A 57671-nucleotide genomic window follows, 5' to 3' on the forward strand; every position below is an offset into this window, starting at 1 on the left:
GATCAAGGCGCTGATGTACGGCATCGGCATCGCGGCCATCTGCTCGGTCATCGCCTACCCGCTGGCCTTCTTCATCGCGAAAAGGGTCAAGGTCTACAAGGCTCCGCTGCTCACCCTGCTGCTCATCCCGCTGTACACCGGCGACCTGATCCGCATCTTCGCCTGGCGGGTGGTCCTCGGGGCCGAGGGCGTGCTCAACTCCCTGCTCATGTGGCTGGGGATCATCAAGGAGCCCATCTGGGTGCTCCTCTTCTCGCCCTTTTCCACGGTGGTGGTCCTGACCTACAACTACCTGCCGTTCATGGTCCTGCCCTTGTGGGCGGCCATCGAGGCCATGGACGATTCCTATCTCGAAGCCGCCATGGACCTGGGCTGCCGCCACGCGGCCACCTTCTTCAAGGTGGTCCTGCCCCTGACCGGGGCCGGCCTCATCGCCGGATTCATGATGGTCTTCGTCCTGGTGGTCGGCGACTACTTGACCCCGCAGCTCATCGGCGGCTCCTCGGGCGTGACCGTGACCAGCGCCATCCACGACATGTTCGGCGCGGCCTTCGACTGGCCCACGGGCTCGGCGCTGGCCTGGGTCCTCCTGACCGCCATGGCCGCGTTCATCACCGCCGCCGTGTATCTCTTCTACAAGTCCCCCTGGGGACGCGGCATCAGGGGGGCGAAATAATGCGCCTCTCCGGATGGGCCGCCCTGCGCGGCTACACCTTCGTGGTCTACGGCTTCGTCTACCTGCCGATCATGCTCATGGGCCTGTTCTCCCTGAACGCCTCGGACATGATCGCCTTCCCCCTGACCGGGTTCACCTTCGACTGGTACACCCAGATCCTGCACGACGGCCGCATCTTCAAGGGGCTGCTGACCACCATGGCCGTGGCCTTCCCGGTGACCATCATCACCACCGTGCTCGGCTCCATGGCCGCCCTGGTCCTGACGCGCCACAAGTTCAAGGGCAAGACCGCCTTCCTGGCCCTGCTCGTGCTGCCCTTCTTCGTGCCCAAGCTCATCTTCGCCATCGCCCAGGTGACCTTTCTCAACGACGTGGGCATTCCCAAGGGCCTCTACACCGTGTGGATCTCCCAATCCATGATCATCCTGCCGTTCGTCACCGTGATCATCGCCTCGGTCCTGTTCCGCGTGGACAAGCGGCTGGAGGAGGCCGCCGGAGACCTCGGGGCCACGCCCTGGCAGACCTTCCGACGGGTGACCCTGCCGCTGATGAAAAACGGCATCCTGGCCGGATCGTTCATCTCGTTCGTCCTGTCCAACGCCGAGTATACGGTCTCCTACTTCACCAGCGGCCGGGCCCAGCCCCTGTCCGTGCTGGTGGCCTCGGACTTCCGGTTCCACCTCTCCCCGAGCCTGAACGCCCTGGCCATGCTCATCGTCCTGTTCAACATCCTGGTCATCGTGATCAGCGAATGGTTCCGGCGGCGCTCCGTACAGGCCTGACCGAAACACGAGGCAACATAATGAAACTGCTCATCAAAAACGGTCTGGTCGTGAACGCGGACCGCTCGGAATACGCGGACGTGCTCATCGAGGACACCGTGATCAGGGAAGTGGCCCCCAACCTCGGCGCGGGGCCGGACTACCGCACTCTCGGCGCAAAGGGCCTCATGGTCATCCCCGGCGGCATCGACCCGCACACCCACCTGGAGATGCCCACCCCGGTCACCCGCACCGCCGACGGCTTCGACAACGGCGGCCGCGCCGCCCTGTCCGGCGGAACCACCATGGTCATCGACTTCATCAACCCCAAGTACGGCCAGTCCTACCTGGAGGCCTGCGACATCTGCATGGAGCGCGCGGCCAAGGCCACCTGCCACTACTCCTACCACGCCACCGTGACCTGGTTCGACGAGCAGGCCGCCAAAGAGCTGCGCGTCCTGGCCGAGGAACGCGGCGTCAACTCCTTCAAGCACTTCACCACCTACAAGGGCTCGCTCATGCTCGAGCCCGAGCAGATGCTCGCCAGCTTCGCCCTGGCCCGCGAACTGGGCGCGCTCTGCACCGTGCACGCCGAAAACGACGAGATCATCACCTACATGCAGCGCAAGCTCCTGGACAAGGGCATCACCCAGCCCCGGGGACACGTCCTGTCCCGCCCGCCTATCGCCGAGGGCGAGGCCACCTACCACGCCATCGCGCTCGCCAAGATCGCGGGCGCGCCCATCTACATCGTGCACATGAGCTGCGAGGACGCCCTGCACGCGGTCATCCGCGCCCAGGCCACGGGACAGGAGGTCTACGCCGAGTCCCTGTGCGGCCACCTGCTCCTGGACGAGTCCGTGTACTTCAACGATGACCCGGAAATCGCCGCCCGCTACGTCATGAGCCCGCCCTTCCGCTCCGCCGAGCACCGCGAGGCCCTGTGGCAGGGGCTCGCCGACGGCCACATCCGGGTCATCGGCAGCGACAACTGCACCTTCACCCAGGCCCAGCGCAACCTCGGCCTGGACGACTTCACCAAGATCCCGAACGGCGCGCCCGGCCTGGAAGACCGCATGCGCATCGTCTTCAGCGAAGGCGTGGCCAAGGGCCGCATCACCCCGGAACAGTTCGTGGCCGTGACCTCCACCAATGCCGCGAAAATCTACAACATCCACCCGCGCAAGGGCGTTATCGCGCCCGGCGCCGACGCCGACTTGGTCCTCTGGGACCCGAAAAAGCAACACACCGTGTCGGCCAAGACCCACCGCCACGCCATCGACTACAGCATATTCGAAGGCATGACCTTCACCGGCTCGCCCGTCATGACCATCCTGTCCGGCGACGTCGTCTTCGAAAACGATCGGGTCACCGCCCAACCCGGCCAAGGCCAATTCATCCCCCGCCCCCCGCGCCAACGCATCCCGCCCTGCCACAGCTAGGCGGCGACGAAAAAAGGCCGGGTGCGCTGACGCGCACCCGGCCTTTTTTTTGCCTCCGGCGGCCAGAGGGGGAACCTCTTGGAAGAGGTTCCCCCTCTGGACTCCCCCTCCAGAACTTTTTATCGCCGCCTTCGGCGGAATCCGTGCGGGCGCGGGGGACGTCGTTTTGAAATGAAAACCAATCGGCGTAACTCTCCCCGCGAAGCGGAAACAAAAAGTTTCGGAAGGAAAGGGGAAAGGGGGAAAGGGAAGCCCTTTTCAAAGGGTTCCCTTTCCCCCTTCCCCCGGCCGCCGGAGGCTATTCCAAACCGTACTTCTTGATCTTGCGGTACAGCGTGGCGATGCCGATACCCAGTTTTTGGGCCACGCGTTCCTTGGCGGCCTTGGTACCGGTTTCGTCGCCGAAGGCTTTGAGGGCCTGCTGGATGAGGGTTCGTTCCATGGTTTCGAGGTTGTAGTCGGCGTATTCGGACTCGTGCATGCCGGAGCGGACCTTGAGGGGCAGGGTCTCGCGGGTGATGACGGCCGGGGAGTCGACCACATTGGCCACGTATTCAATGGAGTTCTGGAGTTCGCGGACATTGCCGGGCCAGTGGTATTCGCTGACCGCGGACCAGAAGGACTCCTTGATGGTCAGGATTTCCTTGTCCAGCCGGTCCATGCTCTGTTCGAGAAAAACCTTGGACAGCAGGTGGATGTCGCGCGGGCGCTCACGCAGGGGCGGGATGTGGATGGGGATGACGTTGAGACGGTAGAAGAGGTCTTCGCGGAAGGTGCCGTTGTGGACCATCTCTTCGAGGTTGCGGTTGGTGGCCGAGACCACGCGCACGTCGATGGCCGTGGGCTGGGTGGAGCCGAGCCGGGTGACCTCGCGCTGTTCCAGGGCGCGCAACAGCTTGGCCTGGAGATGCAGGGGCATGTCGCCGATCTCGTCCAGGAAGAGTGTGCCGCCGTTGGCCTGTTCGAACCGGCCCATCTTGCCCTTGGGGTTGGCCCCGGTGAACGCCCCGCCCACGTAGCCGAAGAGCTCGCTTTCGAGCAGGGTCTCGGGGATGGCCCCGCAGTTGATGGCCACGAACGGCCCCTCCTTGCGGCCGCCCTCCTCGTTCAGGGCGCGGGCCACGAGCTCTTTGCCGGTGCCGGACTCGCCGGTGACCAGGACCGAGGAGTTGGAGTCCGCGAACCGGGCCACCTGTTCCTTGAGGGTGACGATGACGTCCGAGGTGCCGAGGATGGCGTCCAGGCCAAGGCGTTCGTGGGAGGATGCCAGGCGCAGGGCGTCGTCGTGCATGAGCTGGGCGTCGCGGAACATGAACATGCTGGAGCTCTCGCCGTGCTGGAGGCGGTACTCGTTCCCGGCCACGTCGTGGGACCGCCCCTGGAGGCTGACCGTGTATTCGGTGTATTGGAGCAGGCGGGTTTCGCCGCGCAGGAGTTCGACCTTGATGGCGTCCTGGCCTTCGAGGGGGAAGTCGAGGATCTGCTGGGCGGCGCGGTTGGAGCGGACGATGCGCCCGTCCGGGGCGAGCAGGAGTACGCCCTCGTCCACCTTGTCCACCACGGTTTCGAGCAGTTGGCCCAGCGCCAGGCTGCGGGCGTACTCCATGGACTCGACCACCTTGGAGGCCAGGATGTCGGCCATCTGGGCCAGAAAGTCGAAGAAGACCTCGAAGTTGTCCTGGATGTGGGCCTTCTGCTCCTCGGTGAAGCAGACGAATCCGATGACCCCGACCACGGTGCCCCTGTACAGGATGGGCGTGCTCATCTCGAAGGTCTCGTCGCAGGACTGCCAGTTGGGGCAGTCGGCGCAGAACTCGGAGAAGCCGGGCTCGCGGATGACCAGGGGCCGCCCGGTCTTGAGCACCTGCCGGTACACGCCGCTGGCCGAGGACATCTGCTTGCCCACCAGCCCGGAGAACCGCCCGGTCCCGGCCACGCGGTAGAGGTTGCCGTCCACGATCTCCACGTCCACCCGCAACACTCTTGATATGACCGCCGCGTACTTGGCCGCGGCCCCGCTGATCTCCCACAGGTCCTGGGGCACGTTCTCCACGTTCACTTCCATTGCGCGTTCTCCGATGGGGCACCATCCCCGGTATCAGAACGATACTGTCGTTGCGCCACAACCATTGTGGCAGGGCCGCAACAACCCGGCATCGTGTCGTTTTCGCTCGGCGGCTCGGCAAGACGGCCGCCGGTATCAAAATGAAAACACTTGTGACATAATCGTAATCACTCTGGGGTTCAAGCAATATCGCGCATTGCCGCCCGGTGAAACCGGTGCAATAATTTACAAATAACATACTGATATTAAAGGTTATATCAAAAAAATACCAAAACGGTAAAAAATCTCGCAGCGCCCTCCAGGCTGGCACGGTATCTGCTTTAACGGGGCATCACCTCAAACCACACACACTATGCAAACACAACAAACAACACCCTTCGTCATCCTGGCAGGCGCCGTGGAACGGTTTTCCTACCGGCTGAACTACGTCCTGGAGCGGCTCTGCGCCCTGCTGGTGGCCGGGATGATCGGCGTGGTCTGGTTCGGGATTCTCGAACGCTACGCCCTGGCCCTGGGGGTCACCTGGACCGAGGAACTGGCCCGCTACATCATGATCTGGGCCGCGCTCCTGGCCGTGCCCTGCTGCGCCTACCGGCGCGAGCACATCGGGCTGGACCTGGTCTTCTCCCGGCTCCCGCTGAACTTACAGATGCCCGCGCGCATGGTCCTCGACCTGCTCGGCCTGGGTTTCTTCCTGTTCCTGACATACTACGGCGTGACCATGGCCAAGGGCGGGGCGAACCAGTACGCGACCATCTTCGGCATGACCATGTTCCTGCCCTTCACCGCCGTACCGGTCACCGCCGGACTCACGGCCGTCCAGATCGCTGCGGTCATGATCCGCGACGCGGCCGGGATCACCCCCTTGTTCACCAGGAAGGAGGCCGCCTGATGCTGACCGTCGCCATCATCTTCTTCGGCCTGCTGCTCGTCGGCGTGCCCATCGGCTTCGTGCTCGGCATCGCGGGCGTGGCCGGCCTGGTCCAGGTGGGCGGAGACAACTTCCTGGTCATGGCCCCCAAACGATTCTTCGAGGGGCTGAACCTGTTCACCTTCATGGCCATGCCCTTCTTCATCCTGGCGGGCGAGATCATGAACCGCGTGGGCATGACCCAGCGCATCGCCAACCTGGCCGACGCCCTGGTGGGTTACCTGCGCGGCGGCCTGGCCCACTCGAACATGCTCGCCTCGGTGCTCTTCGCGGGCATGACCGGCGCGGCCGTTTCCGACGCGGCGGCCTTCGGCAACACCCTGGTCCCGGCCATGGTCAAGCAGGGCTATTCCCGGCCGTTCGCCTGCGCGGTCACCGCCGCGGGTTCGATCATCGGACCGACCATCCCGCCGTCCAACCTGATGGTCATCTACGGGTCGCTGGCGGGCGTGTCCATCGCCGGGCTGTTCGCGGCGGGCATCCTGCCCGGCCTGCTTATCTGCCTGGTGTGCATGGCCCTGATCGTGGCGCTCGGGCGCAAGCTCGGCCTGCCCAAGAAGGAAGGCAGCCCGTCGCTTCGTGAGATTCTCTTCGCCTTCAAGGGGTCGCTGCTCGCCCTGATCATGCCCGCCATCATCCTGGGCGGCATCCTGGGCGGCATCGTCACCCCCACCGAGGCGGCGGCCATCGCGGTCTTCTACGCCCTGTTCGTGGGCGTGGTCATCCACCGCAACCTGACCTTCAACGACATCGTGGAGATGCTCATCCGCACGGCCCGGATCACCGGCGTGGTCTTCCTGATCATCGCCTCGGCCTCGATCCTGAGCTGGTGGATGACCTTCATGCAGATCCCGCAGCAGATCGCGGACGCCTTCCTGTCCCTGTCCACCACCCCGTGGATGGTCAAGGCCATGATCCTGCTCCTGCTCCTGGGCATCGGTATGTTCATGGACATCAACGCGGCGCTGATCATCCTGACGCCCATGCTCGGCACCCTGACCCAGGCCATCGGCATGAACCCGGTGCACGCGGGCGTGATGATCGTCCTGACCCTGAACATATCGCTCATGACCCCGCCCGTGGGGGCCTGCATCTTCGTGCTCTCCTCGGTCACGGGCGAGCGCATAGAGCGCATCAGCGCTTCCCTGTGGCCGTTCATACTCGTGGAGGTGGGCGTGCTCTTCCTGACCACCTTCTGGACGGACCTGGCCATGTTTTTCCCCAAACTTCTGCTCGACATGTAGCGGAACAAACCATGAGAGGATCCTATGAGAATCGGTAAGAAACTGACTGTCCTGATCGCCGTGGCGGCCTTGATGCTGTGCTCGGCCCAGGGTGCGCTGGCCGCCAAGGTCATCAAGATGCACCACCTGAACAAGAACGGCGCCTTCGACAACCCGTCCGGCGCGGCCGCCGTGGTCTTCAAGAACCTGGTCGAGTCCGGCACAAACGGCGAGGTCCAGGTCCAGATATTCCCCAGCGGCCAGCTCGGCAAGGACGCCGAAGTGGTCCAGCAGGTCAAGGACGGCATCATCCAGCTCGGCGTGCACTCCGTGGGCGCGGTGGGCAGCGTCTACCCCATGATCTCCGTGCTCGACGTGCCGTTCGCCTTCCCCAACCACGCCGTGGCCTACGAAGTCTTCGACGGTCCCTTCGGCAAGAAACTGGCCGGCGACATCTCCGCCAAGACCGGCATGAAGTGCCTCGGTTTCTCCGACTCCGGCGGTTTCTTCCAGTTCACCAACTCCAAACACCCGATCAAGACCCTGGAAGACATGAAGGGCCTGAAGATCCGCACCATGGGCCTGGACACCCACAAGATGCTCGTCTCCTCCCTGGGCGGCCAGCCCGTGTCCATCGCCTGGTCCGAGGTCTACACCTCCCTGCAGACCGGCGTGGCCGACGGCCAGATGAACCCGGTGCCCATCGTCGAGTTCGCCAAGCTGTATGAGGTCCAGAAGTACCTGACCATCTCCAACCACCTGTTCGCGCCCCACGTCTGGCTGATGAACATGGACTTCTACAACTCCCTGACCCCGTCCGAGCGCCAGGTCGTCGAGAGCGCCGCCAAGACCGCCATCGTGGTCTCGCGCGGCATCGCCAACGCCATCGAGGCGTCCGACCGCGGCCTGCCCTTCCTGTCCAAGAAGATGGAAATCTACACCCTGCCCGAGTCCGAGAAGGAGCGCTTCCGCGCCGCTTCCCAGCCGGTCGTCATGAAGTACCTCGAAGAGCACTTCGGCGCCGAGGGCAAGGACATGCTGAACTCGTTCCTGGAAGCCATCAAAGAGGCCTCCAAGTAACCGGCCCAAGGCTTGAACGCCGGGCGGCGGGACCACCCCGCCGCCCGGCCATCACAACCGCAAGCAAAGACATGAACAAGACACCCCGGCCCGATCACATCACAGGAATGCGCTGCACCATCTGCGGCAAGACCTACCTCCCCGGCGAGGTGGACTACGTCTGTCCGGACCACGGCAACGAAGGCATCCTGGACATCGAATACGACTACGACGCCATCGGGCGACGAATTTCCCCCCAGAGCCTGGCCCAGGACAGGACATGCAGCCAGTGGCGCTACCGCCCGCTTTTGCCGGTCCTGCCCGACACCCCGGCTCCGGCCGCGAGCGTGGGCTGGACCCCGCTCTACGAGACCGGCCGCCTGGCCAAATCGGTCGGTCTCGGCACCCTGTACGTCAAGGACGACTCCCGCCAGCCCACCGGCTCCCTCAAGGACCGGGCCAGCGCCCTGGCCGTGATGAAGGCGCGCGAGGCCGGCGCGGATATGATCACCACCGCCTCCACCGGCAACGCGGCCGCCGCCCTGGCGGGCATGTGCGCGGCGAGCGACATGGCCTGCACCATCTTCGTGCCCCGCTCGGCCCCGAGGGCCAAAGTAGCCCAGCTTTTGGCCTACGGGGCCAGGGTCTTCCTGGTGGACGGCAGCTACGACGACGCCTTCGAACTGTGCCTGAAGGCCGCGAGGGAATACGGCTGGTACAACCGCAACACCGGCTTCAACCCGTACATGGCCGAAGGCAAGAAGACCGCCGCCTTCGAGATCTGCGAACAGCTCGGCTGGCAGTGCCCGGACGCCGTGTTCGTGGGCGTGGGCGACGGCTGCATCATCTCCGGCCTGCACAAGGGGTTCATGGACATGTTCCGGCTGGGCTGGATCGACCGCCTGCCCCGGCTCATGGGCGTCCAGGCCGAGGGCAGCGACTTCCTGTACCGCTGCTGGAAGGAAGGGGCCGACCCGGTGACCTTTCCGGCCATCCGGGCCCACACCGTGGCCGACAGTATTTCCGCGGGGCTGCCCCGCGACCGCCGCAAGGCCCTGGCCGCGGTCAACGGCACGGGCGGGGCCTTCCTGCGCGTGTCCGACGAGGCCATCCTCGCGGCCATCCCGGAACTGGCCCGCGCCAGCGGCGTGTTCGCCGAACCCGCCGGAGCCTCGCCCCTGGCCGGGCTGCACGCGGCCCTGGACCGGGACCTGGTGGCCGGGGACGAGACCTGCGTGCTGCTCGTGACCGGCTCCGGGCTCAAGGACGTGGACGCGACCATCAAGGCCTGCGACGCCGAGCCCCCGGTCATCGCCCCGACCCTCGGCGCCCTGGAAGACGCCCTGGACAACACTACGCGAAACCAAGAATCATAACTGATAAAGGACGGACAACCATGCTTGACCTGACCATCAACCCGCAGGGCCTGGAAAGCGCCGTGGCCTGCGCGCGCGAGAAGAATATCGTCATCCCCACCCTGGAACAGATGTGCCACCCGGAGAAGATTCCGGCCGCCGTCAAGGAGAAGTTGGGCTCCGTGGGGCTGTGGGACCTCAACCCCCTGAACCTCTTCCGCATCACCTGGAAGAACGAGCCCGCCGTGAGCGGCGGCACGTATGCGGGCGTGAACCACATCGAGTTGCCCTCCTCCCTGACCGGCGTGCCCGCGCGCATCGTCATGCTGGTCGGCAAGTGGTTCCCCACCGGGGCCCACAAGGTCGGCGCGGCCTTCGGCTGCCTGGCCCCGCGCCTGGTCACCGGCCAGTTCGACCCGCGCAGGCAGAAGGCGGTCTGGCCGTCCACCGGCAACTACTGCCGTGGCGGGGCCTACGACTCCAACCTGCTCGGCTGCGAATCCATCGCCATCCTGCCCGAGGGCATGAGCCGGGAGCGCTTCGACTGGCTGTCCCAGGTGGCGGGCGAGACCATCAAGACCCCGGGTTCCGAGTCCAACGTCAAGGAGATCTTCGACAAGTGCTGGGAGCTGCGGAAGAGCGGCGACGACATCATGATCTTCAACCAGTTCGACGACATGGGCAACTACCTGTGGCACTACACCGTGACCGGCCGGGCCATGGTCGAGCTGGTCGAGTCCCTGACCGACGACGCGGACAAGCGGTTCAAGGGCGTGGTCCTGTCCACGGGCTCGGGCGGCACCCTGGCCAGCGGCGACTACCTCAAGCAGCAGTACGCCCACGTCAAGGTGGCCGCCTGCGAGGCCTTGCAATGCCCCACCCTGCTGAACAACGGGTTCGGCGCGCACCGCATCGAGGGCATCGGCGACAAGCACGTGCCCTGGGTGCACAACGTGCGCAACACGGACATGGTCATCGCCGTGGACGACGAGGTGCCCATGAACCTCATCCGGCTGTTCAACGAGCCCGCGGGCGTCAAGGCCCTCAAGGAGCACGGCGTGCCGGACGAGATCGCCGACAACCTGCACCTGCTGGGCATCTCCTCGGTGGCCAACATGATCTCGGCCGTCAAGTTCGCCAAGTACTACGAGTTGGGCGAGGACGACGTGGTCCTGAGCGTGGCCACGGACTCCATGGAGATGTACCAGAGCCGCCTGGCCGAGCTGACCGAGGATAAGGGCGCATACGGCGAAAAGGACGCCGCCTATTCGCGCGGCATGTTGGCCGCCACGGCCATCGACAACATGGAGGAGCTCGGCTACTACGACCGCAAGCGCATCCACAACCTCAAGTACTACACCTGGATCGAACAGCAGGGCATGGCCTTCGAGGACATCCAGGCCCAGTGGTACGACGAGAACTACTGGAAGTCCGTCCAAAAGCTGGCCCCCGAGGTGGACAGGCTGATCAACGAATTCAACGCTCGCACCGGTCTGCTCGAAGGCTAGGAGGGCGACATGCCGAACAAGGAAAAATACTGCAACCTGAGCGTGGCCCTGTGCCAGGAGCTGGTCTCCCTGCCCAGCGTGTCCGGCGAGGAGAACGACGTGGCCAGGGCCCTGGCCGCCGCCATGGAGGCCAACGGCTTCCACAAGGTCACCGTTGACCGCTACGGCAACGTCCTGGGCCGCATCAAGGGCAACAAGCCCGGCCCGTGCATCCTGTTCGACGGGCACATGGACGTGGTCCCCGTGCCCGACCCGTCGGCCTGGACCCAGGCCCCGTTCGGCGGGGACATCGTGGACGGCAAGGTCTACGGCCGGGGCACTTCGGACATGAAGGGCGCCCTGTCCGCCATGGTCGGGGCCGCCGCCTGGTTCGCCAAGGAGACCAGAAGCAAATTCGCTGGCGAGGTCTGCGTGGCCGGCGTGGTCCACGAGGAGCTTTTCGAGGGCATCGCCGCGCGCGAGATATCCCAGGCGGTCAAGCCGGACTTCGTCATCATCGGCGAGGCGTCCGAGCTGAACCTCAAGATCGGCCAGCGCGGCCGCGCCGAGATCGTGGTCGAGACCATGGGCGTACCCGCCCACTCGGCCAACCCGGACGCGGGCGTCAACGCCGTGCACCTGATGACCGACCTGATCCGCGAGATCGCCGACATCGAGGAGCCCGTCCAGGACGTCCTGGGCAAGGGCATCTGCGTGCTCACGGACATCAAGTCCACGCCCTACCCCGGCTCGTCCGTGGTGCCCAGCGGCTGCCGGGCCACCTACGACCGACGCCTGCTGGTGGGCGAGACTCCGGAATCGGTCCTGGCCCCCATCAACGAGGCCATCGCCCGGCTGTCCGCGGCCAACCCGGACTTCAAGGCCAAGGCGTACTTCGCCAAGGGCCGTGAGAAGTGCTATACCGGCGTGCACATCCAGGGCGAACGGTTCTTCCCCGGCTGGCTGTTCGACCAGGACGCCCCCTTTGTGGCCGCCGCCCTGGCCGGGCTGCGCGGCGCCGGACTCGAACCCGGCCTGTCCCATTACTCCTTCTGCACCAACGGCTCCCACTACGCGGGCGAGGCGGGCATCCGCACACTCGGCTACGGCCCGTCCCGCGAGAACCTGGCCCACACCATCGACGAACACATCGAGGTGGACCAACTGCACAAGGTCACCACAGGCTACAAGGCCCTCATCGAGGCCCTGCTCGCCTGCGAGTAACCCCCGAGGAATCGGCATGAGCATCCGTATCGAAAACGCCCGCATCATCGACGGCACCGGCAGCCCGGCCACGCCCGGCGCCGTGCGCGTCGAGGACGGCGTCATCACCCACGTGGGGCCGACGGCGCCCGAAGCGGCCCGGACCATCGACGCAAAGGGCCGCGTGGTCTGCCCCGGCTTCATCGACACCCACTCACACTCGGACCTGGTGGTCATGGAGGACCCGTTCATCCAGCCCAAGATCCGCCAGGGCGTGACCACGGAAATCCTGGGCCAGGACGGCATCTCCATGGCCCCCCTGCCCAAGCGGCACATCCCGGCCTGGCGCAAGAACCTGAGCGGCCTGGAGGGCGAGTCCGAGACCCTGGACTGGACCTGGGAGACCACCGACGGCTACCTGTCGCGCCTGGAACAATCCGGCGCGGGCACCAACCTCTGCTACCTGGCCCCGCACGGCAACGTGCGCATGGAGGCCATGGGGTTGGACGACCGTCAGGCCAATCCCGGCGACCTCAAACTGCTCCAGGCGGTGCTTCGGCGCGAACTGGAGGCAGGGGCCTTCGGCCTGTCCACCGGGCTGATCTACCCGCCCTGCACCTACGCGGACAAGGCCGAGATGGAGGCGCTCTGCTCGGTGGCCGCCGAGTTCGGCCGCCCGCTGGTCATCCACCAGCGCAGCGAGGCCGACACCATCCTCGAATCCATGGCCGAGGTCCTCGACATCGCCCGCAACACCGGCGTACACGTGCACTTCTCCCACTTCAAGATCTGCGGCAAGTACAACGCCGACAAGTTCGAGCGCGTCCTCGGGCTGCTCGACCGGGCCGCCGAAGAGGGCCTGAAGGTGACCATCGACCAGTACCCCTACGTGGCGGGATCGACCATGCTCGGGGCCATCCTGCCCCCGTGGGCCCACGCGGGCGGCACGGACAAGCTCCTGGAGCGTCTCGCCGACGAGAAATCCCGTGCGCGCATGCTCCGCGACATCCGCGAGGGCATCCTCGGCTGGGACAACTTCGTGGCCTTCGCGGGCGTGGACGGCATCTTCGTCACCAGCACGCGCACCGAGGCCAACGGGGACGCCGTCGGCAAGACCCTGGTCCAGCTCGGCGAAATGCGCGGCAAGCCGCCGCTGGAAGCCGCCCTCGATCTCCTGTTCCAGGAGGAAAACGCGGTCGGCATGGTCGACTTCTACGGCCTGGAGGAGCACATCAAGGCGTTCATGGCCCGCCCGGAAATGAACGTCTGCACCGACGGCCTGCTCGGCGGCACGCCCCACCCGCGCACCTACGGGGCCTTCCCCCGCGTGCTCGGCAAATACGTGCGCGAGGAAAAGGTCATGCCGCTCGAAACCGCCATCCGCAAGATGACCGGCAAACCGGCCGAGACCTTCCAAATCGACAAACGCGGCCTGCTCAAGCCCGGGTACCACGCCGACATCGTCCTGCTCGACCCGGACACCGTGCGCGACAACGGCACCTACACCGAACCGCGCCAACACCCCACCGGCATCGACCTGGTCATGGTCAACGGCACCGTCCTCCACGGCCCCACCGCAGAGGACACCCCCACCCCGCCCGGGCGGGTGCTCAGGCTGAGCAGGTAAGAATGCCTCCGGCGGCTGAGGAAGGGAAGGAAACCCTTTGAAAAGGGCTTTCCTTCCCTTCCCTCAGGCCCCCATCCCCTTCCTTTCCTGAACTTCTTGTGCCGCTTCGCGGATGTGCGAGCGCGTAAAATCGCCTGTTTTTTTTACTGACGATTCATCTAGCCCGAAGAAAGCAAAGCGACGAGGCACGACTTCGCGCCAACCTCCGCACGCGCACATGCGCCTACAAAAGGTTTAGAAAGGGAGAGGGGAAACCTTTTCCCAAAGGTTTCCCCTCTCCCCTTCCCCCGATTCTTCCCTACGCCACGCAGTCCGCGGTAGCGCCGGATTCGGTGCGGGAGAAGATGCAGAACCGGGAGCGGTCCCGGTCGTTGCCGATGAAGGCCACGAGGTCGCCGGGTTCGAGGACGTAGGCGGCGTCGGGGTTGGTCTTGAGTTGGCCGTCGCGGACCACGCCGACGATGGACGCGCCGGTGGCCTTGCGGACGTTGCTCTCGCCGATGGTTTTCCCGGCCAGGGGGCTCTCGGCGGGGACCTTGATCCATTGCAGGTCGAACTGCTGCTCCGCGCCCCGGAACTGGATGAGTTCGCGGTAATCGTCCGACGAGTCGGACAACACGGAATAAAACTCCTGGCGGATGCGGTCCGTGTGCCGCTGAATCTCCACGGGCGACTCGCCCAGGCGCAGGAGGGACTGGCGGGACATTTCCAGGCTGGCTTCGAGTTCCGGGAGCACGGCCTCGTCCGCGCCCAGCTCCTTCATGTCGTGGAGGTGGTCGCGGGTGGTGGACCGGGCGATGATGTCCAGGCCGGGGTGGTCGTGCCGGGCGTTCCGGATGATGGCCCGGATGGTCACCAGGTCGGGCACGGTGACGATGAGCTGGGCCGCCTGCCGCAGTCCGGCGGCTTCGAGGACGATTTCCTGGCTGGCGTCACCGTAGACCGCCGGGATGCCCGCTTTCTTGGCCTGCTCGAACCGCCGGTGGTCCAGTTCCACGACCACATGGGTCAGGCCGAACCGCTTGAGGACCTGGGCGATCTCCAGCCCCACCCGGCCCGCGCCGAGGATAATCACGTGGCCGCTCACTCCCTGGCTGGGCATGTTGGACGACTCGAGCGCCTCGTGGGAGAACCGGCGCTTGCGCAGGGCGTAAAGCCGCGCGGTCTGGCCGGAGATGATCGGGGTCAGGACCATGGAGATGATGGTCACGGTCATGATCATGGAATAGAGCTCGCGCGGGATGGACCCGGTGGACAGCCCGAGCCGGGCCAGGACAAAGGCGAATTCACCGACCTGGAACAGGCCGAGCCCCACGGCCAGGGGCACGACGTTGCGGTAGCGGAAGACCTTGGCGACCACGGTGAAGATGAGCCCCTTGCCCACGCAGAGCACGACCAGCAGCCAGAATATCCGGCTGAAGTGCTCCACCAGGTACATGGGGTTGAAGAGCATGCCCACCGAGGAAAAGAAGAGCAGCCCGAAGATGTCGCGCAGAGGGATGATGTCGGACAGGGCCTGGTGGCCGAAGTCCGACTCGGACAGGACCATGCCGGCCACGAACGCGCCGAAGGCGAAGGACAGCCCGGCCAAGTAGGTGACGTAGCCCACGCCCAGGCCGATGGCCGCGATGGCCAGGAGAAAGAGCTCACGCGAGCCGAGCTGGGCGATGCGGGCCATGAGCCAGGGCAGCAGGCGCGTACCGAGCAGGATCATGGAGGCCAGGAACACGGCGGCCTTGATCAGGGCGAAGCCGAGCTTGGGCAGGCCGACCACCGGGTCGTTCAGCTCGGGCAGGACGATCATCATGGGCACCACGGCCAGGTCCTGGACGATGAGCATGCCGATCATCACCTTGGAGGACAGGGTGCCGAGCCAGCCCTGGTTCATCAGGGTCTTGAGGATGACCATGGTGCTGGAAAAGGAGGCCAGGGCGCCCAGCCACAGGGAGGACTTCCAGTCAAACCCCATGTAATGGCCTATGGCGAAGCCGAGCGCCATGGTCAGGAGCATCTGTATGGGCGTGCCGATGAGGGCCACCCACTTCACCGGCTTCAGGTCCTTGAAGGAGAATTCGAGGCCCAGGGCGAACAGGAGGAGCGCGATGCCGATCTCGGCCAGCAGCTCGATCTCGTGCGCCCCGGACACGGTCAGCCCGCCGGTGTAGGGCCCCAGCAACACCCCGGACAGGATGTAGCCGAGGATGATCGGCTGGCCCACCCGCTGGGCCGCCAGGCCGCAGAAGAAGGCGAAGACGATGATCAGGATGATGTCCGTGGCAAGGCCCATGGTCAGGTCCACCTCGTGTTAGTGTGTTGCGCGCGGGCCGCCAAGCCCCCTGTCGACGGGGCGACGGCAGGCCGCCCCGTTGGCGCGGACTTTTACCATAAAGCGTATCCCCGCCGGAATCCAGATGAAAAGGATTCCGGAAGCTTTCTCCGCAACATCCTTTTTTCATTGCCTTTAGTTTTCACAATCCCCTCACCGAGCCACCGCACGGGGCATCCCCAGGCACACCGCCCGGGCCGCCTGACAAGCCGGTCCGGACCGCCTCTACAGGCCAATTGCTACATTTTTGTATACACTTTATTTCAAATATGTACGGAAACGCACAATTGTAGGCATGGACAACAATCTATTCTATTGAAATATTTGGATTCTACCATATGGCACGGTGTATGCTTTCTTGGACATAAATACCTAAACAAGGCGTACCCGATGCAGATCACCTACCGACCCATAGGCTATTTCCACACCCCGCACAAAAACACCACGGGCATGCCCATCCAGCCCTCCGGAGCCAAGGGGATCAAGGGGACCATCAAGGTCCTGCCCGAGTTCCGCGAGGGCATCCGGGACATCGAGGGCTTCTCGCACCTGATCATCCTCTACCATCTGCACGAGATATGCGGCCAGGAACTGACCGTGATCCCCTTCCTGGACAAGAACCCCCACGGCATCTTCGCCACCCGGTCGCCCAAGCGGCCCAACCCGGTGGGGCTGTCGGTCATGTCCCTGTGCGGGGTCTCGGACGAGGGCATCATCCTGAACAACGTGGATGTGCTCGACGGCACGCCGGTCATCGACATCAAGCCCTACGTCCCGGACTTCGACGTCTGGCCCGCCGACCGCGTAGGCTGGTTCGAGGGCAAATCGGGCAACGCGACCACCCGGCGCAGCGACGACCGGTTCGCGGCCTGCTCCCTGGAGGAGACCGGAAGCTAGACGTATTTCCCGGCAACGGCATCCCGAAGCGCTCGCGGCCCCAAGGCCCGTGCCCGGTCGACCGATGCACAACCCCATGTGAGGTGAAACATGGCACTCTTCGTTCTCCTGCACGACGCATTCCAGGGCGGCTGGGTCTGGCGCCAGGCGGCCCTTGAACTCCGCGACCTCGGCCACGAGGTCCACACCCCGAGCTACGCCGGACGGACCCTGCCCTTCGGATCGGAGAACGCGGACAGCCCCGCGCAGACCGCCCTGGACAACCTGGTCCGCTATTTCGAGGCCGAGGACCTGTCCGGCGCGACCGTCGTCTGCTCGGGCTGGTCCGGCCTGCTCGGCCCGGCCCTGGCCGACGCTCTGCCCTCGGCCGTGCACAGCCTGGTCTTTTGGGACGCCGTGGTGCCCGAACCCGGCAAGAGTTTCATGGAGGTCTGCCCCGCTTCCCTGGCCGAGGCCATCGACGGCAACAACGAATCCACAGAAGTCGCGCCCTTCGTGTCCGGCCCGCTTTCCTGGCTGGAACACGGCGAGGAGTCCACCTCACTCCTGGCACCCTTCCCCCGGCGGGCGTTCACCGAGCCCTACGCCGGGCCGACGCGCAGCCGCTGGCCCAGGCCCCTGTTCGTCCACTCCCCGGAAGAGGACGCGCCCGGCTCGCCCTTCGGCCGCGAAACGGTCGAACAGTGGGGCATGCCGTGGTTCGAACTGAACATGTACGAGTATCCGCTCCTGGCCCGGGCGCAGGAACTGGCCCGCCTCCTGGTGGACCAGGCCGCGCCCGGCGCCTCGCGCAACGTCAACGGCTGCGCCCGCAACACCATGCCGCACGAGATGCGCATGCAATATTGTACGCATTACCGCAGACGCCACGAAATGGCCGTGGCCTTTGACGGAATAGACGCCTGACGGGGGGCTACCTCCTCCTACCCGTCGGCACGGCGGCCCACGCCACCCGGGCCGCCATCCTCGTCACCGTCCGCGCCGGAAGCCGCACCCTTGTCCGGCGCGGACGGGTCGTCGGGGGTACTCCCGCCTACTGTTCCTTCTTGAAGATGATCAACGGGCAGTTCTTGCACACGTCCGCGCCGGGGAACCCGTCGCCGGGCCGAGTGATGGAGCTGCTGCCCGCCTCGATCCGATCCATGAGCCGGTCGAAGACCGCGCCGAACTTCTTGCCGGGGATGATCACGTTGATCTCGCCGCGCTCGGTCTTACCCGCGTTGTAGCTGCCGGAACAGGCCGGGAGCATGTTGAACTCCTGGGACGTGAAGGTGCTGACGTTGCCGCCGCAGGCCGAGGAATTCATGGTGATGGTCGGGCGCAGGGGATGGGTATCCGTGGCCGCCATGTAATCCACGGCCAGGTGGTAGGCCTGCATGTTGTCACAGTAAAAGTGCACGGTGTCCGGCTCGTAGAGCCCGTCCACCGCGCCCAGCGGGGCCACGGCGATGCCGAGCAGCCCCTCGGGCAGCCTCGCCTTGGAGCGCACGAACCGCTCGGCCTGGTCCAGGTCCTTGGTGTACTTGGCGTGGCCCTTGATCTCGGCGTCGTCGATGTCCTTCCAGCCGAAGCTGTACTTGGCGTTGCCGCAGCCCAGCCCGGCCTCGCCGGAGTACACGATCTGGCCCTTCATGCGCGCGCCCAGCTCCCACTGGCAGAAGGTCATGGGTTTGACCGGGGCGTAGATCTCCGGGGCCGCCTCGTGGAAGGCGTCCAGTTCGGCCTGGTCGTAGAAAAACTTGACCGCCACGGGATAGTGATAGAGGCGCAGCTCGCGCATCAGTACTTCCTGCATTTCCTTGTACGACATGGTGTCCTCCTCGCGGACTGAATGTTGTGGACGACGCCGGCCCCGGCACGGGCCGGGGTCGGCAACTCACCGCTATGGGCCGGATGGACCGGGGTCAAGCGGAAGGCGTGTTGTGAAATACCGCACACCGCATTATGCTCAAATAAGCATAATAGAGGGTGTCCGACAAAAATTATTGCGCCGTTTTTTCACAAGCCGCAAGAGCGTCACGAAAACAGGGGAGTTGCGGGCCCCCGGGGCGGCCGGGATCGCGGAGATGTCGGGGAAAAGGAAGGTTGGCGACGAAGCCTCCCGCTGGGGGGCGGGAGGCTTCGTCTCCGGTTCGGTACGCGGGTCAGCGCAGGATAAGCATGGATGAGGAGGCGTGATTAACCAACGCATTGACCCTTTTGGAGTGAAATAGACGCTGCAGGGGGGACTTGTGCTTGAGCCACAGGGCCATGAGGTCGTCCTTGCGGCCGGATTCGATGAAGGTTTCCAGCGAGTCCTCGTCCACCACCCGGATCAGGGCGTGGACGTCGCGCTTCAGGTAGTAGTCCAGGACCTCGCCCATCTTGGCCTCGACCTCCTCGCGCAGCTCGCCCTTCTTGAGCACGCCGACCACTTCGAGCCCGGCGGCGTAGATGGTCACCCACTGGTTGATCAGCTCGAGCGACTCCTGGGAGATGTCGGCATGGTCCAGGCAGCAGACCACGCGCGAGGTGGCCGGTTCCTCGCGGATGACGAAGACCGAACAGTCGGCGGCGTCGGCCACGCGGCCGGGCACGTCCGAGCCCCGGCCCCAGCCGCCCTCGTGCTGGCCGCAACCGAGGATGACCAGGTCGCAGCCTTCGGCCTGTGCCTCGCTGGTAATGGCCTTGACCGGGTCGCCGTCGCGCAGGTGGAGCTTGAAGGTCTTGCGGCCCGAGAGGTCCTGTTCCAGGACCTTGTCCTCCCGGCGGACAAAGGGCGCGTCCGCCCGATCGCTGTACAGGTCCACGTCCGGCCCCAGGGCGTCGAGGAAGTCGGCGCGGTAGCGGCTCAGCAACCGCAGGCGGGGGTGGGCGTGGGCCGGGTCCAGTTCCTCTTCGGCGATGTAGGCGCGGTTCTTTTCGATGGCCAGCATAACCACGTCGGCCCAGGTGTTGGCCGCCAGACGGGCGGCCTGGCGCACGGCATACCGGCTGTAGGCGTTTTCATCCACGGCGACGAGTATCTTCATGTCAACTCTCCCTTGGTACGGTTACCAGCAAATGAGGATGGGGCTGGAGACCAGTCCCAGGACCTCGGTCAGGGGCGACTTGCGGTTGGACTTGCGGTCCATGTGGGCCACGATCATGCCATAGTCGCCCAGGCTGCGCGCGGCGGTCTCGGGCGCGCCGAGCAGGGTGAAGGCCCGGGCCGGCGTATAGCCGAGCTTGCCGAGCAGTTCCGCCCCCTCGCTCAAGAGTTCGTCAGGGTGCGGGTCCTGGTGCAGGTCGTCCATGGCGTAGGCGCACAGATCGAAATCCACGGCCCGCCCGCCGAACAGGTGGTGGAACCGGGCGACCAGGGAGTCCACGTCCGTCTTCTCGTCCAGGACCAGGGCCAGCCGGTCGGACTGGATCATGTTGCGGACCAGCAGGACCGGGCACGGCATCTGGCGATAGAGCTTGGAGCGCAGCCGCTTGCGGAACGCACCGGTGTTGAAGTTGGCCACCTCGCCTTCCACGAAGAAATCATATCCGCCGAGGCGAAGCTCCTCGAGCAGGGTGTCCTCCCTGTCGCCCACGCGGACGATCGGGTTGGGCAGGATGAAGCAGTCGAGCTTCTCGCTGTTCAGGATGCGCTGCACCTCCTCGAGCCCGGCCTGGCGCAGTCCCGATTCCCAGGAGCGGCGAATCCAACCGGTTTCCGAGGAGTGCGGCTTGTGGTCCGGTTCCTCCACATGCACGGGCTGCACGGCGATGCCGAGCAGTTCCGCCTTCCGGCACAGGTATCGCAGGGCCACATTGGACGCCAACGTCATTTCCACGGGGACAAGAGCTTTCAGCATGTCCATGGGCGCACCTCGCTTTTTGTATGGTTCATGAAAAAATCCTATTCCTTCCCTTCTTTGCCGAGGCGGATGTGTTCCTCGGCCTTTCTGATGACTTCCTGGATTTCGCCGAGCTTGAACGGCTTGGCCAGGAAATCGAACACGCCCTTGCGCATGGATTCCTTGGCCGTGTCCATGGTGGCGAACCCGGTGATGACGATGACTTCGGTGCGCGGGGAGAGCTTTTTCACCTCGGCCAGGAACTGCATGCCGTCGATGCCTTCCATCTTCAGGTCGGTGACGACGATGTCGAAGCTCCGCTCCCGGATGCGGACCATGGCCTGGGCACTTTCGTAGAAACTCTCCACCTCGTACCCCTTTTTTTCCAGGGCGGGCTGGAGCCGCTTGCTGACGATGGGTTCGTCGTCGAGAATGAGAATACTGGTCTTCGATGTGGCGGTCATACTGCCAACCTCCAATAGCTAATTGCCCATCGCCTCTTCAGCGATGTGTTCAAATTCCTGACAATGCTCGAAAATCCTTGAGTCACTGACCATGGAGACGTCCAACTGGCGGGTGTAGGCCACCAGCAGGCCGAGGATGCGCATGAGCCGCCCGAGGTCACGGGCCATCCACCCCTTGGCGCGGGCCACCACCAGGTCGTCCTTGACGGTCACCGAAAAATCGAACCCCTTGAGCACCTCGGACAGGAAGCGCGCCCTGCGGGAGCGGCGCACCGCCCCGGTCACCCCGCCCGCAAAACGGAACTGTACGCTGTTGCGCGAGTCGTCCTCGCTCCGGTAGCAGTCGATCAGGGTGAAGTGGTAGCCGAGCTTGAGGCTCAGGTGCAGGTAGCGGTCCGAGACCACGGCCAGGTTCTGGCCCATGCGCTTGACCCCGGCCGAGTCGGCCGAAAACGTCCGGGTCATGCTCGACATGAAGCTGGAAAAGTCCACGGGCACGGGATTGGACTGCCAGACGCCCTCCAGGGTCACGCCGTCGATGAAGGCGCGCAGGGTCTCGGAGCGGACCTGCTCCGGACGGATGGTCCGCCGGCGGCTCGGCTTGTCCCCCTCCCCGGCGCAGTCGTCGGTCAGGCCGCCGCCGATGTCCAGGACCACCAGGTCCATGGGCACCGGAAGCTCCAGCCGCCCGCCGGGGCAGGCCTCGCTCGCCCCGGAGGTGGTCGGGATCTCGGTCAGGATCTCCACGGCCTTCTCGTGGATGAACCGGGCGATGTCGTGCAAGGTCCGGCACCCCTGGGGGGTGAAATTGTTCTCTTCCGGGTCCACCAGATAGAGCGGCTCGATGAGCTTGAGCATGCGCCGCAGGAGGCGGTACTCGTAGGTCTCCTCCATGCGGTCGCTCATGAAGTCGTGCATGCGCAGCTCGCGGACCAGCCCCTGGTAGACGGTCTTCTGCTCGGCGTCCAGGGTGACCACGTCGCCCTCCTTGAGGACCAGCGTGGCCCGGCTGGCGTTGAGCAGCGCGGGCACCCGGTACTCGCGGGCGATGGTCGCCATGTGCCCGAGGGGCGAACCGATGTCCGTGACCACGCCCGAGGCCTTAGGCAGGACTGCGGCGTACTGGGGCGAGGACAGGTGGGCCACCAGGACCGCGCCCACGGGAAACTCCTCCAGATCGCGCCCCTCCCAGGCCACGAAGACCGGGCCCGAGGCCACGCCCTGCTGGGCCACGTCGCCCTCGCCGCTGAGGAGCACGGGATATCCCTTGAGCACGTCGCTCAGGGCCGGGGACTGCGGGTCGTCGCTTGCCTCGATGCGCAGGGGCCGGGACTGGAGCACGATCAGCGCCCCGGTCTGGTCGAAGGCGAACTCGATGTCCTGGGGCTTCTTGAAATACTGTTCCAGGCGGATGGCCGTGTCGGCCAGCAGCCTGACTTCCTCGGGCGACAGACTGGGCGCGTCGCGCAGCGGTTCGTCCACGTCCTCGGTGGTCACCGACCCCTCGGGGCCGGGGCGCATGGCCGTGGGCTTGTGGGCCACGCTCTGCAGGAGCAAGGCGTGTTCCGGCTCGCGGGAGACCACGAAGCGGTCCACCTCCACCTCGCCGGAGACCACCGGGGAGCCGAGCCCCCAGGTGGCGGCAATCTCGATGCCGCTCTCGCCGCGCCTGACCGGGGACAGGGAGTAGACCACGCCGCTGGTCCGGGCCTCGACCATGGCCTGCACGGACACGGCCATGAAGACCTCGTTGGGCTTGAAGTCGTACTCGCGCCGGTACTCCATGGCCGCCGGGGAATAGGTGGACGCCAGGACCTTGCGGTAGGCATCGTGCAGGTCCTCGGGCCGGACGTTCAGAAAGCTGTCGTACTGCCCGGCGAACGAGAGGTCGCCGTCCTCGCCCCAGGCCGAACTGCGCACGGACAGGCGCAGGCTGCCCTCTCCCGCGCCCCGGCGCAGGGTCTCGAGTTCGCGGCCCATGGCCCGGCGCACGCGCGGCGGGATGGACCCGGCCAGGATGCGCGAGCGGATCTTGCCCGAGGCCTCCTGCACGGTCATCTCCCCGTTGCGCCAGGCCCCTTCCAGGCGGAGAATCTCGTCCTCGATGTCGTTGAGTTCCATGAACAGCCGGTAGGCCGAGGTCGTCACCGCGAAACCGGACGGCACGGTCCCGGCCGAGGCCTTGGCGATCATGACCAACCGGGTGGACTTGGCCCCGGCCGCGTCCATGTCCTTGAGGCGGATGTCCGAAAACGGCATGGCCATGACGTCGGGCAGCACCGGACGGCGCTCCAGCTCGCTCTCCAGCTTGTGCCGGATGTCGCGGAATGAGGAGTAGAGATCGGGATACCGGCCGGGAGCCATGGCGTCGAAGGCGTCGATGAGCTCCCGGACGGTGTCCACGATGAATTGCTTGGACGAGCGCAGGTACTGCACGTCGAAGATGTAGTCCCCGCCCAGCTTGTCGTGCATGGAGGCGATGGCCGTGAGGATGCGGTTGTTCAGCTCGAGCACCTGCTGGAACTGCCGAAACAGGGCGGCCAGGGAAATGCGTTCCCTGCGCCGCCTGCGCAGCAGCCTGGTGCGGATATGGTCGAGCAACCCGAACATGGCCTGTACCTCCGCCCTAGTGGGCGCCTCCCCGTTCCTTGAAGATCAGGCTCATGAGCAACCCGGCCAGGATGGCGATGATCACGGCGGCCACTCCGTAGAGCAGCGAGTGGTCGAAGGCCAGCTTGGACAGGAAGGCGGGCAGGCCGGTCAGCTTGGTGTGCAGCTCCTCGGCGGCCATGTCCACGATCTTGCCGTCCTTCACGGCCAGGACCTCGACCCGGTACACGCCCTGGTGCATGGCCGAGGGGATGGCCAGCTCGGCCCGGAAGGTGCGCATGTCGCCCTCTTCGCCGGTGTACTGGATAACGCCGTTCTCCACCCGGTAGAAGTCGTCCTCTTCCATGAGCTTGATGAACTCGTCATAGATCCAGTCTTCCGTATCGCCCTTGACCGAACGGAAGGCAAGGTCCGAGTGCTCCCAGTCCACGCGGGAGGAGCCGTCGGTGCCCACCAGGAAGACGTCGGGTACGCCCCGGATCTCCACGGCGCCGAGGTTCATCCACAGCAGGCCCAAGGCCTTGCCCTTCTTCTTGAAGGTCTTGTTGCGCGGCTCGCCGAGCAGGCGGATGACCGCGGACGTGCCCTGGGGCACCTCGCCGGTGACGGTCACCTGGGTCCCGTTGAATCCGGTGCCGATGGTCACCAGGTTGGGCCGGATGGTCATGCTCACCGGGGCGGCGGCAAAAGCCGGGCAGGACAGGAACAGGGCGGCCAGCAGGGCCGCGCAGATGTATGCGATCTTCTTCATGACTAGTGACCTCCGGCGATGGCCAGCAGCACGTCGGGTGTGACCAGCAGGTTGAGCAGCATCTTGACCATGACGGCCAGGACCAGGGTGGCCAGCAGGATCTTGAGCTGTTCGCCCTTGAGCTTGCGGCTGATGCGGGTGCCGAACTGCGCGCCCAGGGTGGAGCCGAGCAGGAGCAGGACCGCCAGGACGAAGTCCACGGTGTGGTTGGTGTAGGACTGCAGGATGGTCACGTTGATGCAGGTGAACAGGATCTGGAACAGGCTGGTGCCGACGACCACGTGCATGGGCATGCGCAGCAGGTAGACCATGATCGGAACCATGATGAAGCCGCCACCCACGCCCATGATGGCCGCGAGCACGCCCACCAGGACGCCGAGCACCAGGGGCATGAGCATGGACAGGCGCACCCCGGACTTGACGAAGTCGGTCTGAAAGGGAAGCGCTTCCATCATGGCCGCATAGCGCGATTTCTTGACCGGCTTGGCCGGGGCGTCGGCCTCGGGGGCCTTCTTGCGCAGGCTCTGGACCGACTCGATGAACATGTAGGAGCCCACGCCGCCGAGCATGAGCACGTAGGTGATGTTGATCAGGAAGTCCGCGTTGCCCATGGCCCGCAGGACCTTGATCACCTGGACGCCGCCGAAGCCGCCGAGCACGCCGCCGATGAGCAGCAGGAAACCCATCTTGAAGTCCACGTTGCCCAGCCGGTAGTGGGCCAGGCAGCCCGAGGTGGACGCGCCCACGATCTGGTTGGAATCGGAGGCCGCGGCCACGGTCGGTGGAATGCCGAACATGATCAGAAGCGGCGTCATCAGGAACCCGCCGCCGACACCGAAGATGCCGGAAAGCAGGCCGACGAACCCTCCCAGGGCGAATACCAGGAACACGTTGACGCTGTTCCCGGCGATGGGAAGATACATATGAAACATCGATACTCCTCCACTAGGTTGAATTCCATCTTCAGGCCCAAGCCCGCGGCCGGGCAGGACCCGAGCCGGCTTGCGCCGTCCGCCTCGCCCCCTACGGGAGGCGGACTCACTTGCGCTTGCCGTGCGCGGACACCTTCTGCACCACCTCCACCTCGCAGCGGGTGGTGGTGTTCACCGCATCGATCACCTTCATCAGTTTCGAGTAGAGCGACTGGCGGCCCGACGGAGGGGCGCCGATGAAGAGCTTGGTCACGGCGTTTTCGCGGATGAACCTCGGGATTTCCTCTTCCATCCGGCCGCGGACCACGTAGTAATCGAGGCGGGTGCCCTCGGATCTCCCCTCGGCAAGGATCGATTCCAGGCGTTTCTCGGGTGAGCCTATCCACTCCTCGTCGTCCCCGGCCCCGCCTTCGAATTCCTCGTCCACCACCAGGAGGATGGAGACGTTGACGGCCATGCGCCGGGTCAGCCCCATGGCGTAGTACGCCAGCCACAGGCTCGATTCCGATTTGTCCACTACGATCAATACATTCTTCATTTTTTCCTTCCGTCGCCCCCCTATGAGCAAGGCCGGTGCCAAGACCTATTCGGCAAGGAATATGTTAACCGATCAATATATCAGGAATTTTATTATCAGGAATCGCTGCCGCGTTCATTTTTGCCCGTTTTTTTGTTTCAAAATGAAAAACAACATGTCGGACCGAACGAATTCCGGACCGGTCAATTGTGAAGGATCTAACAATATCTTAACATGCTAAAATATAAGTGATTTATTGTGCAGCGGACCGGAAGAAAAGCGGCTTGACGGCTCCCGAAGGGATGTTTCATTTTGAAAAACCAAGGTCAATCACAGGTGCTCCGGGCCACTTTTGCGGCCAAACGTGTTTCAAAATGAACAGTAGAGAAAAAACAGGGGAAATGCGGTGGCAAAAAAAACCGCATTTTTCTTGAAGGCGGGCGAAAAAAGGGGGTCGGCCGGACGGGCCGGACGCTGTCGAATGGCCTTTACAGGCGGTGGGCCGGTGCGTCGGGCGGGGGTTTCATCGGGATCGGGGGGGGCCGGAGTGCGGCTACTCCTCGTCCGTGTCCAGGCCGAACTTCTTGAGCCGCCGCCAGAGGGTGGTCCGGGGGATGCCCAGGATGGAGCTGGCCAGTCCCTTGTTGTTTCCCGTGGCCTCGAGCACGTGCCGGATGTGGCGCTTTTCGACCTCTTCCAGGGGAAGCAGGCCCGGTGTGCCGAGGTTGCTGAAGGTCAGGTTGAGCAGGTCCGGCGGCAGCTCGCGCAGGCCGATGACCGCGCCGTCGGCCAGGGCCACGGCGCGCTGGATGATGTTCTCCAGCTCGCGGACGTTGCCCGGATAGTTGTACTGGGTCAGGACCTCCATGGCCTGGGGCGAGATGGAGGCCACCTCCTTGCCGAACCGGGCGTTGAAGGTCTCCAGGAAATGCTCGGCCAGCAGCGGGATGTCCTCGCGCCGTTCGGCCAGGGTGGGCAGGTAGATGCGGACCACGTTGAGGCGGTAGAAGAGGTCCTCGCGGAACTGCCCGGCGGCCATGGCCTCCTGGAGGTCCCGATTGGTGGCCGCGATGATCCGGATGTCCAGATCGATGGGCTGGGTGCCGCCCACCCGCAGGATGCGCCGGTCCTGGATGACGTGAAGCAGCTTGACCTGCATGTTCAGAGGCATCTCGCCGATCTCGTCCAGGAAGACCGTGCCGCCGTTGGCCGATTCGAGCAGCCCGATCTTGGTGGCCGTGGCCCCGGTGAAGGCGCCCTTCTCGTGGCCGAACAGCTCGCTCGAAATGAGCTCCTCGGTGAACCCGCCGCAGTTGAAGGAGACGAAAGTCCGGTTCTTGCGCGGCGAGAGATCGTGGATGGCCTTGGCCGCCCGCTCCTTGCCCGTGCCGGTGTCGGCCTGGAGCAGGACCGTGCAGTTGACCGGCGCGACCTTGCGGATCATGGCGAAGACGTCGAGCATGACCTGGCTGGCCCCGAGGAAGTCCTTGAGCGGCGGGACGTCGTCCAGGGCCTCCTTGAGCCGCCGGTTCTCCTCGCGCAGTTCGAGCTTCTCCAGGGCCTCGCGGGCCACGGTGCGGATCTCCTGGAGCCGAAACGGCTTGACGATGTAGTTGGCCGCGCCCTTGGCCGTGGCCTCCACGGCCGAGGCGATGGACCCGTGCCCGGTGATGATCACGGCCTCCACGTTCTCGAACCCGGTCTTGACCGCCTCAAGGATCTCGATGCCGTCCATGTCCGGCAGCTTGAGGTCGATGAAGGCGAGCTGGAAGGGCTGCTCGGCCATGCGCGCCAGGAAATTGTGCCCCAGCCCGAAGGTCTCCACCTCGAAACCGAGCTTGGCCAGCGCCCTGCCGACCATCTTGGCCGCCTGGGCCTCGTCGTCGATGACCGCCGCGCGGAACCGCGTCACGCCTCCTCCCCATCGGCCAGCACGGGCAGGCAGACCGTGAAGGTCGTGCCCTCGCCCTCTTCGCTGTGCACGTCGATGGCCCCGCCGTGCTTCTTGAGGATGCCGTAGATGATGGACAGGCCCAGCCCCGTGCCCTTGCCCACCGGCTTGGTGGTGAAGAAGGGATCGAAGATGCGGCTCAGGGTGTCCTTGTCCATGCCGCAGCCGGTGTCGGCCACGTCCACGCACAGGCGGTCGCCGTCGGTCCGGGCCGTGACCCGGAGGGTGCCGCCCTTGTCCATGGCCTGGTCCGCGTTGAGGAAGAGGTTGACGAAGACCTGTTGCAGATAGTGCATGTCGCCCCGGACGTCGGGCAGGCCGTCGGGCAGATCCGCCTCCACCTTGGTGCCGTTCAGGGAGAGCTGGTTGCCCACCAGCTTGAGGGTCTGACGGACCACGTTGGTCATGGACAGCCGGGTCAGGGGACGCTCCTCCTCGCGCGAGAAATCGAGCAGGTTGCGGACCACCTCGGAGGCCCGGCCGGTCTCGTTGATGATGTCGCCGAGCAGCTCCCGGACCTCCTCCTCGGGCAGGTCGTCGAGCTCTTCGAGCAGGGTGTCGGCGGTCAGGGAGACGTTGTTCAGCGGGTTGTTCAGCTCGTGGGCGATGCCCGAGGTCAGGGTGCCGATGGAGACCAGCTTGCGGGCCTCGATGAGCTGCTCCTGGCGCTCGTCGAGCTGGGCGGCCATGGACTGGAAGGCCGAGCGCATCATCACCGAGATGGGGTCCTCGCTGGTCAGGTGCTGGATGGCCTCGTAGTCGCCCTTGGCCACGCCGTCGGCGGCCCGCTGCACGTAGTTGAGCCGCCCGAGCATCTTGCGCGCCTGCCAGATGTAGACCGCGGCGATCAGGATGAGGATCAGGGAACTGGCCGCCAGGGGCATGTACAGGATGCGGTTCAGGGCATCGTGGATGGTCTGCCGCTTCTTCTGGAGCAGGGCCTGGGCCGCCTCCACCAGCCGGGTGCCGTGTTGCCGGGTGCTGTCGGCCACGGTCGTGTCGCCGTTGGCCAGGGCGTGCAGCAGCCTGCGGTACACGGTGATGTCGTCGAGCACGCCGTCATAGGTCCCCCGGCCCAGAATCTCGACGATCTGGGGCTTGAGCAGGGCCACGGTGTGCTCGGCGCGGTCCAGGTAGACCAGGGCCTCGCCCAGGCTGCCCGGCTCGGGGTAGAACATGAAGTTCTTCTCGTAGCGCCGGGTCTCCAGGATGTCGGAGACCACGTCGTGGAACTCGTCCATGATGATCAGCCGCTCGCGGAAGGCCACGATGTTCCACCAGTACATGGCCATGGTCAGGAGCATGAACAGGACGAAGGCGACGACCACCAGAAGGACCTTGATCTTCAATGACTGCATACCGGCTCCGAAGTTTGCTGGGGCGGGCCCGGCAACGCGTCCGCCCCGGATGGACGGGGAGGCGCCGGGCGCAGACCGTACCTTCGCCCCAAACCGGGGTAAAAATCAACTTCCGTCCGGAGGCCCCCGAAAATCCGGGTCATTCCGACCCGGATTTTTTTTGGGTTCGGGTCATTAGGCCTCGGAACGGCGGGCCCTGCCGCGCCCCCGAAACAGCGTTTTACCCAACACGTAAAATTTCATGCATTTTTTACAACCGATCGGTTTTGCACAGCTAGTATTATGCCCAAATCATGCACTAAATGGCCCCGCAGCCCCCTGTTTCGAGGCGCTGGTCCCGGATTTGCTCATACCGGGGCATGCGGTTCAATGCGTAAATCAACAGGAGGTTTCTGTGAGTACCATCAAGGCAACGGACCATACGCCGGTTGAAGAGACGGCCACCGATCGCGTGGCGGTCGGGGAAGAAACGTCACCGTCCAAGGGCAAAGGGATATCGCGGCGCAAGATGCTCGGGTTCCTGGGCATCCAGGTCGTGGCCGGGACACTGGCCACTGCTGCCATCGCCGCCCCGAAAAATTTCAAGCCCGAGCACTACAACCGGGGGATCACGCCGGACCAGTTGCCCGCCACCCGGGCCTGGCTGGTCACCGACCCGACCACCTGCGTGGGCTGCCGGACCTGCGAGATCGTCTGCTCGCTCGGCCACGACGACGTCTGCCGGCCCGCCCTGGCCCGGATACACACCGTCTACGATCCCCAGCACCGGCTGGTCAAGCTGGCGGTCATGCCCGAGGTCTGCCGCCAGTGCAACATGGCCGACTGCTACCTGGCCTGCGAATACGACGCCCTGACCCTCGACCCCAAGACCGGGGCGAGAATCATCGACCCGGCCAAGTGCGAGGGGTGCGGCGAATGCTTCGCGGCCTGCCCCTACGACATGATCGTGGAGAACGAGGAGAAGGGCATCTTCTCCAAGTGCGACCTCTGCGGCGGCGACCCCCTGTGCGTCAAGTTCTGCCCGGCGGACGCGCTCAAGTTCATCGAACTCGGATAACCACACAACGCAGGAGACAGCACTATGTACGGATGGGCTGGAAAGATATTGCGAGTCAACCTGGACGACGGTTCCATCACCACGGAAGACACGTCCAAATACCTGGAATACACCGGCGGCATCGGCTTCGGCTACAAGGTCATCTTCGACGAGGCGCCCAAGGCCGGTCCTTTTGACCCGGACAACCGGATCATCTTCGCCGTGGGGCCCCTGACGGGCTCCCTGGCCCCCTCCACCGGGCGGTCCGAGGTCATCTCCATCTCGCCCCACGTCTACGCCACGGGCGCCAAGCGCCCGTTGGTCAGCCGCAGCGGTTTCGGCGGCTACTGGGGCGCGGAGTTGAAGTTCGCGGGGTACGACGCGGTGATCGTCCAGGGCAAGGCCAAGAAGCCCGTGTTCATCAACGTGGTCAACGACGAGGTCTCCATAGAGGACGCCTCGGACCTGTGGGGCAAGGACACCTTCGAGACCCAGGACCTGATCAAGGCCCGGACCGGCGACGAAAAGACCCAGATCGCGGTCATCGGCCCCTCGGGCGAGCGCCTGGTGCGCATCTCCCCGATCATGCACCGCATCGGCAACGCGGCGGGCCAGGGCGGCTTCGGCGCGGTGATGGGGTCCAAAAACCTCAAGGCCATCGCCATCCGGGGCACCAAGGGCGTGCAGGTGGCCGACAAGAAGAACCTGATCAAGTACGTCAAGAGCGTGCGCGAGTTCCAGCCCGGCCCGCTGGGCTCGACCCCGCTGTCCTCCGGCCCCCTGAGCTGGACCGAGAAGCACATCGACCCCAAGGACATCAACAAGCAGGCCCTGCGCTTCGACCAGACCGAGAGCTGCGCGCCGTGGCTGAACAAGTACCACATCAAGTCCCAGTCCTGTTACTCCTGTCCCCAGGGCTGCTACTCCTACATGAACGTGGACGGCATGGGCGGCGGCGCGGTCAGTTGCACCCAGTGGTTCTATTCCTGGATGGGCAACCGCGACAAAGCCACCTTCCTGGCCAACCAGTTGGCCAACAAGCTGGGCGTGGACACCTTCGAGATGTTCCCCATGATCCAGTTCGTCTGGCACCTCCAGGACGAGAAGGTGGACGGCAAGAGCCTGTTGCGCCTCCTCAACGAGAAGAAGCTGGTCAGCGACAAGATCACCACGGGGCTGGAAGAGGGCCACTACCCGCCCGAGGGCGACCTGAGCACCGTGGGCCTGGAGACCCTGATGAACATGATCGCCTACCGCCAGGGCTGGCTGGGCGACGCCCTGGCCGAGGGGTTCCGCAGGGCCGTGGACATCGTGGCCGACAAGTTCACCGCTCTGGGCATGAAGCAGGCCGCCGACAAGACCCTGCACTTCGTGAACATGGAAGGCGTCATGGGCGGCGTGGTGGGCGGCAACGGCGGCTGGGGCATGTCGGCCCACTACGACCCGCGCACCTTCGGCTACTACTGGGCGGTCAACTTCGCGGTGGAAAACCGCGACCCCAACCGCCACTCCATGACCAACCTGGTGGAGTGGACCGGCCTGACCTTCGAGCAGGCCATGCCCGTGGCCGTGCGCCACTGGGGCGAGGAGATCGCGGAGAACGGGCTCAACGACCTGCACCGCAAGCGCGACGTGCCCCTGACCTGGAACGGCGAGAAGTCGGCCTATGCCAACGCCTACCTGGGCCAGTTCATCCACTACCGCGGCTGCATCAAGGACAGCATCACGGTCTGCGACTGGGTCTTCCCGATCATGACCAGCGGCCGCAAGGACCGCGACTACACCGGCGACATCTCCGTGGAGTACAAGCTCTTCGAACTGGTCACCGGGCACAGGATGACCCAGAAGACCCTGGACGACCGTGCGGCCCGCATCTGGGTCCTGCACCGGCTGCTGACCGCCATGGAATGGGGCGACGGCCGCAAGGTCAACCTGCGCGAGGAGCACGACCAGTTGCCCGACCACTTCTTCGCGCCCGTGGAATCGCGCCTGCTGCCGAGCTATCCCCCGGCCGACCCGCCGCATCCCCCGCTGGTCCGGGAGAACTTCGAGGCCGTCAAGGACGAGTACTACAAGCTCATGGAGTGGGATGGAAAGACCGGCATGCCCACCCGGCGCCTGATGAAGCGGCTGGGCATGGACAAGGAGCTGGCCCGGTTCGAGGAGGAGGCCTTCGCCCTGCCGGCATAACGCCGTAATCGTTCCTGGCTCACCTCCGTGACAGGGGCGTCCAACAAACCCCGGCTCCCCCACCGTCCTTCCCGGGGGAGCCGGGCATATGCCTTTGGGGAAAGGCCGCTTGCACGCGACGAGACAAGGAGGAAGGATGAAGGTACTGCTCCTGACCCGGGGCATCGCCCCGGAGCTCTTCGAGCAGATGCGCGCCGTGGGCTTCGACGAGAAATACTTTCTCATGCGCCGCATGGCCAAGGGGCTGGTGGATCGCGTCTGAGCGCGGCCGGAACATTGCGGCAACATGCCAGGGGAAAAGAAATTATTGCGGCGGGGACCTTGATAGGAGATGACCTAGACGATATAATAGGACCAAAGGACAACACCGTGGACATATTCAAGTTCGCCATACCGGAAGTGATTTTCGGCAGGGGTAGCCTCCAGTACGCCAGCATCTGCGCCAAACGGCTGGGCGCCTCCAAGATATTCGTGGTCTCGGACCCCGGCGTGGAGGAGGCCGGATGGGTGGACGCCCTGTTCGACATCCTGCGCCAGGAAAACCTCGATTTCGTCTATTTCAACGACGTGGTCGCCAACCCGCGCGATTTCCAGGTCCACAACGGAGCGGAGCTCTACCGTCGGGAAGAGGCCGACGTGGTCATGGCCCTGGGCGGCGGCAGTCCCATGGATGCGGCCAAGGGCATCGCCCTGATCGTCAGCAACGGCGGCGCCATCGCCGACTACGAGGGGGCGAACCTGGTGCGCAGCCCCCTGCCGCCCATGGTCTTCATCCCCACCACCATGGGCAGCGAGTCGAACATCTCCCAGTTCACGGTGATCACGGACATGGAACGGCGGGTCAAGATGACCGTCATCAGCCGGACCCTGGTGCCGAACATCTCCATCACCGACCCGGTCCTGCTCGAGACCCTGACCCGCGAGCAGATCATTCCGCCGCTGTTCGACTCCCTGGCCCACGCCGTGGAGTCCTACGTCTCGCCCATCGCCAACACCTTCACCGAGTCGTTGAGCCTCAAGGGGCTGGACCTGCTCATGAAGCACATCCGCCCGGCCCTGGAGCAGCGAGGGCTGGACGACCTCGAACAGTTGGCCATTGCCGGGACCTCGTCCGGCATGGCCTTCACCAACGCCAGCGTGGGGCTCGGCCATGCCCTGGCCCACGCCCTGGGCGGCATGCACGACGTGATCCACGGCGTGGCCCACTCCCTGCTCCTGCCCAGCGTCATGCGCTACAACCTCCCGGTCTGCGAGGCCAAGATGGCCAAGATGGGCGAGATCATCACCGGCAAGCGGCTGAAGACGGACGAGGCCACGGCCCTGGCGGGCATCGAGGCCCTGGAGAAGCTGCGCGAGGAGATCGGCATCCCCTGCCGCCTGCGGGAGATCCTGCCGGAGCGGTCCATGCTGCCCCAGGCGAGCCACAACGCGGTCAAGGACATCTGCCTGCTGACCAACCCCCGGCCGGCGGACTGGAAGGATATCCTGAACATCTACTACGAGATGTGGTGACATGACCAGAGAGAACGGCAACGGCGACCCCGTCGGCAGCGCGAGCCTCAACGACATCATCGGCATCGAGTCCATCAAGCTCGGGTTCTTCAAAGAGGTCCAGGAGACCATCAACGAGCTCAAGGCCTCGAACATCGAGCTCGAACGCAAGCGGCGCGATGTCCAGGACATCCTCAACGGGATTCCCGACGTGGTGGCCGTGGTCTCGCCGGACTACCGCGTGCTCTCGGTCAACAGCGCCTTTTCCGAGACCTACGGCGACCGCGACCCCATCGGCCTGCCCTGCTACAGGGTCTTCAAGGGCGGCAAGAGGCCGTGCTCGCCCTGCCCCCTGGTCATGACCCGCGAGGAAGGCCGCAAGGTCTGCCGCCAGTTGCAGATCATGAACGTGGACGGCGAGAACCGGCAGATCGAGTGCTCGGCCGCGCTCATGCCGGGCACCGGCGAGACGCCGGGCAAGGTCCTGCTCCTGCACCGCGACGTGACCGTGGAAAAGCAGTACCAGGCCAAGTATTTCCAGGCCGAGCGCATGGCCACGGTGGGCGTGCTGGCCGAGGGCGTGGCCCACGAGATCAACAACCCGCTGACCTCCATCTCCGGGTTCGCCGAGGCCCTGTCCGGGCACCTGGGCCGCCTGGGGACCTGCCTCAAGGACGACGAGTCCTGCGGGGACCTGCTCGAAACCTTCGAGGAGTACCTCGACATCGTGCTCCAGGAGTGCAACCGCTGCTCGGAGATCGTCCAGAACCTGCTCAGCTTCGGCCACCGCGACGTGCGCGCCATGGCCATCGTCAACATCAACAACATCATCCTCAACTGTCTGAAGCTGCTCCACCCCCGGCTGTCAGCCCTGCCGTCCGGGATCATCCAGCTCTCCCTGTCCGAAGAGGAGCCCTGCGTCATGGGCCACCCCGGCGAGTTGATGCAGGTGGCCCTGAACCTGATCCTCAACGCCCTGTACGAGGTCAAGGACATCGGGACCATCGACATTTCCACCCGCGTGGCCGGGAGCATGGTCCTGCTGCGCGTCTCGGACACGGGCGGGGGCATCGCCCCGGAGAACATCGACAAGCTCTTCGAACCGTTTTTCACTACCAAACCCGCGGGCCAGGGCATCGGCATCGGCCTGTCCACCTGCTACAACATCATCATGAAGCACGGCGGCGAGATCACCGCGTCGAGCGAGCCCGGCGAGGGCGCGGTCTTCGAGGTGATTCTGCCTCTGCTCGAGGAGTAGTGACGCCATGGCGAAGCCCGAAACAAACCGCGTCCTGGTGGTGGACGACGAGCCCTTCATCCGCAAGCTGGCCGAACGCGAGCTGGCCCGGCCCGGCCGGGAGGTGACCACCGCGGCCACGGCGGCCCAGGCCACGCGCCTGGTCAAGCGCGGCGGCTTCGACGTCATCCTGCTGGACGTCCGGCTGCCCGACGGCAACGGCAACCGGCTCCTGGAACACTTCCGGGAGACCCTGCCCGACGTCGAGGTCATCATGATCACCGGCTACTCCGAGGTGGCCAGCGCAGTGGAGGCCATGAAGGCCGGGGCCTACGACTACGTGACCAAGCCCTTCTCCCTTGACCGCATCAACCTGCTCATCGACCGGGCCTTCCAGCGCCGCCTGATGCAGCGGGAGCTGCGCAGGCTGCGCATGAACAAGGGCGGGAAGCCCCGGCAGCAGATCATCGGGACCTCGGCCGCCATGCGCCAGATCGGCTTTTTGATCGACAAGGTCGCGCCCACGGACGCGCCGGTGCTGATCACCGGCGAAAGCGGCGTGGGCAAGAACGTGGTGGTCAACGTCCTGCACGACCGCAGCTCCAGGGCGGACATGCCGCTCATCGTCAAGAACTGCGGCGCGTTCAACAAGGAACTGTTGCGCAGCGAGCTGTTCGGCTACTGCAAGGGCGCGTTCACCGGGGCCGACACCTCCCAGGAGGGCGTCCTGGCCCAGGCCGACAAGGGCACCCTGTTCTTCGACGAGGTGGGCGAGCTGCCGCTCGAAGTCCAGGCCAGCCTGCTGCGCGTCTTCGAGTCCCAGCGCTACCGGAGGGTGGGCGACCGCGAGGAGCGCGGCGTGGACGTGCGCTTCCTGTTCGCCACCAACCGCGATCTGGCCAGGGAGGTGGAGGCGGGCCGCTTCCACGAAGCGCTGTTCCACCGCCTGAACGTCTTCAGCATCGATATCCCCCCCCTGCGCGAGCGCAAGGAGGACATCCCCCTGCTCGTGGCGCACTTCCTGGAGAACCTCTACCCGGACCGGCCGCCCTACCGTCTGTCCAAGCGGGCCGGGCAGAGCATGATCTCCTACGACTGGCCGGGCAACGTCCGTGAACTGCGCAACGTCATCGAGCGCGGCATCATCCTGGCCGAGAACGACCTGATCACCACCAAATGCCTGCCCTCGGACATCGCCCGCTCCCTGGAGGAGTGCGAGAACTACGCCCCGCTGCCCACCCTGGAGCAGCAGGAGAAGCGCTACATCCTGCGGGTCATGGAGCACGTGAACCAGAACCGCACCCAGGCCGCGCGCATCCTCGGCATCGGGCGCAAAACCCTGTACCGCAAGCTGCTCGTCTTCGAAGAGAACTAGGCTGCGGCCGGGGTCAGTATTCCCCGGCCGACAGGTCCACGCCGAAGGCCTTCCACTGGGCGTCGGCCAGGGCGGCGGCCTTGTCGACCAACTCCGCCTCCCACGGTTCCAGGACCAGAGTCTCGGCCACCAACTGCCAGATGTACTTCACCTCGTATTTGTAGTCCGTGTAGTACTTGGGCAGCCGCTTCATGATCTGGTCGCGGCAGTTGGAGCAGCCGACCACCACCACGTCGGCCCCGGTGCGTTTGATCTGATCGAACTTGCGCCGCCCGTGCCAGGCGGACTGGTCGTCGAACGGGGCGGGCCACATGCCGCCGCCCGCGCCGCAGCAGTAGTTCAACCCCCGGTTCGGGGTCATGTCCGCGAAGTCGTCCACGCACTGCCGGATGATCCAGCGCGGCTCGTCGTAGTACCCCTTGCCGAAATGGCGCTCAAGCTCGCGGCCGTGCTTACAGGAGTCGTGCCAGGTGAAACGCCTGCCCGCGTTGACCGACTTGTCGAGACGGATGCGCCCGTCACGGATGATCCCGACCAGGTACTCGTAGAGGTAGGTAAAGCCGACCTCGTTGTTCGGGTCCTCGAGCACGCAGGTGTCCATGCCCTTGCGGCAGCCGTAGGACCCGCCGCCGCAATCGGGCATGATCATGCGCTCGATATTGAACTTGTGCATGTAGTCGATCTTGCGCTTGGCCAGGAACTTGTTGGCCGCGTAGTTGCCGGTGAACAGGGCCCAGTCCACGGCTTCCCAGCCCTCGGACGGCACGGTCCAGTCCTCGCGGGCCGCGTAGAAGACCTTCCACCACCAGAACTGGTCCTCGAAGTCGCCGTAGACCTCCTTGGAGTTGGGGAAGAAGAGGATCTTCGCGTCCTGTTTGTCCACCGGGACGTAGAAGCCGGGGCACTCCTCGGCCAAGTCGTTGCCCAGGTCGAGCATGCCCTCCAGGTACTCCTCGCGGGCGATGGCCAGGTTGTTGCCCGTGTCCACGTTGTTCTGCATGCCCTTGTGCAGGGAGCCGGGGACCTTGTCCCGGTCGCGCAGGGACTTCATGTGGGCCATGACCGCCGGGATGTCGACGTCCATGGGGCAGGAATAGGCGCACCGCCCGCAGCCGGTACACAGCCACGGAAAGTCGGAATCGACCACCTCGTCGACCATGCCGTAGGCGAGCATGCGCATGACCTTGCGGATGTCCCACTCCTCCATGCCCGGCGTGGCGGTCACCGGGCACCCGTTGGAGCAGGTCCCGCAGGCCACGCAGGCGCTGAAATCGAATTTATTCAAGAATTCCGCGACTTCCACATTCAAGGGCTTGGGCATGACGGTCATGACTCGCTCCCCGGCGCCTGGCGGCGCCCGTCGGTCCTCCGGGAGCGCCATCCGCTCCCGGAGAAGGGTTCCCTACGCGCGGGGCGACGCCGGGCTCCACAGGAGCCCGGGCCGGACCGCCGCCTCGGAACGGTCACAGCCCCACGTTTTTGAGATCTTCGCCCAGGTATTCCCGCTCGTTTTCCCCCAGGATGCCGAGGGAGAGGCAGATGAGCGTCCACAGGTGGACCACGGGGAACCCGGCTTCATAGTGTTCGCTCAGATCGTGGATCTGAGAATGGCAGTTGTGGCACGGGGCGATGCAGTAGTCGGCCTTGGTCCTGAGGATCTGGTTCAGCTTGATCTTCCCGTACTCGCGCCGCTCCTCGGCGAACCCGGATTGCAGGAATCCGCCCCCGCCGCCGCAACAATAGTTGTTCGACCTGTTCGGCCACATGTCGATGAAGTTCTCCTCGCCGACCACGGCCCTGACCACGAAGCGCAGGTCCTCGGCCACGGGGTCGTGCAGGGACTTGCGGACCAGTTGGCACGGGTCCTGGACCGTGAAGGTCACGCCCAGGTCCCTGTTCCAGTCCGCGTTGACCGGCAGTTTCCCCTCGCGAATCCACCTGGCGTACAGGCGGATGATGGACTCCATCTCGAAGCTGTGCTCGACGTTGAACTTTTGCAGTCCGGCCCGGACCGCGTAGAACTCGTGTCCTCATTCGGTGTTGAGCCAGACCTTGCACCCCAGGTCCTCCACGGCTTGCGCCTTGTTGCGGACCACCTTTTCCCAGGACTCGTCGTCGGCCAGGAACATGCAGTAGTTCTCGGCGGCCCAGCCCCTGGTGGAGTACGTCCAGTCCGCGCCCACCAGGTTGAGGATCTTCCACAGCGGGACCATCTCGTCCGGCTCGGTGACCGGCTCGCGCGAGTTCTGGTTCAGGAAGTAGTGCGCGCCCTTGCGATCGATGGAGACCTCGAGGTTCTCCATGCCCGGCTGGGTCTCGCGGACCTCTTCGAGCACGTCCTCGACCACGAACTTGAAGTCCTCGCTGGACGCGCCCATGGCGCTGTTGCCGTCGGTCGCCAGGGCCTGCTCGCAGGACCCCCGGATGCCCTTGGGCCGCTCGTCCCTGGGCCAGGACTGGCGGCAGTAGTAGACCAACTGCGGGATGTCCACCTCCATGGGGCAGGCATGGACGCATCGCCTGCACATGGTGCACAGCCAGACCCACGGCGTGGACCGGATCTCCTCCTCCTGGCCGTAGAGGGCCAGGCGCAGGAACCTGCGCGGGTCCATGCCGTGCATGCCCGTGGCCGGGCAGCCCGAGGAACACGCCCCGCAGGCCAGGCACATGTTCAGGTTGCCGCCCTCGGGCAGCAATTCCTTGACCTTGTCCACCAACTCCGACTGCTTCGGCTCGATCAGCCGTTGTGCCGCTTCGCCCATGGTTCACTCCTTTCGCATCGCTGGGCGCGTGGACGCGCCCGCGTTCCGGGGACGGCCGTCCGCCCCCGGAACCGGTTTCGTTCAATGCCGGGTCAGGCCAGGGCCTCGGCCTCGACCACCTGCCCACTCTGGTCGTACATCAGGCCGCAGCGCAGGTCGAAGTGCCGGTTGACGCTCATGGTCGGACACGGCGCGTTCAGGGCCACCTGGGTCACGGTGGAGCCCAGGAAGGCCTTTTCCGGGTCGCGCTCCTTGGAGTGGTGGGCCATGATCAGCAGGTCCGCGCCGCCCTGGCGGGCCGTGCGCAGGATCTCCATGGCCGGTTCGCCCATCTCGGCCCGGAAGGAGCACTCGGGAATGCCGTCCAGCCGCTTGCCGTACACGCCCTCCAGCCGGGACAGGCACTCGCCGGGGCCCGTGCCGCCGGGATCGCCGACGTGCATGACCACCAGGTTGGCCTTGTACTGGCGGGCCATCTGGCCGCCGTAGGACACGGCGCATTCGGCCTGGTCCGAGAAGTCCGTGGCCACCACGATGTTGGTGAACAGCGGCTCCTTGCACTCCACGTCCTTGTGCACGATCATGACCGGGCAGCGGGCGCGCTGGCTGACGCGCTCCAGCGTGCTGCCCGCCATGCCCCACATCTTGGAGCGTCGCTCCTCGTATTCCTGGGTGTGCGGGCCCATGACGATCAGGTCCGTGTTCTTGGACCGGGCCAGGCGCAGCAGCTCGTTGTGCGGGATGCCCGGCACGACCACGATCTGCGCGCTCGGCAGGTTGCCCAGGTACTCGTCATACATTTCGCGGATCTTGTCGCCGAGCTGGTCGGTCTCGCCCGAAGGCGCGAGGTGCTCGATGGAGCCCCAGCCCTGTTCCATGCCGGCCACGTGGACCAGGTAGAGCTTGGACTCGAACTTGGCGGCGAACTCGGCCGCCGCCCTGACAGCACAGGCATCGATGCCGGTGGGCGTGACGCCCACGATAATGTCCTTAAACATGACTACCTCCCTTTCCTTTCCGGTTTATCCGTTCAAACCCGCAGGTTCCTCGTCTTCGGCGGGCGCGGGCCCGGCCCACGCCCTGGCTGCAATCCCCCGCCTGACCGCCGGGGTCATGGTCAGGTTGGCGGCCAGTTGCACGTCCTGCTCGGACAACCCCATGGCCAGCCCCATGAGCTGGGTCAGGTAGAGCACGGGCACGCCCCGGCCGCCCGCCTTGCGCGCCTTGGCCTGGTACGCCTCCAGGTTCATCTGGCAGAGCGGACAGACCGTGACGATGGCGTCGGCCCCGGCCGCATCGCTCAAGATGTCGGCCACGGAGCGGATGGCCACCTCGGGGTGGCCCATCATCAGCGAGGCCCCGCAGCAGCGGTTGGCCATGTCCCAATGATGCACCTCGCCGCCCATGGCCTCGATGAACGGCTCCATGGAGACCGGCCTGCCCGGCTCGTCGAAGACCGGATAGGGCCGCAGGATCTGGCAGCCGTAGTACGGCGCGATCTTCATGCCCCGGAGTCCGTCGGTGATCGTCTGCTCCACGATCTTGGCGCCCACCTCGTTCTTGAGCACGTCGAGCAGGTGGCGAACCCGGACCTCGCCCCGGTAATGCAGCCCGGACGCGGCCAGAACCTCGTTGACCCGCCCGTGCAGGCGGCGGTCACCGATCACCTCGCGGTTGACCTTGAGCAGGTTGAGGTAGCAGGCCGAGCACGGCGCGAGCACCTCGGTGATGCCCTCGTCCGCCATCTCCTGCTCCACGATGGCCAGGTTGCGCGCCGGCAGGGCGTAATTCATGAGCTTGCTGACCGGTTCGGCCGCGCTGGCCCCGCAGCAGGTCCAGTCCGGGATCTCGACCAGCTCGCAGCCGAGCCGCTCCATGACCAGCCGGGTGGACACGTCGAATTCGCGCGCGCTCTCGGTCAGCGAACATCCTGGATAGTATGCGTATTTCATGACAAACCCTCCATCTCACGGGCCTTGGCGAACAGAGGCCGGAGCACGCCGCCCCGCCCCCGGCCCGGCATGTGCACCTTGCCCTTGCCGAGCATGCGCAGGCCGAGCGGGACATAGGAGAGCGGCAGCATGGGGTCGCGGGCCTTGAGGAAGTACCGCTGCATCATGCTCGTCTCCTGGACCCGGCCGTGGACCTCCACGTCGTCCATGAAGGCGGCGTAGAAGGCCAGGTTCCTGCGCGCGCCGCGGCTGCCCTCGATCCCGGCCAGCCGCTTCAGGGCGGCCATGGCCGAGGTCAGCTTCAGGCCGCGCGGGCAGCGCAGCGTGCACATGTAGCAGGCCGAGCACATCCAGAACGTCTTGCTCGCCAGTATCTCGTCGAGCATGCCGAACTGGATCATCCGCCACATGGCCCTGGGGGTTATGTCCATGGCGTGCCAGTTGGGACAGGACGCCGTGCAGGTGCCGCACTGCATGCACGCCCCCACGGTCTCCCGCAGTTCCTTGAGCACCATCTGGTCGGCCTCCGGGGCCGGGCTCCACGTTTCCCTGACTGCTCCGTTCATGATCCGTCACTCCTTGGCAATGTGTTGCCCGGCCCTAGGCCGGTTCCTCCAGGGCCGCGTCGATGACCGACAGCATCGGCCCATCGTGGAACCCCTTGAGCACGGTGGCGCTGTTGGGGCAGACAGCGGCGCATGCGCCGCACCCCTGGCAGAGGATCTCGTCCACGACGATCCGCTCCTCGGCCATGTCCACGCTTCTCGCTCCATACGGGCAGGCGCTGACGCAGGCCTGGCACAGGGAGCACAGGGAGTCGCGCACCGTGGCCACCACGGTCTCGCGGGGAATCTTCTCGGCGTTGAGGATGCGCAGGGCCCGCTGGGCAGCGGCCTTGGCCGAGGCCACGGTCTCGCGCATGCGCCGGGGCCCCAGGGCGATGCCGCACATGTAGATGCCCTGCTTGAGGAAATCCACGGGCCGCCACTTGAAGTCCGCCTCGCGGTAGAAGCCGTCCTCGTCGATCTCCACGTCGAAGACCTCGAGCAGGTCCTCCACGTCGTTGGGCTCGATGCCGCTGGCCAGGGACAGGATGTCCGGGCGCAGCTCCACCTGGCCCCGCAGGACGGGGTCGAATCCCCGGACCACGGGCTTGCCGTCCTCGAAGGTCACCTGGGGCGTGGTCAGGTCGTCATAGCGGATGAAGATGGCCCCGGCCTTGCGTGCCCGGGTGTAATAGGTCTCCAGGAACCCCTGGGTCATGATGTCCCGGTAGAAGACGTAAACGGGCAGGTCCGGGTTGCGCTCCTTGAGGGCGAGTACGTTCTTGAGCATCTCCGGACAGCAGACCTTGCTGCAGTAGCTCCGGTCCTCGCCCTCGTTGCGCCAGCACTGGATCATGACCACGGACGACAGCGCCTTGGCGTCGAGCCGGCCGGTGGCCAACTGCTCTTCCAGGGCCAGGTGGGTCATGACCGGCTTGTGCACGCACAGCCCGGACTCGTAGACCTTGGCCTCGTGGCCGCCGGTGGCCAGGATGCTCACCCCGTGCTCCAGGGGGAAGACCCCCCTGGGGCTGGCGATGGCCGAGCGGAAATGCCCCGCGCGGCCGCGCGACAGGACCACCCGCGCCTCCTTGAAGACCTTGATGTTCGGGTGCTTCTCCACCTGGGCGATGAGCTCCTCCATGTAGGCGCGCGGGTCCGTGCCGTCCAACTGGGTGTGCAGCCGCATGGCCGTGCCGCCGAGATGCTCCTCGGCCTCCACCAGGCAGACCCCGTAGCCCTGGTCCGCGATGGACATGGCCGCGACCATGCCGGCCAGGCCGCCGCCGACCACCAGAGCCGAGCGGACCACGTCCACGGTCACGGCCGGGCCGGAGGGGTCCGCGCCCTGCAACCGGGCCACGGCCGTGGCCAGGGAAGCGTATATCTCGCGCTCGATGCGCCCGTCCCCGTTGCCGCCCACGGTAGCGGTGTAGATGTCGACCACGTCCATGAGCGCGGGGTTCAGGCCGATGGTCCGGCCCAGTTCCTTGAGCTTCGGGATATAGGCGTACGGCATGCACGCCCCTATGAGCAGGCGGTTGGGCTTGTACTCCAGGGCCGCCTCCTCGATGTCCTTCCACCCCTGCGGGGTGCAGGCGCTGCCCACGCGCATGACCTTGCAGACCGAGTGGACCCGCTGCATGCGGTCGGCCAGGGCGTCCAGGTCCACGGCCTGCTCCAGGGTCGGGCAGGAGGTGCAGATGGTCACCAACGTCCGCGCCGGATCCCTGGACACGTCCGGGTACTCCGGCTCGGGCTCGGCCTCGATGCCCGCCAGGACGTCGTAGGCCTTTATGATCCGCGACGCGGCCTGGGCCGCGGCCCCGGCGTGGATGACCGACTCGGAGATATCGCGGGGCTCGCCGCAGGCGCCCGCCGCGAACACGCCCACCCGGCTGGTCCGCTCGGGCCGGTACGGCAGGGTGTCCACGAAGCCCCATTCGTTGAGGTCCACGCCCATGGTCAGGGCGAACTTGTCCATGCCCAGGGGCGGCCGCGCCCCGGCGGCCAGGATGACCATGTCGAACTCCTCGGCCACCAGCTCGCCCGCGTCGGTCAGGTATTCCAACCTCAGCCCCCTGCCGTCTTCAGCAGGCAGGATGGAGTGCGGGCGGCTGCGCACGAAGCGCACGCCGTGCTCCTTCTCCGCGCTGGTCCGGTAGCGCTGGTACCCCTTGCCCGAGGTGCGCATATCCATGTAGAAGATGGCGGTCTCCACCTCCCCGCCCGTGGCCCGCTTGGCCAGCAGCGCCTCCTTGATGGAGAACATGCAGCACACCCCGGAGCAGAAATCCGCGTTCTTGTGCGCGTCGCGCGAGCCCACGCACTGGAGCCAGGCGATGCGCTCGACCTTTTCCCCGTCGGGCCGCCGCAGTTCGCCGCCGGTGGGCCCGGTGCCCGAGAGCAGCCGCTCGAATTCCACGGCGGTGAGCACGCCGGGGTGGCCGTAGTTCCAGATGTCCGCCCCGCCCTCGGGGTCCATGTTCGGGTTGTAGCAGTCGAAGCCCCCGGCCAGGACCACGGCCCCGACCTCGAGCTTGTCCGTGTGATCGGACAGAATGCGCACGTAGAGCTTGTCCAGCCAGGGCACGAAGGCCTTGCCCTTGAGCGGCTTGACCAGGTATTCGCGCGCGCCCTGCATGACCAGGTCCGCAGCGGCCTCTTCGCCGTCCTTGTCGGCCAGGACCACCACGGGCAGGTCGGGCCGCAACTCCCTGGCACGGGTCAGGACCCGCTCGGCGTCCATGTCTTCCAGGCCCATGCCCACCAGGAGCAGCCCGACCGGCTCCTCCGAGGCGAGCCTGTCCACGGCCTCGCGGCCGGATTCGGTGAAGTGCAGCGGGAAGTTCTGCTCCTTGAGCTCCTTCTCCATCATGTCCCGCACGTCCGGGTCGCGGTCGGCCACCAGGATGTGGAAGTCCTTGCGCTCCTCGAACTTGAAGTCGATGGCCCCGGTGGGGCAGGCTTCGAAGCACTTCCAGCAACGCTGGCAGTTGTCCAGGTCGAGCACGTAGTGATTGGGGATGGCATGGGGCACGGGCAGATAGACCGCCGTACGTTCGGTCAGCCCGGCGTTGAACTCGCTGGGCACGCGCACCGGGCAGACCTCGGAGCACTTGCCGCAGCTAATGCACTTGGCCGGATCGATGAGTGTGGACTTGCGCTTGAGCGAGACCAGGAACTTGCCGGGCTCTCCCTCCATGGTCTCCACCTCGGTGGACAACATGATGTCGATGTTGTCGTGGAACAGCCCCTTGCGCAGGCAGAACTGGCTGGAGGAGTCGCGCGACATCAGCGGCAGCATGCGGCACATGCCGCAGTGGTCCGAAGGGAACTGATGGTCCAGTTGGCTGAGGATGCCGCCGTGGCTGGGCCTGCGGTCGACGAGCGCCACCTTGTGCCCGGTGACGGCCAGGTCCAGAGCCGCGCGGATGCCGCCGATGCCCGCTCCGACCACCATTGCGCCGTATTGCTTTCTCATGTTTTCCTCCCGTATGTCGGGCCGTGATTCGGGCCGAAGATCAGGCCATGTGCGAAACCGCGTCCTGGAACTCGTCTTCCTTGAAGACCGACAGGGGCGGCGGTTCATCCAGGCTGCGGCCCGGCACGTAGTCGAAGCTTTCCTGGGTGCGCGCGGCCACGGTGCGGAACAGCTCCATGACCGGGATGTCGTTGGGGCAGGCGTTGGAACACTGCCCGCAGCCCACACAGGCCATGGACATGTGGGCCATGCGCGTCAGATGGTAGAAGACCGTGTCCGTGGGCATCTTCAGCGAGCCCTTGCGCTTGGCCCAGCCCATGTACTGCCACGGCTTGTGCTCGAAGACGTCGGTGTTGAAGACGCACTCCTTGCAGTAGCAGACCGGGCAGGCCACCCGGCAGTTGTAGCAGTTGACGCAGGAGGCCAGGTACTCGGACAGGTCGGTCAGGGTGCCGGTGGCCGCGTGGGTGCGCTCGAACATCGCGTCCCGGTTGGCGGTGCGGACTTCGATCATGGCCCCGAGCGCCGCGTCGCGGCCACCCGGCTCGGACTCGGGCAGCCCCAGACCGATGAGCAGGGACTCGCCGCGCGGGCTGGCGGCCATGACCGGGATGTGCCCGGACAGGTCGGCCCCGGCCAGGCCGAGGATGATGTCCGCGTTCTCCGGGGCCGGGTGCTCGCAGGCCAGGCAGGCCGGGGCGATCTCCGCGCCGCCGTTGCCGATCTGTCTGTGAAACTCCAGGGTGGATTCGAACGGGTCGCGCTCGCCGCGGAAGGCCTTGTAGCCGATGTTGTCAAAGGCCCCCATGCAGTCCAGGCCGACCAGGATGACGTCGTCGATGCTCCCCTGGTTGAGCTTGACCAGCTCGACGAAGGCGCGGATCTCGCACGGCCGCATGACCGCCGCGATGCGCTCGCCCGCCTGGCCTCTGGTCAGCCGGGCCAGGAGCTTGGCGCTGTTCATGGGAAAGGCCGGGGCCAGCGGGTCCGCTCCGGAGAGCTGGTCCGGGTCGGTCACCAGGGTCGGCATGGGGATGCCCTTGCCGAACAGGTGCATGGGCACCAGCACGCCGCCGATGCTCTCGTTGTCCATCAGCCCGCGCAGGAATTCCTGCACCGCCGTGATCGGGTTGCCCCCGTCGATCCGAATCATTGCCGTGGTAGCCATGTCAGCCTCCCATGCCCTAGATCACGGCCATGGAACGCGCTTCCATGGGACCGAGCTCTCTGATTTCGTTGATGAAGTTGTTTACCGTCGCGGCAAACTCGTTACCCTCGCTCGCCCCCACCCAGGTCAGCTTGACCCGCTCCTTCTCGATGCCGAACTGGGGCAGGATCTCGTTCAGGAGCTTGACCCGCCGCCGGGCCTTGTAGTTGCCGTTGATGTAGTGGCAGTCGCCGGGGTGGCAGCCCGAGACGAGCACCCCGTCCGCTCCGGAGAGCAGGGACTTGACGATGTACTTGGGGTCCACCATGCCGGTGCACATCATGCGCACCATGCGCAGGTTGGGCTGCTGGATCATCCGCGATGTCCCGGCCAGGTCCGCGGCCGTGAAGGTGCACCAGTTGCAGACAAAGGCCAGAATGGTCGGTTCGAACTCGCTACTCATGACGCGCCTCCTTGACGGGCCGTTGCACGGGAATCTCCACCGGTTGCGCCCCGCCCTGTTCCGGCGGCAGCCAGCCGGGGACCATCCCGAGCAGCCCGTCTATTTCGTTGAATATCTGTGTCTCGTTGAAGTGCTTGATCCGGGCCGCGCCGCTCGGACAGTACCCGGCGCACGAGCCGCACCCCTTGCACATGGCCTCGTTGATCACGGCCACGTTGCGCCGCTCGTCGAACTCGATGGCCGAGTAGGCGCACAACCCCACGCAGACCCGGCAGCCCACGCAGATGTCCGGGTTGATCCAGGAGGTGGTCGGCGAGATGGAGACCGTGCCCTTGGCAGCCAAGGCCAGGGCCTGGGCCGCGCCGCCCGAGGCGTGGGAGACCGCGTCCGGGATGTCCTTGGGCCCTTGGCAGGCCCCGGCCAGGAAGACCCCGTCCGTGGCCGTGGAGACCGGCCCGAGCTTGGGGTGCTCTTCCAGCAGGAAGCCGTCCTGGCCCTGGGCCACGCCGAAGACGCGGGCCACTTCGGTCATGTCCGCCCTCGGCTCCATGGCCGTGCACAGGACGACCATGTCCACGGGCAGGCGCACGTTCATGCCGAGCAGGGTGTCCTCGCCCACCACCACGAGCTTGCCGTCCTCCTGCACGATCTCGGCGGGCCGCCCCCGGATGAAGGTCACGCCTTCCTCCTGGACCCGCCTGTAGAACTCCTCGTAGCCCTTCCCGAAGCAACGCATGTCGATGTAGAAATTGTAGACCTTGGTGTCGTGGCCGACCTTGTCCTTGATCAGGTGGTCGTACTTGAGCGCGTACATGCAGCAGGTCCGCGAGCAGTACTCGTGATAGTTGCGGTCGCGGCTGCCCACGCAGTGGATGATGGCCACGGACTCCGGCTTCTCGCCGTTCTTCATGACGATCTTGCCCTCGGTGGGGCCGACCGCGTTGTTCAGGCGCTCGAACTGGAGGGCCGTGTAGACCTCGTCGTACCGCCCGAAGCCGTATTCGCGCATGGGGGTGGGGTCCATGGTGTCGTAGCCCGTGGCCAGGACGATGGAGCCCACGTGGAAGACCTCGCGGGTCTCCTTCATGTCGTAGTCGATGGCCCCCGTGGGGCAAATCTTCTGGCAGACTCCGCACTTGTCCTTGGTGATCTTCTTGCAGATCGTGCCGTCGATGACCGGAGTGTTGGGAACGGCCTGGGGCGAGTTGCGGTAGATGGCCTTGCGGTGCCCGAGCCCCTCGTTGAACTCGCTGATCGCCTTGGTCGGGCACTTCTCCAGGCAGGCCCCGCAGCCGGTGCAGATGTCCTCATTGACATAGCGCGGCTTGTGCTTGACCGTGACCGTGTAGTTGCCCACGAACCCGGTGACCTCCTCCACCTCGGACCAGGTCATCAGGTTGATGTTCGGCTCCTGGCTGACCGCGACCATCTTGGGCGTGGAGATGCAGGCCGCGCAGTCGAGCGTCGGAAAGGTCTTGTCGAACTGGGCCATGTGCCCGCCGATGGACGGGCTCTTCTCCACCAGATGGACCTTGTGTCCGGACTTGGCGATGTCGAGCGAGGCCTGGATGCCCGCGATGCCCGCGCCCACGACCATGACGTCGGGCAGGACCTCGACCTCTCGCGAGTAGAGCTTCTGGTGGTCGGCCACCCGCTCCACCGCCGCCTCGACGATGTGCCGCGCCTTGGCCGTGGCCTCAAGCGGGTCCGCCGTGGTCCAGGAGCAGTGCTCGCGGATGCAGCAGTGCTGCATCAGGTACGGATTGAGCCCGGCCCGTGCGCAGGCCTGCTGAAAGGTCTTCTCGTGCAGCCGGGGCGAACAGGAGGCGACCACCACCCGATCCAACCCGTACTGCCGGATGTCCCGGATGATCATCTCCTGGCCGGGGTCCGAGCACATGAACTGGTAGTCCCTGGACACGACCACGTCCTTGAGGCCGCCCGCGAATTCGGCCACCCCCTCGCAGTCGACCTTGCCCGCGATGTTGGACCCGCAATGACAGACATAGACACCGATCTTTCTGGACATGTCCCATCCTCCATGAAAACCGTGTTCACCGTGTGGGTTTGCCGCTGGTCAGTTCCAGGGTCAGCTCGCCCACCAACTTCTTGAGCTCCTCGTTCTCCGCCGCCAGCTCCATGTCGCCGAGAGGCAGGGGCGGCTTCTCGAACACGAGGTGGCTGTTCTCCAGGAAATGCCCTCGCCACTTGTAGTACTGGCCCGGCCGCAGGTCGTGGGCCCGGCAGAGATCGTTGACGCACTCGCCCATCAATCCCGCCAGCACGATCCTGGCCTTGGTCTTGGAATCCCACTTTCTCCTCATCCGCCGACCCTCCTGCCGATATTCCAGGTCTCGCCACTGCCTGTGCTTTCCTCTGGAGAGCCGGTGAGTCCGGCATCCTCCTCCGCCATCCCTCGGCCCACATTTTTTTTGGGCCAACCGCCCGAATTGGGAGGCGAAATTCGCGTTCATCCGCATGCCCCACCGTCCGCGCGGCCCACTCACTTTGTCCCTAAGTCAAGATGCGTGCCGTTTTAAACATAGAGAGGAATATGGGGATGATAATGGAGAGACATGTCCACAGGAGCGACTTAACCACCACAAAAAACGGAGTTTTTCGTCTTGCCGCACGAGACGGTTCTTGCGCCGCAAGACGGACCGGCACGGCTAAGAGAGTCGAGAATCATTTTCATCGGGAGTTTCAAGCCCCTTGCGTTGCGACCCACTCTCCTGTTCTCCAAGAACTTTCAGGCGGAAACGCATCTTGCCGGGCAAGATACCGGAGCGGAAAAGGAGAGAATCGAAAGGGGTTTTTCCAAGTATTTCGAAGGCCAAAAGGCATTGCCCATGAATTGAAAATTGTGCTACGTCTGAACCATCAATCATGCTGCAAGGGGAGGGGGGCACCCCATGACAGACATTCTCATCGTCGACGGTGACGCGGCCTTTGCCCGCGGGCTGGCCGACTCGCTCCTGGAGCACGGCTTTGCGTCGAGCTCCAGCAACTCGCTGTCCAGGGCCCTGGGCATCCTGCACACCGGCTCGTTCAAGGTGGTCCTGCTCGGGGACGACCTGCCCGACGGGGACGTGCTGGACTACCTGGCGCACATCCGCGAGGTACCTTCCTTTCCCGAGGCGATCATCGTCACCCGCAGGCGGGACCCGGACATGGCGGAAAAGGCCATCCAGTCCGGGGCCTGGAACTACGTGACCAAGCCCCTGAACCTGCAACGGCTCCTGGTCTTGCTCGAACGGGTCATCACCTACCACACCAAGGTCCACTCCGGATTCTGCCCGGTGTCGCTGAGGCGCCAGGGGATCATCGGCAACAGCCGGGCCATGCTCTCCTGCCTGGACGCCGTGGCCCAGGCCGCGACCAGCGACATCAACGTGCTGCTCATCGGCGAGACCGGCACGGGCAAGGAGCTCTTCGCCCGGTCCATCCACAAGAACTCGGCCCGCCAGAGCAAGCCGTTCGTGGTCGTGGACTGCGCGGCCATGCCCGACACCCTGGCCGAGAGCCTGCTCTTCGGCCACGAGCGCGGCGCGTTCACCAGCGCGGACGCGCCCACCGTGGGGCTGGTCAAGCAGGCGGACGGCGGCACCCTCTTCCTGGACGAGGTCGGCGAGCTGCCCGTGCCCCTGCAAAAGGTCTTCCTCCGCGTGCTCGAAGGACGCAGCTTCCGGCCCGTGGGCGGTACCCGCGAGGTCAACAGCGACTTCCGGCTGCTGGCGGCCACCAACCGGGACCTGGAACGCATGGTCGAAAACGGCGAATTCCGGCGCGACCTGTACTTCCGGCTGCGCGGCATGCACATCCGCCTGCCCGCCCTGCGCGACATCGCCGAGGATATCAACGAGATGACCTGCAAGTTCATCCAGCGGCACTGCGAGAAGTTGAAGATGTCCACCAAGGGGTTCTCGCCGGACTTCCTGGACGCGCTCATGCACTACCAGTGGCCGGGCAACGTCCGCGAACTGATCCACACCCTGGAGCAGGCCCTGTCCCGCGCGGGCAACGACGCCGTGCTCTTTCCCCGCCACCTGCCCAAGGCGATCCGCGCCCAGATCGCCCGCCGGGCCATGGAACCGGAGCTCCAGGCCGCCAAGCCGGCCCACCACCACGAGATCGCTCCCCCGGAGGCCTTCCCGGACCTGCGCACCTACCGCGACCAGCAGATCGCCCAGAGCGAAGAACGTTACCTCAACAACCTGATGGAGATCACCGGCGGCGACATTCCGTCCTCCTGCCAAATCTCCGGTCTGTCCCGCGCCCGCCTCTACGCCCTGCTCAAACTCTACGGCATCACCCGCAAGTAAAAGCACCCGATTCTCCGCGCCAATTCCCCCGCGAAGCGGCACAAAAGGTCTAGGAAGGAAGAGAGGATGGGGGGCCGGGCAAAGGGTTTCCCTCTCCCCTTCCCCCGCCTCCTCACACCCAACGCACCACGGCCAGGGTCATGTCGTCGCGTTGGGGGGCGGTGGCGCGGAAGACGGCCAGAGACTGGTTGACGGTCCGGACCAGGGCGGCGGCGTTTTCGCCCGCGTGTTCGCGGATGAGGGCCTTGAAACGGCCCTTGCCGAACATCTCCCCGCCCGGCGAGACGGCCTCCCAGATGCCGTCCGTCCCGATAACCGCGATCTGGCCGGGTACGGCCTCGCGGCGCCCCACGGTGAAGGTCGCGTCCGGGGTGACGCCCAGAGGCAGCCCCTCGCCCTGCAACTCCTCGAAGCATTCCCGGTCGGGCGTGAAGAGCAGCGCCGGGTCGTGGCCCGCGCGGACCCATTCCACGCCTCCGTCCTCGAAGAGCTCCAGAAGGAAGAGTGTCATGAACCGGCCCGAGCCGTCGGTGTCCTCGAAGACCAGCCGGTTCACGGCCGGGACCGCCTCGCCGAGCGGCGCGCCGCCGGACAGGAGGCTGCGCAGATAGGCGCGGGCCGAGGCCATGGTCAGGGCGGCCTGGACCCCGTGGCCGCTGACGTCGCCCACGGCGACCACCAGACTGTCGCCCCGGTCGGTGGAGCGCGGGATGAAGTCGTAGTAGTCCCCGCCGGTCTCGTCCGAGTAGGTGCTGGCCCCGGCGATGTCCGCGCCGGGGAACTCCGGGTCACGGCCGGGCAGGAGGCTGAGCTGGACCTCCTGGGCCACCTCCAGGGAGTTCTGCATGCGCACCTTGTCCTGGAGTTCGGGGATCATGGCGTTGAAGGCCCGGCCGAGCCGGCCGACCTCGTCGCGTGAGCGGATCCGCGCGCGGACCGAAAAATCGCCCTGGGCAACGCTGTGCACCGCGCGGGCCAATTCCCGGATATTGCGGGTGAACAGCTTGGACAGGAAAAAGGCCATGAGCACCACGACAAGGGCCACGACGAGGATGACCGCGCCCATCTTGGCGTTGTGCAGGCGCACCTGGGCGGCCACGTAGCCGCGTGCGGCCCGGGCCTCCTTGACGATGTCCTCCTCGGGCACGATGAGCAGCAGGGAAACGCCGCTCTTGTCCATAGGCGCAAAGGCCCAGAGCTCGTCGCCGCCGGTCCCGGACATGTTGATCACACCGGATTTCCCGGCCAGCATGGACGCGGCCATGTCCTTCAGGGGCCCGGAGTCCTCCGGGGTCAGCCAGGCGTCGGCCTCGGGAACCCACATGTGGCCCATGCCGATTCGTTCGGTGCGCTCGGAACGCTCTCGGGCCACGATCCGAAGGCCCGGCTCGCGGGTGTCGGGGTCGGTCTCGGGCGCGACCAGCAGGGATTCGGTGCCCGCCGGGAACGGGCTGTTGCGGCTCTCCTCGTGCAGGACCGCGTCCACGGGCACCACCAGGGTCAGGCGGCCGGAGACCGCACCGCCGACGTCGCGTATGGGCGCACTCACGGCAAAGACCATGCGCCCGGTGGCGCGGTCCACCTCGGGCGAGGACCAGGTCAGGCCGGAGGGAAAACCGGTGTCCTGCGACGTGGAGCCCATGGCGCCCATCATGCCCTGCCCGCTGCCCATCATGCCCATTCCGCCGCCCATCATGTTCGTGCGGGCCACGGGGTAGCGCACCCGGTCGCCGTCCTTCATGGCCACGTCGATCCACAGGAGCAGGCGGGGGTGTTCGGCCTTGATCCGGCCCAGGGTCGGGGCCAGTCGGGCCAGGGGGGTGTCGGCATCGCCGGACCAGGTGGACACCCGGCCGAAGTCGACGGTGAGCGGCCGCCGCGCGCCGGACATGTCCAGGCTGTAATAATCGCTCTTCAGATCGGCCAGGCGGTCCTCGGGCGGGGCGTAGTTTCCGACCTGCGGAACGTGCCCGTGGCCGGAGAGGGCCCCCTCCACCTTGGACGCCAGAAGCCGGGCCGAGACTTCGAGGAGCTGGCGTTCGCGGTGCAGGATGGCCGCGTGGTCGGCCACCACCCGTTCCAGGGACCGGCTGGCCTTGCGCACCAGCAGGTTGCCGCTGCGGTCGGCCAGGTTCTCGCCCATGGCGGTCAGGTCGTGGCGCACGCCGCCCCAGACCAGGAGCAGGGGCACCAGGGAAACCAGAAGAAAGAAGATAAGCAATTTAGAGCGAATGCGCATTAATCCGTCCTGTCTTTCGTGCCTGCCGCCAGCCCGTGGAAACAACGGACGGGAAGGCGGGCCGGCTTCGTGCCAATCCAGTGTACAGGCTCTGGCGAAGCCGAACAGTATTTATTTCCGCTCCCGGGCCGGAAACGCCGGGCCAGGGGCGGCTGTTGTGCAATACGCGGCACGGAATCTCTGCACAACATGTGCAGCGTTGTGCAAATTTTCGTATTGCTGCACACGGAATATACCCCTTTTCCGGCCAAAAATCGAATCGTGCGTCTGCCAACCGTCCCGATTCGCAGCAAAAGCGGCTCGTGGCACGATCCTTGTTGCAAACACGAGTCCAAGGGAGACCACGGGAAGACACCCGCCACCGCATTCATGCCCGGCATCCTTGTCCGGCCCGTGCCCGTGGCCCCGGCTCCCGACCCCCCGGGCCGAGGGCCAGACTGACAATCAGCGTCGCCGAAACGGTCCGCAAAGGGACCGCCCGAGCGCGGCGAGCGGGACCGACCCGCGAAGGAGAACGATCATGAACAAAGTCAACCCCATCATCCTGGCCTTCACCATGACCTTGATGGCCGGCTCCCTGGCATACGCCATGGACGACGAAGGCATGCGGCCCGAATACATCGCCATGCGCCAGGACGTGCTCGCCATGGACAACAGCATGCGCCTGATGGAACAGGCCGTGAAGGATTTGCAGGACCAGGCCCGGTGCCAGGAGGCATTGAAGGTCCTGGACGGCAATATGGCGAACATGCGCAGGCGCATGCAAAAGGTGGGCACCTACGCGGAACTGTCCGGAGACATGACCATGACCGGCTCGCTGCGCAGGCTGGACAAGGCCATGACCGCCACCATGCAGGGCATGGGAGAGTGCCTCCGGAACCAGGACAAGGCCGTCCCCATGGTCCGGGAGGGCGTCGGCCGGATGCGGGTCGCGCTCGATGAGATCCGGGCCGGGATTTAGCCCCGCGCCGAGGGCGATAAAGAGGGCCCGGATGGTTTCCCTCCGGGCCCGGAAAGGCATGCGCGAACCGCTCGCGTCAGACGCGGTCGCTCAGGAGGATGTCCCCGCCCATGGTGATGAACAGTCCGCCGGTGAGCCTGTCGATCCTGCGCCCTAAATCCTTGAATGAGAAGCGGTGCCCCGGGGAGGCGATCAGGTACGAATAGCCTAGGTGCACGGTGGCCACGATAGCGCAGATGGTCACGAACATGACCGTGAACTGCTCGGGCACCGGATGCGCGGTATCGAGGAACTGCGGCAGGAAGGCGGACAGGAAGATCAGGGCCTTGGGATTGCTCGCCGAGACCAGGAAGGCCTCCAGGAAAAGGCTGCGACGTGGTTTGCCCACGGCGCTGTCGCCCCCCGGGTTCGGCCGCGGGCGGCCGCACCGGGCCTGAACGGCCGCATCGGCAAGGCGCACCCATACCGGATGCGCCCCGGCGAAGCAACGCACAGATTCCGACCCCGGCCGTCGGGAAACCGACCGGGACAGTTTGTTCTTTTGGCGGGTTGGCGGGACCGCCCAAACAGGCTATCCTTCCGAACGAGGCGACAATCCACCTCGGGAGGGTTAGTGACAATGCAAGAATTCTTCGCCCCGCACCTGCTGGACATCATCTGCCTGGTCATGTCCGCCGGGATTTTCTCCTTCTATCACCTGTACATGCGTTTCAAGCTCAAAAGCAACCCCACGTACTCGCTCTACGGGGCCACCACCCTGGCACGGACCGCCTGGGTCGTCGGCGTCATGGAGGAAAAGAACGACATCCTGGCCGTGCAGACCCTGCGCAACTCGACCATGGCCGCCACCTTCCTGGCCTCCACCTCCATCCTCCTGGCCGTGGGGCTCCTGACCCTGTCCGGCCAGGCCGACAAGCTCGGCCAGACCTGGCACGCCATGAACATCTTCGGCTCCAGGGCCGAGAGCACCATCACCCTCAAGCTCCTGGTCATCCTCGGCAACCTGTTCATCGCGTTCTTCAATTTTTCCTTTGCCATCAGGCTGTTCATGCACGTGGGCTTTTTGATCAACACCCCGCCCGAGGAGGGCAACTACGGGGCGTCCATCACCTTCGTGGCCATGGAGCTGAACAAGGCGGGCGGGTACTTCCACGTGGGCATGCGGGCCTACTACTTCCTGGTGCCGCTGATCTTCTGGCTGTTCAGCCCCCTGTTCATGCTCGCGGCCACCGTCACCCTGCTGGCGCTCATCTCCCGAATCGAGAAGACCCCGCAACTCAACAGCGAGTACCTCGGCACCCTGTTCAAGAACTCCTGCGAGTTGCCGCACAAGTAGGGGTCAGGAGACCACCCACACGGTCCGGTCCTTGGCGTGGTGGATGAGCTTGTTGGACACGCTGCCGAACAGGAACTCCTCGGCCTTGGACACCCCCCGGCGGCCGATGACCAGGGTGCCGTAGCCCCCCTCCTCGGCGATGGACAGGATCTCCAGGGCGATGTTCCGGCCGTGGCTGCAATCCTCGGCCCCCTCGGGCCGGGCCATGCAGCTGTCGATGTACTGGCTGCATATGGTCTCGCCGGACAACCCGCCCGCCTCCAGCATCCCGCGCGCCTCTTCGAGGAAATCGCGCATGGCCCGCGAATGCTCCCGGCACTGCCCGGACCAGGCCGATTCGTCCGGGAACATGTCCCGCTCCGGCAGCCGCTCGATGTGCACCAGTTGCACGGCGTACCCCTGGCCGCCGCCGAGGATGGCGGCCGCGTAGCGTACGGCGCGCAGCGAATTCTCCGAACCGTCCACGGCGATGAGCACTCTCTTGAAATCCATGGCGTCCTCCCCTCTGGGCTGCGGTTGACGGCGCGGGCCGCGCGGAATCACGCGGCCCCGGCTCACCCGAGGAGCCCGCGGCACGGCCGCAGCTCGTCGAGGAACTCCTCCACGGTGTCGTAGAAGACCTCGGTCCGTTGCGAAAAATGCATGAACACGTTGTTCAGTTCGGCCGGGATGTACGGGAAGAGCTTGCGCAGGTTGACCACCCGGTTGCGGATGACCAGGGAATGGTCCCCCCGGTCCAGGCCGTCCAGGGTCTCGTCGGGAAAGCCCCCCTCGCGAAGGTTGCCCATGTTCCAGACCTGCTTGCCCGCGCAATAGATGAGGATGTTGCCCAGGCCGAAGATGTCCAGGCCGTACGGGTTCTCGTGGAAGTCGAAGGTGTAGTCGAAGTCGATCCAGCGGTAGGTGCCGGTGCCGTACTCGATGAACAGGTGGTCGCGCCGGATGTCGCCGTGCTTCTCGCCGTGGGCGTGCAGGAAAGCGATGGCCCCGCACGCTTCCATGAAGTGGTCGAGGACGGACGGAAAATGCTCGCGGAAATAGGCCTCGTGGTCGGCCTTGACCGCATAGACGTACTTGCCGATCTCCCGGCCCTGGACGATGTCCAGGATGCGCACCGGGTTCTCGTGGTCGTCCGGGCGGGTCACCCCGTGCATGAACCGGGGGTCGTCGGCCACCAGGTCCAGGATGCGCGACTCCTTCTTCGGGCTGCGGTAGCACTGGACCTCGAACTCGCCGACCTTGAGGGGGAAGCGCTCGAAGAAGACCAGCTTGAGGATCTTGCGCTCGCCGGTCTCCAGTTCGCGGCAGCGCTTGACCCAGTATTTGGGGTCCTCCATGCCGAAACGCCGCTCGCTCTCGTCCTTGAGCACGAGATAGTGCAGCCCTCCCAGTTCGATGACGTCCCCATGGTTGATGTCCATGAACTGGGTGGTGTCCGTGAACACCCTGCCGCATCGCCGGACGGGAAACTCCGGCATGTACCGCTCCACCAGACCCCTGACTTCCTCGGACATGGCGAACCTCGCTTGACCGGTTCTCGGGGGAATTCCCTACTCGTAAAGAGTATGGGGCCGGAAGGGATATGGCAAGTATAGATTCCGGCGGGCGGCCGGGGACGCTGGGACCGAAGCGGAGCGCCCAGGGGCGGGAAATCAGCGCGCGGCCAGCCGCCTGCGCAGGGTGTGGGTGA

Annotated in this window: 48 protein-coding genes (2 of these 48 cut by a window edge); 21 read left to right on the top strand and 27 right to left on the bottom strand. The window is 65.5% G+C overall.

Annotated features, from left to right (window positions below; translation table 11 throughout):
- The 3 genes in view from V8V93_RS17125 to hydA are tightly spaced (at most 20 nt apart) and all read left to right on the top strand, a layout consistent with a single transcriptional unit that may run on beyond the window.
- Positions 1-676: the 3' portion of an ABC transporter permease gene (locus V8V93_RS17125; protein ID WP_338667844.1), read on the top strand. Its footprint begins 212 nt before the window's first position; only the last 676 of its 888 coding nucleotides appear in the window; its start codon lies off the left edge, out of view; the stop codon is at positions 674-676.
- The gene (locus V8V93_RS17130) at positions 676-1458 is read left to right on the top strand and encodes an ABC transporter permease (protein WP_338667845.1); all 783 of its coding nucleotides are present in this window, start codon (positions 676-678) and stop codon (positions 1456-1458) included. Before V8V93_RS17125 ends, V8V93_RS17130 begins: the two co-directional genes overlap by 1 nt.
- A gap of 20 nt (positions 1459-1478) precedes the next feature.
- Positions 1479-2879: a dihydropyrimidinase gene (gene hydA, locus V8V93_RS17135; RefSeq protein WP_338667846.1), complete on the top strand. Its 1401-nt coding sequence runs from the start codon at positions 1479-1481 to the stop codon at positions 2877-2879.
- Between the two features lie 298 nt (positions 2880-3177).
- Here the strand turns inward: hydA and V8V93_RS17140 are convergent, their stop codons facing one another.
- Entirely contained in the window at positions 3178-4944 is a 1767-nt protein-coding gene (locus V8V93_RS17140; protein ID WP_338667847.1) for a sigma 54-interacting transcriptional regulator, read from the bottom strand.
- A 397-nt stretch (positions 4945-5341) separates the two neighbouring features.
- Here V8V93_RS17140 and V8V93_RS17145 point away from each other — a divergent pair, with 397 nt between their 5' ends.
- From V8V93_RS17145 to V8V93_RS17175, 7 genes are all read left to right on the top strand, one after another.
- Positions 5342-5836, top strand: a complete 495-nt coding sequence (locus V8V93_RS17145; RefSeq protein ID WP_338667848.1) for a TRAP transporter small permease — start codon at positions 5342-5344, stop codon at positions 5834-5836.
- Entirely contained in the window at positions 5836-7119 is a 1284-nt protein-coding gene (locus V8V93_RS17150; protein WP_338667849.1) for a TRAP transporter large permease, read from the top strand. Before V8V93_RS17145 ends, V8V93_RS17150 begins: the two co-directional genes overlap by 1 nt.
- 24 nt (positions 7120-7143) lie before the next feature.
- Positions 7144-8178, top strand: coding sequence for a DctP family TRAP transporter solute-binding subunit (locus V8V93_RS17155; RefSeq protein WP_338667850.1), 1035 nt, complete (start codon positions 7144-7146; stop codon positions 8176-8178).
- 71 nt (positions 8179-8249) lie between these two features.
- Positions 8250-9533 (top strand): threonine synthase, encoded by a 1284-nt coding sequence (thrC, locus tag V8V93_RS17160; protein WP_338667851.1) that lies wholly within the window; start codon positions 8250-8252, stop codon positions 9531-9533.
- Positions 9534-9553: 20 nt separating this feature from the next.
- Positions 9554-11020: a pyridoxal-phosphate dependent enzyme gene (locus V8V93_RS17165; protein ID WP_338667852.1), complete on the top strand. Its 1467-nt coding sequence runs from the start codon at positions 9554-9556 to the stop codon at positions 11018-11020.
- Between the two features lie 9 nt (positions 11021-11029).
- The gene (locus V8V93_RS17170) at positions 11030-12223 is read left to right on the top strand and encodes a YgeY family selenium metabolism-linked hydrolase (RefSeq protein ID WP_338667853.1); all 1194 of its coding nucleotides are present in this window, start codon (positions 11030-11032) and stop codon (positions 12221-12223) included.
- A gap of 16 nt (positions 12224-12239) precedes the next feature.
- Positions 12240-13829: an N-acyl-D-amino-acid deacylase family protein gene (locus V8V93_RS17175; RefSeq protein ID WP_338667854.1), complete on the top strand. Its 1590-nt coding sequence runs from the start codon at positions 12240-12242 to the stop codon at positions 13827-13829.
- Between the two features lie 298 nt (positions 13830-14127).
- Here V8V93_RS17175 and V8V93_RS17180 read toward each other — a convergent pair whose 3' ends face one another.
- Positions 14128-16116: a cation:proton antiporter gene (locus V8V93_RS17180; protein WP_338667856.1), complete on the bottom strand. Its 1989-nt coding sequence runs from the start codon at positions 16114-16116 to the stop codon at positions 14128-14130.
- A gap of 429 nt (positions 16117-16545) precedes the next feature.
- Between V8V93_RS17180 and tsaA the strand changes: the two genes are divergently transcribed.
- A complete protein-coding gene (gene tsaA, locus V8V93_RS17185) occupies positions 16546-17052 on the top strand; it encodes a tRNA (N6-threonylcarbamoyladenosine(37)-N6)-methyltransferase TrmO (RefSeq protein WP_338667857.1) in 507 nt (168 codons plus the stop codon).
- 90 nt (positions 17053-17142) lie between these two features.
- Complete coding sequence (locus tag V8V93_RS17190) at positions 17143-17958, top strand: alpha/beta fold hydrolase (protein ID WP_338667858.1); 816 nt, start codon at positions 17143-17145, stop codon at positions 17956-17958.
- 127 nt (positions 17959-18085) lie between these two features.
- Here V8V93_RS17190 and V8V93_RS17195 read toward each other — a convergent pair whose 3' ends face one another.
- The 10 genes from V8V93_RS17195 to V8V93_RS17240 all read right to left on the bottom strand — a co-directional run bounded on the left by V8V93_RS17195 (position 18086) and on the right by V8V93_RS17240 (position 29441).
- The gene (locus V8V93_RS17195; protein ID WP_338667859.1) at positions 18086-18862 is read right to left on the bottom strand and encodes a DUF169 domain-containing protein; all 777 of its coding nucleotides are present in this window, start codon (positions 18860-18862) and stop codon (positions 18086-18088) included.
- Between the two features lie 334 nt (positions 18863-19196).
- Positions 19197-20063 carry a universal stress protein gene (locus V8V93_RS17200; protein ID WP_338667861.1) on the bottom strand — a complete coding sequence of 289 codons (867 nt, stop codon included), beginning with the start codon at positions 20061-20063 and terminating at the stop codon, positions 19197-19199.
- Between the two features lie 21 nt (positions 20064-20084).
- A complete protein-coding gene (locus V8V93_RS17205; RefSeq protein ID WP_338667862.1) occupies positions 20085-20882 on the bottom strand; it encodes a universal stress protein in 798 nt (265 codons plus the stop codon).
- Between the two features lie 38 nt (positions 20883-20920).
- Positions 20921-21322, bottom strand: coding sequence for a response regulator (locus tag V8V93_RS17210; RefSeq protein ID WP_338667863.1), 402 nt, complete (start codon positions 21320-21322; stop codon positions 20921-20923).
- A gap of 18 nt (positions 21323-21340) precedes the next feature.
- Positions 21341-23932: a PEP/pyruvate-binding domain-containing protein gene (locus V8V93_RS17215; RefSeq protein ID WP_338667864.1), complete on the bottom strand. Its 2592-nt coding sequence runs from the start codon at positions 23930-23932 to the stop codon at positions 21341-21343.
- 16 nt (positions 23933-23948) lie between these two features.
- The gene (locus V8V93_RS17220) at positions 23949-24683 is read right to left on the bottom strand and encodes a TIGR02186 family protein (RefSeq protein WP_338667865.1); all 735 of its coding nucleotides are present in this window, start codon (positions 24681-24683) and stop codon (positions 23949-23951) included.
- Positions 24684-24685: 2 nt separating this feature from the next.
- Entirely contained in the window at positions 24686-25615 is a 930-nt protein-coding gene (locus V8V93_RS17225) for a sulfite exporter TauE/SafE family protein (protein ID WP_071544437.1), read from the bottom strand.
- A 106-nt stretch (positions 25616-25721) separates the two neighbouring features.
- Entirely contained in the window at positions 25722-26153 is a 432-nt protein-coding gene (locus V8V93_RS17230) for a universal stress protein (RefSeq protein ID WP_338667866.1), read from the bottom strand.
- Between the two features lie 532 nt (positions 26154-26685).
- Positions 26686-28044: a sigma-54-dependent transcriptional regulator gene (locus V8V93_RS17235; protein ID WP_338667867.1), complete on the bottom strand. Its 1359-nt coding sequence runs from the start codon at positions 28042-28044 to the stop codon at positions 26686-26688.
- Positions 28041-29441 carry a sensor histidine kinase gene (locus V8V93_RS17240; RefSeq protein WP_338667868.1) on the bottom strand — a complete coding sequence of 467 codons (1401 nt, stop codon included), beginning with the start codon at positions 29439-29441 and terminating at the stop codon, positions 28041-28043. The genes V8V93_RS17235 and V8V93_RS17240 overlap by 4 nt, the downstream gene beginning before the upstream one ends.
- A 394-nt stretch (positions 29442-29835) precedes the next feature.
- Here V8V93_RS17240 and V8V93_RS17245 point away from each other — a divergent pair, with 394 nt between their 5' ends.
- From V8V93_RS17245 to V8V93_RS17270, 6 genes are all read left to right on the top strand, one after another.
- A complete protein-coding gene (locus V8V93_RS17245) occupies positions 29836-30498 on the top strand; it encodes a 4Fe-4S dicluster domain-containing protein (RefSeq protein WP_338667869.1) in 663 nt (220 codons plus the stop codon).
- A 24-nt stretch (positions 30499-30522) separates the two neighbouring features.
- A complete protein-coding gene (locus tag V8V93_RS17250) occupies positions 30523-32667 on the top strand; it encodes an aldehyde ferredoxin oxidoreductase N-terminal domain-containing protein (RefSeq protein WP_338667870.1) in 2145 nt (714 codons plus the stop codon).
- Between the two features lie 136 nt (positions 32668-32803).
- On the top strand, positions 32804-32929 hold the full coding sequence (locus tag V8V93_RS17255) for a hypothetical protein (protein ID WP_338667871.1): 126 nt from the start codon (positions 32804-32806) through the stop codon (positions 32927-32929).
- A gap of 107 nt (positions 32930-33036) precedes the next feature.
- On the top strand, positions 33037-34179 hold the full coding sequence (locus V8V93_RS17260; RefSeq protein WP_338667872.1) for an iron-containing alcohol dehydrogenase: 1143 nt from the start codon (positions 33037-33039) through the stop codon (positions 34177-34179).
- 1 nt (position 34180) lies between these two features.
- Positions 34181-35416 carry a two-component system sensor histidine kinase NtrB gene (locus V8V93_RS17265; protein ID WP_338667873.1) on the top strand — a complete coding sequence of 412 codons (1236 nt, stop codon included), beginning with the start codon at positions 34181-34183 and terminating at the stop codon, positions 35414-35416.
- A gap of 7 nt (positions 35417-35423) precedes the next feature.
- Entirely contained in the window at positions 35424-36770 is a 1347-nt protein-coding gene (locus V8V93_RS17270; protein ID WP_338667874.1) for a sigma-54-dependent transcriptional regulator, read from the top strand.
- 13 nt (positions 36771-36783) lie between these two features.
- Here the strand turns inward: V8V93_RS17270 and V8V93_RS17275 are convergent, their stop codons facing one another.
- The 10 genes from V8V93_RS17275 to V8V93_RS17320 all read right to left on the bottom strand — a co-directional run bounded on the left by V8V93_RS17275 (position 36784) and on the right by V8V93_RS17320 (position 49447).
- Positions 36784-38100: a (Fe-S)-binding protein gene (locus V8V93_RS17275; RefSeq protein WP_338667875.1), complete on the bottom strand. Its 1317-nt coding sequence runs from the start codon at positions 38098-38100 to the stop codon at positions 36784-36786.
- 133 nt (positions 38101-38233) lie between these two features.
- Complete coding sequence (locus tag V8V93_RS17280; protein ID WP_338667876.1) at positions 38234-39532, bottom strand: (Fe-S)-binding protein; 1299 nt, start codon at positions 39530-39532, stop codon at positions 38234-38236.
- Between the two features lie 92 nt (positions 39533-39624).
- Positions 39625-40530: a universal stress protein gene (locus V8V93_RS17285; protein WP_338667877.1), complete on the bottom strand. Its 906-nt coding sequence runs from the start codon at positions 40528-40530 to the stop codon at positions 39625-39627.
- A gap of 24 nt (positions 40531-40554) precedes the next feature.
- Entirely contained in the window at positions 40555-41484 is a 930-nt protein-coding gene (locus tag V8V93_RS17290; RefSeq protein WP_338667878.1) for a CoB--CoM heterodisulfide reductase iron-sulfur subunit B family protein, read from the bottom strand.
- The gene (locus V8V93_RS17295) at positions 41481-42050 is read right to left on the bottom strand and encodes a 4Fe-4S dicluster domain-containing protein (RefSeq protein WP_338667879.1); all 570 of its coding nucleotides are present in this window, start codon (positions 42048-42050) and stop codon (positions 41481-41483) included. Before V8V93_RS17295 ends, V8V93_RS17290 begins: the two co-directional genes overlap by 4 nt.
- A 34-nt stretch (positions 42051-42084) precedes the next feature.
- On the bottom strand, positions 42085-45513 hold the full coding sequence (locus V8V93_RS17300) for a 4Fe-4S binding protein (protein WP_338667880.1): 3429 nt from the start codon (positions 45511-45513) through the stop codon (positions 42085-42087).
- Between the two features lie 40 nt (positions 45514-45553).
- Positions 45554-46681 (bottom strand): Coenzyme F420 hydrogenase/dehydrogenase, beta subunit C-terminal domain, encoded by a 1128-nt coding sequence (locus V8V93_RS17305; protein ID WP_338667881.1) that lies wholly within the window; start codon positions 46679-46681, stop codon positions 45554-45556.
- A 16-nt stretch (positions 46682-46697) separates the two neighbouring features.
- Positions 46698-47123, bottom strand: coding sequence for a hydrogenase iron-sulfur subunit (locus V8V93_RS17310; protein WP_338667882.1), 426 nt, complete (start codon positions 47121-47123; stop codon positions 46698-46700).
- Positions 47116-49152 carry a CoB--CoM heterodisulfide reductase iron-sulfur subunit A family protein gene (locus V8V93_RS17315; protein ID WP_338667883.1) on the bottom strand — a complete coding sequence of 679 codons (2037 nt, stop codon included), beginning with the start codon at positions 49150-49152 and terminating at the stop codon, positions 47116-47118. The genes V8V93_RS17310 and V8V93_RS17315 overlap by 8 nt, the downstream gene beginning before the upstream one ends.
- Positions 49153-49177: 25 nt before the next feature.
- A complete protein-coding gene (locus V8V93_RS17320) occupies positions 49178-49447 on the bottom strand; it encodes a transposase (protein ID WP_338667884.1) in 270 nt (89 codons plus the stop codon).
- Positions 49448-50035: 588 nt separating this feature from the next.
- Here V8V93_RS17320 and V8V93_RS17325 point away from each other — a divergent pair.
- Entirely contained in the window at positions 50036-51445 is a 1410-nt protein-coding gene (locus tag V8V93_RS17325) for a sigma-54-dependent transcriptional regulator (RefSeq protein WP_338667886.1), read from the top strand.
- Positions 51446-51557: 112 nt separating this feature from the next.
- On the opposite strand, the gene V8V93_RS17330 is transcribed toward V8V93_RS17325, so the two are convergent.
- Positions 51558-53684 carry a SpoIIE family protein phosphatase gene (locus V8V93_RS17330; protein ID WP_338667887.1) on the bottom strand — a complete coding sequence of 709 codons (2127 nt, stop codon included), beginning with the start codon at positions 53682-53684 and terminating at the stop codon, positions 51558-51560.
- Between the two features lie 520 nt (positions 53685-54204).
- Here V8V93_RS17330 and V8V93_RS17335 point away from each other — a divergent pair.
- On the top strand, positions 54205-54645 hold the full coding sequence (locus V8V93_RS17335) for a hypothetical protein (protein ID WP_338667888.1): 441 nt from the start codon (positions 54205-54207) through the stop codon (positions 54643-54645).
- A 76-nt stretch (positions 54646-54721) separates the two neighbouring features.
- On the opposite strand, the gene V8V93_RS17340 is transcribed toward V8V93_RS17335, so the two are convergent.
- The gene (locus tag V8V93_RS17340) at positions 54722-55033 is read right to left on the bottom strand and encodes a LysE family translocator (protein WP_338667889.1); all 312 of its coding nucleotides are present in this window, start codon (positions 55031-55033) and stop codon (positions 54722-54724) included.
- 231 nt (positions 55034-55264) lie between these two features.
- Here V8V93_RS17340 and V8V93_RS17345 point away from each other — a divergent pair, with 231 nt between their 5' ends.
- Positions 55265-55981, top strand: coding sequence for a DUF599 domain-containing protein (locus tag V8V93_RS17345; RefSeq protein ID WP_338670202.1), 717 nt, complete (start codon positions 55265-55267; stop codon positions 55979-55981).
- A gap of 3 nt (positions 55982-55984) precedes the next feature.
- Here V8V93_RS17345 and V8V93_RS17350 read toward each other — a convergent pair whose 3' ends face one another.
- The 3 genes from V8V93_RS17350 to V8V93_RS17360 form a co-directional block, all read right to left on the bottom strand.
- Positions 55985-56473 carry a universal stress protein gene (locus V8V93_RS17350; protein WP_338667890.1) on the bottom strand — a complete coding sequence of 163 codons (489 nt, stop codon included), beginning with the start codon at positions 56471-56473 and terminating at the stop codon, positions 55985-55987.
- A 62-nt stretch (positions 56474-56535) separates the two neighbouring features.
- The gene (locus tag V8V93_RS17355) at positions 56536-57495 is read right to left on the bottom strand and encodes a serine/threonine protein kinase (protein WP_338667891.1); all 960 of its coding nucleotides are present in this window, start codon (positions 57493-57495) and stop codon (positions 56536-56538) included.
- Between the two features lie 138 nt (positions 57496-57633).
- Positions 57634-57671: the 3' portion of a glycerophosphodiester phosphodiesterase gene (locus V8V93_RS17360; protein ID WP_338667892.1), read on the bottom strand. Its footprint extends 805 nt past the window's final position; the window shows 38 of its 843 coding nt (coding positions 806-843); its start codon lies off the right edge, out of view; it ends in the stop codon at positions 57634-57636.

This window comes from Pseudodesulfovibrio sp. 5S69, from assembly GCF_037094465.1.
GTDB lineage: Bacteria > Desulfobacterota > Desulfovibrionia > Desulfovibrionales > Desulfovibrionaceae > Pseudodesulfovibrio > Pseudodesulfovibrio methanolicus.

Bases quoted from the DNA above. Each gene is read 5' to 3' on its own strand.
- V8V93_RS17130 (WP_338667845.1), top strand. From the start codon at position 676: ATGCGCCTCTCCGGATGGGCCGCCCTGCGCGGCTACACCTTCGTGGTC.
- hydA (WP_338667846.1), top strand. From the start codon at position 1,479: ATGAAACTGCTCATCAAAAACGGTCTGGTCGTGAACGCGGACCGCTCG.
- V8V93_RS17140 (WP_338667847.1), bottom strand. From the start codon at position 4,944: ATGGAAGTGAACGTGGAGAACGTGCCCCAGGACCTGTGGGAGATCAGC.
- V8V93_RS17150 (WP_338667849.1), top strand. From the start codon at position 5,836: ATGCTGACCGTCGCCATCATCTTCTTCGGCCTGCTGCTCGTCGGCGTG.
- V8V93_RS17155 (WP_338667850.1), top strand. From the start codon at position 7,144: ATGAGAATCGGTAAGAAACTGACTGTCCTGATCGCCGTGGCGGCCTTG.
- thrC (WP_338667851.1), top strand. From the start codon at position 8,250: ATGAACAAGACACCCCGGCCCGATCACATCACAGGAATGCGCTGCACC.
- V8V93_RS17165 (WP_338667852.1), top strand. From the start codon at position 9,554: ATGCTTGACCTGACCATCAACCCGCAGGGCCTGGAAAGCGCCGTGGCC.
- V8V93_RS17170 (WP_338667853.1), top strand. From the start codon at position 11,030: ATGCCGAACAAGGAAAAATACTGCAACCTGAGCGTGGCCCTGTGCCAG.
- V8V93_RS17175 (WP_338667854.1), top strand. From the start codon at position 12,240: ATGAGCATCCGTATCGAAAACGCCCGCATCATCGACGGCACCGGCAGC.
- V8V93_RS17180 (WP_338667856.1), bottom strand. From the start codon at position 16,116: ATGGGCCTTGCCACGGACATCATCCTGATCATCGTCTTCGCCTTCTTC.
- tsaA (WP_338667857.1), top strand. From the start codon at position 16,546: ATGCAGATCACCTACCGACCCATAGGCTATTTCCACACCCCGCACAAA.
- V8V93_RS17190 (WP_338667858.1), top strand. From the start codon at position 17,143: ATGGCACTCTTCGTTCTCCTGCACGACGCATTCCAGGGCGGCTGGGTC.
- V8V93_RS17195 (WP_338667859.1), bottom strand. From the start codon at position 18,862: ATGTCGTACAAGGAAATGCAGGAAGTACTGATGCGCGAGCTGCGCCTC.
- V8V93_RS17200 (WP_338667861.1), bottom strand. From the start codon at position 20,063: ATGAAGATACTCGTCGCCGTGGATGAAAACGCCTACAGCCGGTATGCC.
- V8V93_RS17205 (WP_338667862.1), bottom strand. From the start codon at position 20,882: ATGGACATGCTGAAAGCTCTTGTCCCCGTGGAAATGACGTTGGCGTCC.
- V8V93_RS17210 (WP_338667863.1), bottom strand. From the start codon at position 21,322: ATGACCGCCACATCGAAGACCAGTATTCTCATTCTCGACGACGAACCC.
- V8V93_RS17215 (WP_338667864.1), bottom strand. From the start codon at position 23,932: ATGTTCGGGTTGCTCGACCATATCCGCACCAGGCTGCTGCGCAGGCGG.
- V8V93_RS17220 (WP_338667865.1), bottom strand. From the start codon at position 24,683: ATGAAGAAGATCGCATACATCTGCGCGGCCCTGCTGGCCGCCCTGTTC.
- V8V93_RS17225 (WP_071544437.1), bottom strand. From the start codon at position 25,615: ATGTTTCATATGTATCTTCCCATCGCCGGGAACAGCGTCAACGTGTTC.
- V8V93_RS17230 (WP_338667866.1), bottom strand. From the start codon at position 26,153: ATGAAGAATGTATTGATCGTAGTGGACAAATCGGAATCGAGCCTGTGG.
- V8V93_RS17240 (WP_338667868.1), bottom strand. From the start codon at position 29,441: ATGCAGTCATTGAAGATCAAGGTCCTTCTGGTGGTCGTCGCCTTCGTC.
- V8V93_RS17250 (WP_338667870.1), top strand. From the start codon at position 30,523: ATGTACGGATGGGCTGGAAAGATATTGCGAGTCAACCTGGACGACGGT.
- V8V93_RS17255 (WP_338667871.1), top strand. From the start codon at position 32,804: ATGAAGGTACTGCTCCTGACCCGGGGCATCGCCCCGGAGCTCTTCGAG.
- V8V93_RS17265 (WP_338667873.1), top strand. From the start codon at position 34,181: ATGACCAGAGAGAACGGCAACGGCGACCCCGTCGGCAGCGCGAGCCTC.
- V8V93_RS17270 (WP_338667874.1), top strand. From the start codon at position 35,424: ATGGCGAAGCCCGAAACAAACCGCGTCCTGGTGGTGGACGACGAGCCC.
- V8V93_RS17275 (WP_338667875.1), bottom strand. From the start codon at position 38,100: ATGACCGTCATGCCCAAGCCCTTGAATGTGGAAGTCGCGGAATTCTTG.
- V8V93_RS17285 (WP_338667877.1), bottom strand. From the start codon at position 40,530: ATGTTTAAGGACATTATCGTGGGCGTCACGCCCACCGGCATCGATGCC.
- V8V93_RS17290 (WP_338667878.1), bottom strand. From the start codon at position 41,484: ATGAAATACGCATACTATCCAGGATGTTCGCTGACCGAGAGCGCGCGC.
- V8V93_RS17295 (WP_338667879.1), bottom strand. From the start codon at position 42,050: ATGAACGGAGCAGTCAGGGAAACGTGGAGCCCGGCCCCGGAGGCCGAC.
- V8V93_RS17300 (WP_338667880.1), bottom strand. From the start codon at position 45,513: ATGAGAAAGCAATACGGCGCAATGGTGGTCGGAGCGGGCATCGGCGGC.
- V8V93_RS17305 (WP_338667881.1), bottom strand. From the start codon at position 46,681: ATGGCTACCACGGCAATGATTCGGATCGACGGGGGCAACCCGATCACG.
- V8V93_RS17310 (WP_338667882.1), bottom strand. From the start codon at position 47,123: ATGAGTAGCGAGTTCGAACCGACCATTCTGGCCTTTGTCTGCAACTGG.
- V8V93_RS17315 (WP_338667883.1), bottom strand. From the start codon at position 49,152: ATGTCCAGAAAGATCGGTGTCTATGTCTGTCATTGCGGGTCCAACATC.
- V8V93_RS17320 (WP_338667884.1), bottom strand. From the start codon at position 49,447: ATGAGGAGAAAGTGGGATTCCAAGACCAAGGCCAGGATCGTGCTGGCG.
- V8V93_RS17325 (WP_338667886.1), top strand. From the start codon at position 50,036: ATGACAGACATTCTCATCGTCGACGGTGACGCGGCCTTTGCCCGCGGG.
- V8V93_RS17330 (WP_338667887.1), bottom strand. From the start codon at position 53,684: ATGCGCATTCGCTCTAAATTGCTTATCTTCTTTCTTCTGGTTTCCCTG.
- V8V93_RS17335 (WP_338667888.1), top strand. From the start codon at position 54,205: ATGAACAAAGTCAACCCCATCATCCTGGCCTTCACCATGACCTTGATG.
- V8V93_RS17345 (WP_338670202.1), top strand. From the start codon at position 55,265: ATGCAAGAATTCTTCGCCCCGCACCTGCTGGACATCATCTGCCTGGTC.
- V8V93_RS17350 (WP_338667890.1), bottom strand. From the start codon at position 56,473: ATGGATTTCAAGAGAGTGCTCATCGCCGTGGACGGTTCGGAGAATTCG.
- V8V93_RS17355 (WP_338667891.1), bottom strand. From the start codon at position 57,495: ATGTCCGAGGAAGTCAGGGGTCTGGTGGAGCGGTACATGCCGGAGTTT.